The sequence below is a fragment of the Aeromonas sp. TECH754 genome (genome assembly GCF_056279295.1).
In genome coordinates this window covers 3145702-3202146 of the sequence record NZ_JBWBRA010000001.1, presented here as the reverse complement: position 1 = coordinate 3202146, position 56445 = coordinate 3145702, and the positions used below count along the sequence as shown (strand labels likewise).

Sequence of the window (56445 nt, the reverse complement as noted above, 5' to 3'; positions counted from 1 at the left end):
CCTGAGCCAGGGCTCGGCCTGGCTGGAGCTGGCGCCACCGCAAGATTTCGATGAGGCGCTCGATGCCCTGCGCATCCTCTACCACCACGTGCCCTCGGTGACCGGCATGCCGGTCTGGCTGGGACGGCTGGATCAACTGCTGCTGCCCTTCGTCGGGGAGCTGGACGACGAGGCCCTCCATCGCAAGTTGAAGCGTTTCTGGATCTACCTGGACAGGGTGCTGCCGGATGCCTTCATGCACGTCAACATAGGGCCGGATGACAACCGGCTCTGCCGCCTGATCCTGCGCATCGACGGCGAACTCAAGCAGGTGGCGCCGAACCTCAGCCTGTTCCACGACCCAACCCAGACCCCGGACTCCCTGCTGATGCAGGCGGTACAAAATATCGCCGAATGCGGCAAACCCCATATCGTCAACTATCCCCTGCACAGAGACACCTTCGATGCGCGCGGTTTTGGCATCGTCAGCTGCTACAACGCCCTGCCGCTGGGGGGCGGTGCCAACACCCTGGTACGAGTCTCCCTCAAGGGGGTGGCCGAGCAGAGCGCCGGCATCGACGACTTCCTGGAGAGATGGCTACCCCACTATTGCGAGCAGGCCTCATTGCTCATCGAGGCCCGCGCCCGCTTCCTGCATCAGGAATCCGGCTTCTTCGACAGCTTCCTGGTGCAGGAAGGGCTGATCGAGGAAGATCGCTTCGTGCCCATGTATGGCATCTATGGCATGGCGGAGGCGGTCAATCTGCTGATGGACAAGGAAAATAGGCCCGAGCGTTACGGCCGGGACGAGGAGGCAAACCGGCTCGGTTACCGCATCTCGGCCCAGCTCTCCGACTATGTGACCAACAGATCCCAGCCCCATGCCTGGGGCGGGCGAGCCCTGCTCCATGCCCAGGGAGGTTTGAGTGTGGACAGAGGGGTGACCCCAGGGGTGCGGATCCCCTACGGCGAGGAGCCGGATCCCGCCAGCCACGTGCTGGCGCTGGCGCCCCACCACGGCTTTTACGGTTCCGGCATCAGCGAGATCCTGACCCTGGATCCCACAATACGTCAGAACCCCCAGGCCCTGCTCCAGCTGTGCAAGGGGGCCTTCGTCCTCGGCATGCGGGAGTTCAGTGCCAACGTGGCAGACAGCGATCTGGTGCGGGTGACCGGCTACATGATCCGCAAGAGCGACGTGGCCCGCTTCGCGTCCGAGGGCTCGCGCCTGCAGACCACCTGCCTCGGCGCCGAGGCGAGCGAGCTGACCGGCATTCGCCAGCGGGCCCCCAGGGTCATCGGGCGAGAGACCTGCCTGGGTGAGTGCTGACCCGAGCCGACTGCTGGCACGCACCGCCGTCGTCAGCAGAATATTGCCCTTCTCCTGCGTGGACGGGCCGGGTAATCGTCTGGTGCTCTTCCTGCAGGGGTGCAACTTCCGCTGCCCGGGCTGCCACAACCCGCACACCATAGGGTTGTGCGATCACTGCGGCGACTGCGTGCCAGCTTGCCCGAGCGGCGCCCTGACGATGGCGGAGGGGCGGGTGAGCTGGCAGGCTGCGCTCTGCACCCACTGCGATCGCTGCACCGATGGCTGTCCGCGCCAAGCCAGCCCCAAGACCCACGTCATGTCGGTGGCAGAAGTGCTGGCGCAACTGCGCCGCTATGGCCCGCTGCTGAGCGGCATCACCGTCTCCGGCGGGGAGGCCAGCACCCAGCTGCCCTTTGTGATCGCCCTGTTCACCACCATCAAGGCCAACTCTGAATTGGCTCACCTGAGCTGCCTGCTGGACAGCAACGGCTCCCTGGCCCCGGCGGGCTGGCAGCGGCTGCTGCCGGTGCTGGATGGCGCCATGCTCGATCTCAAGGGGTGGCGGGATCCCGTGCACCGCGCGCTGACCGGCTACGATCGCGAGCGAGTGCTGGCCTCCCTGCAATTGCTGGCACGGTGCGGCAAGCTGACGGAGCTGCGGCTGCTCCACGTGCCGGGCAGAACGGATTTCGTCGACGAGCGGGGGGAGCCGGACGCCGGCCTCTGCGCCTTCCTGCAGAGCCTCGGCCCAGTTCCCATCCGCCTCAACGGTTTTCGTCATCACGGGGTACGAGGGGAGGCGCTGAGCTGGCGGGAGGCCGGTATGGATGAGCTGAAAACGCTGGCCAACGCCCTGATGGCCAAGGGGTTTGGCCCCGTCTCGCTGCCCGCCATCGGGTGAGGGGCCGGTAGCGCGCTTTGAGACCCGATATGACGCAACTGTGAAGTTCGTCTATATGGTGTGCGCGAAGTGACGGCTAGAATGGGAAAACCGCCCACCATCAACAGATAAATATGAGTGAAGCCAACGCCTTATACCGAGTGCAGTTTATTTGCCACAGCGAGCGCTACGAGGTCTATGTCAGGGAGGTCAACCAGGGTCCGCTGTTCGGCTTCATCGAGATAGCGAACTTCGTCTGGGACAATCACACGGCCCTCATCGTCGATCCGGGTCACGAGAAGCTCAAGAGCGAGTTTGCCGACGTCAACCGCACCCTGATCCCCATGCACCAGGTGCTGCGCATCGATCAGGTGCGCAAGCAGGGGGCTGCCCGCATCACAGAGCTCGGCAACAACGTCGCCTCCTTCCCCGGCCCCATCTATACCAAGAAGCCCTGAGCAGGGGCGAGCCCCCTATCCCTGTACCATGACCCGCCCCAGTTGCAGGATCCGTTGACGGAACCAGCGCAGGGCGGGCTCTTCCCCCGTGGGGCCGTACCACACCAGGCTATGGGTCACGGCGCCATAGTCGAAGGGAGGCGCGAGGCGCACCAGCCCCGGCAGATCGGCCTGGGTCGCCCAGCCTTCGATGGCGGTGAGGATGAGATCGCTCTGGCGCAGCAAGGCCGCCGCGCTGCCAAAGTCCGGCAGGGTGGCCCCTAGCTGACGGCGTACCTGCAACTGGGCCAGGCTCTGCTCGAAGAAGGGGTTGGCGAGCTCGGTGTCGCGAATGGCGATGTGGCGCCAGCTCAGGTAAGCATCCAGATCCCAGGGCCTGTCCAGCGCCGGGTGATCCGAGCGCAGCAGGCAGACCAGCCTGTCTTCGCGCAAGGGTTCCCACACCAGCCCAGGGTGGCTCGGCAGGGGTTGGCTCTGATCGTGGGGCAGGATCACGAAGTCGAGTTTGCCCGCCGCCAGCCGCGCCAGCGCCTGTTCATCCTTGTTCCAGATGACGGGCATCATCCCCGGCACCTCTCGCATCAGCTGACCCAGAATGGGCCCCATGGGCCAGACCATGCCGCTCTCTCGCAGCGCTATGTTCAGCTGTCCCTGCCAGCTGGCGGGGTTGAACCCCTCCTGGCTGGTGAGACCGTTCAGCTCGCGCAGCAGTCGCTGCAGGCTGGGGCCGAGCCGCTCGGCGAAGGGGGTGAGCAGCAGCTGATTGCCCTGGCGATAGAGCAACTGATCCCCCAGCAGGGCGCGCAGTTGATTGAGGGTCTTGCTGACGGAGGAGGGGGTGGTGCAGAGGCGCTCGGCGCTGCGGGTGACGCTGCGGCTATCCAGCAGCAGGTGCAGGGTGACCAGATGGCGTCCCCCCAGGCGAGAGAGTGCTATCAGATCCATATCGATTCCCGACGTGAGCCAAATATGGTGGCTGGATGGCGTGCTCCTACCATCAAGCGAGAGAGTGCTATCAGATCCATGGCAGGCTCCAGATAAAGGCGGGGAAGGGGAAACAAAAAGCCCCGCCGAAGCGGGGCTCTGGGGTTAGCCCTTGAGCACGGCGGCCATGGCATCGGCCACGTAGTCGACGTTGCGACTGTTGAGGCCAGCCACGCACATGCGACCGGAGCGCACCAGGTAGACGGCGAACTCCTCGCGCAGGCGATCGACCTGCTCCGGGGTGAAGCCGGTGTAGCTGAACATACCGCGCTGGCTGACGAAGTAGCCAAAATCGCGGCCCGGCACCTTGGCGCTCAGCACCTCGAACAGCTTCTGGCGCATGGCCTTGATGCGGCTGCGCATCTCGGTCACTTCATCCACCCAGAGGGCGTGCAGCCCAGCATCGTTCATCACGGCCGCGGTGATTTGGCCACCGTGGGTGGGGGGGCTGGAGTAGTTGCGACGCACTGTCGCCTTCATCTGACCCAGCACCCGGCCCGCCTCTTCTGCATCCTTGCAGATGACCGACAGACCGCCGCAGCGCTCGCCGTAGAAGGAGAGGTTCTTGGAGAAGGAGTTGCTGACGAAGAAGCTGACCCCCGCATCGACCATGGCGCGGATGGCGTAGGCATCTTCTTCCAGGCCGTCACCGAAGCCCTGATAGGCGATGTCCATGAAGGGGATCAGCCCCTTATCCACGACGAGCGCGATCACCTTATCCCACTGGGCGCGGGAGAGATCTACCCCGGTCGGGTTGTGGCAGCAGGGATGCAGCAGCACGATGCTCTTGGCCGGCAGGGTCGTGAGGCAGTCCAGCATGGCGTCGAAGTTGACGCCGCCGGTGGCTGCGTCGTAGTAGGGGTAGTCGTGCACCTTGATGCCGGCCCCCTCGAACATGGCCTTGTGGTTGTCCCAGGTCGGATTGCTGACCCAGACCTCGGAGGTCGGGAAGTAGCGCTTGAGCAGGTCGGCCCCGATCTTCAGGGCGCCCGAGCCACCTATGGTCTGGATGGTGGCGATGCGGCCGGCCTTGACCGCGGCATGCTCGGCGCCAAACAGCAGATGCTGCACGGCGGTGCGATAGTTGGCGGCGCCTTCCATCGGCTGATAGGGGCGCGGCGCCGGGGCGGCGGCGCGGGCGGCTTCGGCCTGCTGTACCGAGCCCAGCAGCGGAATGCGGCCCTGCTCATCGTAATAGAGGCCGATCCCCAGGTTCACCTTCTGTTCGCGGGTGTCTTTGTGGAAGGTCTCGACGAGGGTCAGTATGGGGTCGCCAGCGTAGGCATCGACGTGTTCAAACATGGGGGGTCCTTGCGAAGTGGAGTCCAAAAAACGGAGATCAATGATCGGCGGTCATCATGGCGTAAAGCCGGCGAGGCCTCAAGCCCTTGTGTGGATGACAGTCCCAAAGAGAGAGGGAGGCCGCGGCCTCCCTCTCTCATGTCGCGCTATACCCGCCTATCCCTGCTCCGTCGGGGCGGGATCGTCATAGTCATCCACCGAGGTGATGCGGTTCTTGCCGGTGCGCTTGGCGCGATAGAGCGCCCCGTCGACCAGGACAAAGAAGGCCTCCTGGCTTAGCCCGTTGCGCTGGCCGATGCCACCGCTGAAGCTGACCTGCAAATCCGCCTCGCGCCAGGTCAGGGTGCTGGCTATTCCGCGCCATTCGTCCATGGTCAGCCGGGCAAGCTCCAGCGGCATGTCCTCGAAGATGGCGATCAGCTCCTCGCCGCCGAAGCGGTACAGGGAGGCTCTCTCTCCCAGCAGTTGCTGCCCCAGAGTCGAGATCCGCCGCAGCACGGCATCCCCGGTGGCGTGGCCGTGGGTGTCGTTGATCGACTTGAAGTTGTCGATGTCGATGATGGCCATGACGTAGTCGCGGTCGGTCTCATGCAACTGGGTCAGCTTCTCGTTCAGGCTGTGGCGGTTGTAGAGCCCGGTCAGCGGATCACGGTTCATCCGCTCGAAGGAGGCCTTCAACTGCTCGGAGACGATGGACACCTCCTGTTTGAGCGCATGGGCCTCGGGCAGATGGATCTTGTCCAGGTGGCTGAGTTGCTCCGCCTGGGACATGACCCGCAGCTGCTTGACGGTCTGCAGCAGGGTGCCGATCAGCCGCTCTATCTTGAGCCGGAAGATGATGGCGGCCAGCACGAACAGGGCGCCGGTCAAAATGGTCACCACCAGTACCATGGCGCCGTATTGCAGCGCCGCCCGGTCACGCCGCAGCTGGATGGTGACGGCCATCAGATCGGGGCGATCGGGCACGGTGGAGTAGGCGACGAATTCGTCCTCGTCCGACGCATAGAAGGATCCCGCGGTGCCGATCAGCTGATTGGACCAGCTCGGCGCGAATAGCAGGCCGATCCGGTTGGGGTTGGAGTGAACCAGGATCCGGTTGCTCTCCCTGTTCAGCAACAGGTGCTGCAGGGCATTGTCCCGGCTCAGCATGCTGTCCAGCCGCTGGGACCAGGCCAGCAGATCGATGTCTGCCCCGACCACACTGTAAGCTCTGCCGTCGTGGTGGTCGATGCGACGGGACACCGTGATGGTCTTGCGGTGGGTCAGTGCATCCTCATAGGGCGGGGTCCAGTAATAGCCCCCCGGCATCCCCTCCGCCCCCTTGAACCAGACCCGGGTACGCGGATCGATGGCATTGCCGTTGTGTTCGATGGAGAAGCGAAAATCCTGCTGATCATCGCTGGAGAACCACTCCCCGTCAGAACTGGCGTAGAAGATGACGCTCAGCAGATCGTTCTGTTTGACCTGATCTTTCCAGATGTCCTTGTAGTACTTTTTGCTCTTGTCGGATTGGGTGATGGGGATGGTCTTGTCGGCGGTGATGGTGGTCCCCAGCGCACGCACCAACTGCTTGTAGATGTCCCCTTCGGCCAGCGACAGGGCATGGTTGATCGAGACCAGCTTCTGTTCGATCGTGTCCTGATAGTGGATCTTGGAGACCACATAGAGGGTGATCATGGCCAGCAGCAGCGGCATGGCCAGCAGGATGAGGTAGCCGGTCAGAAAAGAAGATTTTCCCTGCGCGGTATCTGAACGAGACATAAACCTCCTCACTGATGATGGGGGATCTGCCACCATCCGCTCGTGGCGGATCGGGTGGCTCTGCCAGAATAGAATCCGAACAAGGCAAAGAACAAGATATCGTCTGCGATTCTTCCTATTTAAGAATAGGTTGGGAGCAAGGGAAACGCCTTGGCAAGGCAGCCAGCGAGCATGGCATGGCCGGTATCAGTGGGCCGGAAGAGAGAGTGCGCCGCCACGACAACCGGTGGTTTTTCTGTGAGAGCAGTCCCATCCCCGCCGGTGGGGGATGGGGGGCGGCATCTCGAGGGTATGTGAGCCGGGTGAGAAGAGGAAAAACGATGGCGCTCGCCTCACCGGTCTGCTCGGCCACCGGGGGGCATATCCCCATGCCGCAGGAACCAAGTCACTGGCTTGCGCCGCCTCTTGGCAAACCCTGGCCAACCTATTTGAGATAGGATCGCAGCACCCGCACCACCTGATCCAGATCCTCCAGCCGCTCGGCCGGGGTCGCCTCCTCGGCGCCGAGGTGCTCGCGCATATGGCCCTCCAGCACCTCCAGCATCAGGCCGTTGACGGCGCCGCGAATGGCCGCGATCTGCTGCAAGATGGCGGCGCAGTCGCTCCCCTGCTCCAGTGCACTCTCCAGTGCCCCCGTCTGCCCCTTGATGCGGCGAACCCGGGCCAGCAGCTTCTTCTTGTTGTGTACCGTGTGTGACATGCAGGATCCTTTAGTGCGATAAAACTATACTGGGGTATAGTATATTTCATCACATCCCGCAGGAGAAATGTATGTCGTCCGTCGCCGCCTCCCACTGCCAGCAACCCGTGATACATCGGGGCAATCCGCTGGCCGAACAGAAGACCCGCTGGGCCGTGCTGCTCACCGTCGTCATGATGGTGGCGGAGATCGGCGGTGGCTGGATCTTCAACTCCATGGCGCTCCTGGCCGACGGCTGGCACATGAGCTCCCACGCCCTGGCCCTCGGCCTCTCGGTGCTGGCCTATCGTGCCGCCCGGCACTATGCAAGGGATCACAGGTTCAGCTTCGGCACCTGGAAGATAGAGGTGCTTGGCGGCTTCACCAGCGCCCTGCTGCTGGTGGGGGTGGCGGGCCTGATGCTGTTCGAGTCGGTGGCCCGGTTGCTGGATCCCAGCCCCATTCACTATCAGCAGGCCATCGGTATCGCCTTGCTTGGCCTCTTGGTGAACCTCGCCTGTGCCTGGCTGCTCAAGGACGATCAGGGTCATCATCACGGTCACGACCATGGTCACGACCATGGTCACGACCATGGTCACGGGCATGATCGCCACCATGGCCATGCGCATCATGAGCACGGTGGCAGGCACGAGCATCAGGATCTGAACCTGCGCGCCGCCTACATCCACGTGCTGGCGGATGCGGCGACCTCGGTGCTGGCCATCTTCGCGCTGGTGGGGGGCATGTTGTGGGGAGCCGACTGGCTGGATCCCCTGATGGGGATAGCGGGGGCCATATTGGTGGCGGTATGGGCCAGGGGCCTGCTGCGCGACACTGGCCTGGTGCTGCTGGATGCGGAGATGGATGCCCCCGTGGTGGAGGAGATCCGCGAGGTAATCGCCGAGCTGCCCGGTGCCGAGATCCGCGATCTGCACGTCTGGCGGGTCGGCCAGGGGCAATATGCCGGGGTGCTGTCGCTGAAGATGACAGAACCCGTGCCGGCCGGGCAGATCCGCGAGCGGCTTGCTATCCACGAGGAGCTGGTGCACCTGACCATCGAAGTGGCCAAGGCCTGATTCAAACCGGCGGCTCTTCAGGGGCCGCCCTGTTGGCTGGTGGCGGTTCGAGCCGCCAAGCGCTTCGTCGCGGGCTTGCGCTGCCGGTGGATACCCGGCAGTGGTACGAGCGCGCAGGGCGCTATCTTGCAGACCGCGACAAGATGATTACTCCACGGGCTTGTGTTGCCAGACGGTGCCCAGCAACAGCCTGAGCAACAACTTGGGGGGGTCGTCCAGCAGCCGGCCCGACTCCAGTTGCAGTTGGCCATCGGCGCCAAATCTCAGGCTGGCGTGGGGCAGATCTTCTTCATCCACTATCTGGATGATGCCGTGCAGGGCGCCTCGCTCCCCGGGCTGGCAGCGGAGCCTCAGCTCGCGCGGCTCTCCCAGCAGGGTGAAGGCGCGGGAGAGCGGCGGCGTATCCTCGTAGTCCGGCCATTTGAAGAAGTGATACTGCTCGGCGAGGGCCCCGGCCCGCTGGCAGAATTGATCGAACAGCTGGCTGATGGCCAGGTACTCCTCGTCCAGCCGTTTCGCCTGTTCATCGATACGCGTCATCGACATCTCCTGATATCCATTTGATAGGAAATAGATTTTTACTGCATCCCCGGGATACTTTCCGGCATGGGGACAATATTGACCCCAGTCTGTGAGCTTGCTCCAACTTTCGTTATGAAAACGTTATCTTGTTGAAACGGATTGGTTTTTTTTGCCGACCTGCTCACATTTACGACAATCTCCGCTGATTAATATGACACCGCTCGGCCAAGGCCGGGTACTCGTCTATCGAGACTAACTACAGCGGGAATTATAAAAAAATGGATATGAAAAAGACCAAAGTGGCGCTGGTTACAGCCTCACTGCTCGCGCTTTTGTCTGGCTGTAATGACAACAGCTCCTCTGCTACCACCCCGACCCCTCAGGATGAGCCCGCCGCTCGCCTTCCCAATGTGCAACCCCCGGCCGAGCTGCTGGTAGCCGGTCCCAATGAGGCGGTGATCGCCCTGGTCGATACCCAGACCAGCGCGGCCCGTGGTGTGGACGGCCCCTTCGCCAGCCACAGCATGCACCTGTGGAACAACGATGCCTGCAACTCGACCGCCGACAGTGGCCTCAACGCGAGCTGGGATGATGCGAGCAAGACGCCGTCCGCGGCAGACAGCTTCGGTCCCGGCTGGGTAGTGCCGCTTGCCAAGATGGAAGGCTGCATCAACTTTATCGCCCGTAACGGCGATCTGGCGAACCTGACCGGCGCCGACATGAAGGTCGTGTTCAGCGATCACCCGGACCGCACCGTGGCCATAGTCGCGGGCAAGAGCGAGATCTTCGGCAGCCGTGCCGAGGCCTTCACCGCCGCCTTCGGCGTGGCGGGTGCCAGCGCCCACCTGATCGATGGCAACACCCTGATCTGGCAAGGGGGCAAGGACAAACCCCATGTGCGCCTCTACTACACCGACTCCGGCACCATCACCGCCAACAGCGAAGGGGTGTTTGACTTCCCCTATCTCAAGCTGACCCCCACCAGCCTGACTGCCGAGCAGCAGGCCAAGTATCCGCACCTCAAGGATGCCGCCGCCTTCGCCCTGCCCTCTGGCAAAGACCTCAAGCCGCTGCTCAAGGGGGAGCTGGTGGCCATCGGCACAGATGCGAGCGGTATTTTGCAGGGGGCGACCCTGGTGCAGAGCGCCGGTGCCCTCGACGCCGTCTACGCCGAGGCAGCCACCAAGCTCAGCTATGGCGCCATCATCGAAGGTGGCAACGTCACCTTCCGGCTCTGGGCACCGACCGCCAAGTCGGTCAAGCTGGCGCTGTTCGATGAGCAACACAAATCCCTGGGCGAGCAGGCCATGACCCTGGACGAGGCCAGCGGCAGCTGGAGTCTGCAGGGCGGTGCCGATCTGGTGGGCAAATATTACCGCTATGACATTCAGGTCTATCATCCCCTGAGTCGCAAGCTGGAATCCTATCAGGTCACCGACCCCTACTCCCTGAGCCTGGCCATGAACTCCGAGTTCAGCCAGGTGGTGGATCTCGACGATCCGGCCCTGAAACCGGCGGGTTGGGACAGCCTGAAGGCCCCCCACAGCCAGGCCAATCCGGCCGACATCGTCATCTATGAGGCCCATGTCCGGGATCTGACCGGCAACGACGAATCCACCCCGGTCGAGCATCGCGGCAAGTTCCTGGGGCTGACCGACAGCGACAGCGTGCCGGTGACTCACCTCAAGGCGTTGGCCAAGAGCGGCGTCAGCCACCTGCACCTGCTGCCGGTGTTTGACATCGCCACCATCAACGAAGATCCGACCAAGGTCGCCAACATCGGTGACGACTTCAGCAAGCTGTGCGAGGTCAACCCCGAGGTCAAGAACTCCAAGTTCGCCAGCCACTGTGGTGGTGGTGAGACCATCGAGGCCGTGCTGACGGATCTGCAAGGAAATGACAGCAAGGAGAGCCCGGTAGTGCAGGAGCTGTACGGCTATCTGCGCGGGGTGGACTCCTTCAACTGGGGTTATGATCCCTTCCACTACACCACCCCGGAAGGCTCCTACGCCACCAATGCGGAGGGGACGACCCGGATCAAGGAGTTCCGCGAGATGGTGCAGGCCATCAAGCAGGACATCGGCATGAACGTGGTGATGGACGTGGTCTACAACCACACCAATGAGGCTGGCCTGGGCCCGAAATCCGTGCTCGACAAGATAGTGCCCTGGTATTACCAGCGCCTGAACCCGGAGACCGGCTCGGTCGAGAACTCCACCTGCTGCTCCAACACGGCGCCGGAACACGCCATGTTCGCCAAGCTGATGGATGACTCCCTGGTGACCTGGGCGCGGGACTACAAGGTCGACGCCTTCCGCTTCGACCTGATGGGCCACCATCCGAAAGATCAGATGGTGCAGGCCCTGGCCGAGGTGAAGAAGGTCAACCCCGAGATGTACTTCTACGGGGAAGGCTGGAACTTCGGCGAGGTGCAGGATGACAAGCGCTTCGTGCAGGCTATCCAGAAACACCTTGGCGGCACCGGCATCGGCTCCTTCTCCGACCGGCTGCGGGATGCGGTCCGTGGCGGCAGCCCGTTTGACGGCGGCGACGCCATCCGCAAGACCCAGGGCTTCGGCAACGGCGCCTATGTGGATCCCAACGAGGTGAACGGGGTCGATCTCGCCACCGCCCTGCATCAGTCCGATCTGGTGCGCCTCGGCATGGCGGGCAACCTCAAGGAGTTCGTGCTGACCGACAAGGACGGCATTCCGAAGAAGGGGGCCGACATCGACTACAACGGTCAACCCGCAGGCTATGCCCAGGATCCGACCGAAGTGCAGAACTATGTCGACAAGCACGACAACCAGACCCTGTTCGACAACCTGGCCTACAAGGCGCCGGCCGGTGCCGATCTGGTGCGGATGCAAGGGGTATCGCTCGCGACCGCCATGCTGGGGCAGGGCATTCCCTTCACCCACGCCGGCGTCGAGCTGCTGCGCTCCAAGTCCATGGAGCGGGACAGCTACGACTCGGGTGACTGGTACAACAGAGTCGACTACGGCTTGAACGACAACAACTTCGACAAGGGCTTGCCGCGCAAGGACAAGGATGGTGACAACTATCCGCTGATCGAGCAGGTACTGGGCAAGCACACCAAACCGGGTGCCGCCGAGATGGAGCGCATGGTGGGCTTCTACCAGGAGCTGGCCGAGCTGCGTCAATCCTCCCGTCTGCTGCGTCTTGGCAGCGGCGCCGAGGTGATCAAGCGGGTCGACTTCCGCAACACCGGGCCGGATCAGGTGCCGGGTCTCATCGTGATGAGCGTGGATGATGGCAGCAAGGCTGGCGCGGATCTGGATCCGACCATCGATGGCTTGGTGGTGATGATTAACGCCACCAACGCGCCCCAGAGCACAGGCGACTTCCGTGACGGCAACGATCAGCCCATCGATCTTTCCGGCATGGTGTTGAGCGGTGCTCACCACTCGAGCGATAGCATCGCCAGCGGTGCCGCCGTGGGGAGCGGTGAGCTGACGCTGGGCGCCTGGTCTGCCGCCGTCTTCGTCAAACCGCAAGCCGGTGCCCAGGGCGCGGGTCTGCCGGTCGGCAAGAAGACGGACTTGAGCACGCTGCCCCCCTTCGGTGACACCGGTGTCTATCTGAAAGGCTTCCTCGGTGAATGGGGCGTGGCCAATCAGCTGCACTTCACCACCAACTTCATGTACGAGTTCAGCACCGAGGTGACGGCCGACAAGCTGGGCGCGACGGAAGTGAAGATCGCCGACGCCGACTGGGGTCCGCTCAACTACGGCAGTTGCAACGCCGGTGACAAGCTGGTCGTGGGGACGCCGTTGACCCTCTGTGCCGGTGGTTCGACGGGCAACATAGGGCTGGATCTGGCCAAGGCCGGTACCTACAAGTTCGTCTTCACCGCCATGAACAAGGACAAGCCGACCCTGAGCGTCAGCTACACCGAACCGGTGCAGAGCTGCAAGGTACTGGATACCGTTGCCGGTAATCCGCTTGGCTACCCGATCTTCGTGCGCGGCAGCCTGAGCGACTGGAATGCACAGCCGGCCTATCAGTTGAACTACAAGGGGATGGAGGGCAGCCTTGCCGTCTATCAGGCCGCGTTTAACTATGCAGGCAGCTTTGACTTCAAGTTTGCCAACGATGACGGCAGCTGGAGCAAGCAGTTCTTCGTCAAGGATGCGGGCGGCACCCTGATCGCACTGCAACCGGAGCAAGTCTATCCGCTGCAACACGGCGATGGCGGCATGGGCAACAACAGCATCACCCTGAACCAGGGTCTGTGGAGCTTCTTGGTCAAGGTTGACCCGAGCAAGACGTCTGGCGAAGTGGGCTCCGTCATAGTGCAGGAGTGCAGCGCCAAGTAAGCAAGCCCATCGAGTCCGGGGCTGGCTCGGCAGCCCCGGGTTGAATTCCACCTCGCCAAGGGTGGGATAAGCCGAGAGAGTAAGAACAAGGCGCGGACTGTCATCATCAGCCGCGCTTTGATTTTTTGGGCGGGTCTGATTGCCTGCATAAAGAAAAGCCGCAACCCAGGGTTGCGGCTTTTTGTTTGTGCCAGTCTTAGCGCTTTCGCAGCAGCCGCAGGGCGTTGGCGGTGACCAGAGCGGTGGCGCCGGTATCGGCCAGCACCGCAATCCACAGCCCGGTGATGCCGAGCAGGCTGGTGACCAGGAAGATGGCCTTGAGCCCCAGCGCCAGGGCTATGTTCTGGTGGATGTTGGCCAGCGCGGCGCGCGACAACCTGATCATGGCGGCAAGGCCGCCGAGCTGGTTGTGGGTCAGGGCCGCGTCTGCGGTCTCCAGCGCCACGTCGGTGCCACCGCCCATGGCGATGCCGATGCTGGCACGCTTCATGGCGGGGGCATCGTTGATGCCATCCCCGATCATGGCGATCTTCTGCGCCTCGGCGAGTTTGGCTATCTCCTCGACCTTGCCCTCCGGCAGCAGGCCGGCGCGCCACGCCATGCCGAGTTCGCTGGCGATGGCTTCGGCGGCGCGGGGGTTGTCCCCGGTCAGCATGATGCTCTGCAGCCCGAGCCCGCGCAGCTCCCGCAGCGCCGCCGCGGCTTCTGGCCGGATCTGGTCGCGCAGTGCCAGCAGGGCGGCCGGTGCGGCATCCGCCTGTGTGAGAACCACCACCGTCTTGCCTTGTGTCTCTAGGCCGGTGATCCGGCTCTGGATCTCCTCGCTCAACGACGCGATGCGGCTCGGCGCCAGCAGTTGCCAGAGGGTGCCGTCGATGCGCCCTTCCACCCCCATGCCCGGCAGGGCACGCAGATCGCTGGCGGCAGACAGGCTCAGCCCCTGTTCATTCGCGGCAGCCACCACGGCGCGGGCCAGCGGGTGGTGGGAGCCCTGTTCGATGGCGGCGGCCAGTGCCAACAGCTCGCCCTCGCTGCGGTCGTTCAGGCCGATGAGGTCGGTCAGCTGTGGCTTGCCCAGGGTCAGGGTGCCGGTCTTGTCGAAGGCGACGGTGTCGACATGAGCCAGCCGCTCCAGTGCGGCACCGCCCTTGATCAGGGCCCCTTGCCGGGTTGCCGCCGCCAGGGCGGAAGTCACCGCCGCCGGGGTGGAGATCACTAGGGCGCAGGGGCAGCCGATCAGCAGCAGCGCCAGCCCGCGGTAGATCCACTCGTCCCAGCTCTGGCCGAAGGCCAGCGGCGGCACTATCACCACCAGCAGGGCGACCAGCATCATGGCCGGGGTGTACCAGCGGCTGAAGCGGTCGATGAAGCGCTCGATGGGGGCGCGCTGGGTCTCGGCCTCCTCGATGAGATGCAAGATGCGGTCGATGGCGTTGTTGCCGGGCTCGGAGACGACCTCGAGACGCAGCACTCTATCCGCCGCCAGACTGCCGGCGGCCACTTTGTCGCCCTGGCGGCGCTCCACCGGAATCGACTCACCGGTCAGGGCGCTCTCATCGAAGGCCCCGAGGGCATCGAGCAGGCGGGCGTCGGCCGGCAGGCGGGCACCCGGGGCTATTTCTATGATGTCGCCGGGACGCAGCGCGTCGGCCGCCACCTCTTCCCGCACATCACCAGTTGGCGTGGGACGGATACGCAGCGCCTTGTCGGGCACCAGCGCCATCAGGGCGCTGACCCCGGCGCGGGCGCGGCCGGCGGCATAGGCCTCCAGATGTTCTCCCAGCATGAACAGCAGCAACACCATGGCCGCCTCGGCGGTTTCGCCGAGGAAGAGGGCGCCGAGCGCCGCTACCGTCATCAGGGTCTCGATGGCGAAGGGGGAGCCGCTTTGGGTCAGGGCCCAGGCCTTGCGGGCGACGGGCCAGAGCCCCCACAGGGTGGCCAGGATAAACAGCGGCTTGCCGAGGGTGTCGGGCAGCAGGGCTGCGACCCCCATCAGGGCCGCCAAGGAGAGCGGCTGCCAATATTTGCCGAGCAGTGCCAACAGAGGGCTGCGCGGCGTAGTGTCAGTGGCCTTGCTCTGCGCCTCTCCCTTGAGTCGAAAACCAGCGGCCAGCACGGCGGCGGTGACGGGATCGGGGGAGAGGCCGGGGGCGAGATCCACCACCAGCTTCTCGGTGGCAAACAACACGCGAGCCTGCTGCACGCCGGCCACCCGGCCGACGGCGGTCTCTATCTTGCGGGCGCAGCTCGGGCAATCCATCCCCAGCACCTGCCAGCTGTGGCGACGGCTGTTCTGCTCGGGGGACGCCAGGGGCTCGGCGCTGTCGGCGGCCTGTTGATGAGCCTGATGAGCATGGCCGGCATGGTCATGAGTCGGCTGCGAGTCGCAGCAACCCTGGCTCTGACAAGGCCCTCTGGGGGGCTCTTCATCCCCGGGCGAGTCACTGGTGCCGTGCTCCTGATGATCATGGGGAGACGCGGCGGGGGCGCAGCTCATCGGGGTCGCATTGTCACAGCAGTGGCTGTCGTGGCTGTGCTCGGCTTGAGGCGTGGCTGCCTTGCTGATCGCCTTGATGGGGGAGGCGTGCGAATGGTTGCAGCAGGTTTTGCTCATCATGTGTCCCTCTTGAACGGATCCCGCCGGTGCGAAATCCTGGATGATTGGACCGAGTGTAAACCTTGGTGTTAAGTCCAAGGTCAAGCCCCTTCTCTCCCTCTCCGGGCCGGATTGATCGATGGGGCAAGAGATAAATCCCTCTTGTTGGCGGGTGTTTGTCCCCGTCGGCAGCGCCTATACTGGGAACCCGGATCCTCACTCGATAATCAAGGACACAACAATGAGCAATACCGTCACCCTGCAAGGCAACCCCGTCTCCGTCTCCGGCCATTTCCCCGTTGCCGGTGAGCAGGCCAAGCCTTTCTCCCTGGTTGCCAAGGACCTGTCTGACGTGACCCTGGCGGCCTTCGCCGGTCAGCGCAAGATCCTGAACATCTTCCCGAGCGTCGATACCCCGACCTGTGCCACTTCCGTACGCAAGTTCAACGAACAGGCCAGCGCCCTGAACAACGCCGTGGTGCTGTGCATCTCCGCCGATCTGCCGTTCGCCCAGTCCCGCTTCTGCGGCGCCGAAGGCCTGGACAAGGTCGTGAGCCTCTCCACCCTGCGCGGTGTCTCCTTCCTGCAAGACTACGGTGTGGCCTTCTCCTCCGGTCCGCTGGTTGGCCTGGCCGCCCGCGCCATCGTGGTGCTGGATGCCGACAACAAGGTACTGCACAGCGAGCTGGTGGCCGAAGTCGCCGACGAGCCGAACTACGCTGCCGCCCTGGCTGCCCTGTAAGTTCAGTCGCGTTCTGATTGCTAACGGCCCGCTCACTGAGCGGGCCGTTTTTCTTGCGGGTTTCGGCGCATCCGGTCACACCCTTTTACTTATGGAATGGGTCTGGCTAGACTTCGCCTCCCACTCCTTGACTCGACACTCCCATGACCTTCAGCGAACTGACCCTTGCCCCGGCTTTGTTGGCCGCCCTGCCCACCGACCTGCAGCACCCCACCCGCATCCAGCAGCTGGCCATTCCGCCCGCACTGGCGGGCCAGGATCTGCTGGCGCTGGCCCAGACCGGCAGCGGCAAGACCCTGGCGTTCGGCCTGCCGCTGCTGCAGCGGCTGGATCCGGCCTCCGATCGGGTACAGGGGCTGGTGCTGGTGCCGACCCGTGAGCTGGCGCTGCAGGTGACGGCCGCGCTGCAGGGGATTGCCGAGGGGCTGGGGTTGCGCGTTCTGACCCTGTGCGGGGGCGTGGCGCAGGAGCTGCAACAGGCCGGGCTGGCGCTGGGGCCGCAACTGCTGGTGGCGACCCCAGGGCGGCTGCGGGATCTGCTGGCGCAGCGTGTGCTGGGATTGAGCAACCTGCACTGTCTGGTGCTGGACGAGGCGGATCGCCTGCTGGAGATGGGCTTCTGGCCCGACATCCAGTGGTTGATGAATGCCATGCCCGCCGGGCGCCAGCAACTGCTGTTCTCCGCCACCCTGCCCCCTGAGCTGGAGAGCCTGGCCACCGGCCTGCTGACGAATCCGTTGCGCATCGAGGCCAATCCCCTCAACAGCCTGGTGAGCGAGATTGAGGAGCGGCTCTATCTGGTCAACAACAGCAGCAAGGTGCCCGCGCTGATCGCCTTGCTCAAGGAGCAGGAGTGGCCGCAGGTGCTGGTGTTTATCAGCGCCAGAGACGATGCCGATGGGGTGGCGCGCAAGCTCGCCAAGGCGGGCATCCCGGTGGCGGCCTTGCACGGCGACAAGGATCAGGTCGCGCGGGAGCAGGCGCTGGCGGATTTCAAGTCCGGCAAGGTACGGGTGCTGGTGGCCACCGATCTGATGGCGCGCGGCATCCATGTGGAGGCGCTGCCGGTGGTGATCAACCTGGATCTGCCCGCCAGTGCCCCCGTCTATGTGCATCGCATCGGCCGCACCGCCCGCGCCGGGCGCAAGGGGCTGGCCATGTCGCTGGTCTGCCACGGCGAGGCCGAAACGCTGGCGGGCATCCGCACCCTGACTGGGCGCGAACTCCCCCTGAACGAACTGTCCGGCTTCCCGGTGACCGACCAGCCCGCCAGCGGCGAGGGCAAACGGGCACCTCGGGACAAGCAGGCAAATCGTCGCACCGCCAACAAGCGCAGCGTCAAGCAGTTCAAGGGCAAGGCCTGACGGAGCAGGCTAAAGCCACGCTTTCGGCATGAGCTGCCCGGCTGGGCAGTATCAAAAGGCGCCGGTTTCACTATGATCCATGGGTTCAATCATGGAGGAATCGCGGATGGCAACTTTGGTAATGGGCCCCTTGCTGGGGCTCGAGTCGGAGACGCAATACAGTCTCTGTTTTGTGGCAGAGGCAAGCTGCAAGGAGGCCAGCGTCAGAGTCAATGGCAAGACGCTGGCCGCGGTCAAGCAGGCGGACACTCCCAAGGGGGGCTTCTGGCGAGCGGTCTGGAAGGCTCCTCTGAAGGCCGAGGGCAACACCATAGGCTACGAGATCCTGCAAGATGGCGAGCCAGCCCGGGATCTGACCGGGGCCAGTCAGTGGCAGTTTCATCTGCCGGGCAAGCAGGACAAGGTGCACATCGGCTATGCCTCCTGCAACGGTTTCTCCGACTTCAAACTGCTCACCTCCACCCCCCAGCCTTATGCCATGTGGGACCGGCTGGCCGCCGAGCACAGGGGCAATCCCTTCTCCTTGCTGCTGATGGGCGGGGATCAGGTCTATGCCGACTCCCTCTGGACCACGGTGCCGACTCTCAAGGCCTGGAACGAGCTGGACCGGGTGGAGAAGGTCAAGCGCAAGGCGACCCGCACCATGGTGGATCAGCTCGACCGCTTCTATTGCGAGCTTTACTGCAAGCAGTGGAGTCGCCCGGAGGTGGCCTCCATGCTGGCATCCATCCCCAGCGCCATGATGTGGGACGATCACGATATCTTCGATGGCTGGGGTAGTTACCCTGCCGATCTGCAGGGCTGCGAGGTCTATCAGGCCGTCTACGCCGCCGCGGCCAAATACTTCCGGCTGTTCCAGCTGCGCTCCGGCGCCAATGCGTCACTGCTCGATGCCAGCCTTGGCCACCACTCCTGGCGGCTGACATTCCGGGGCTACCAGATCCTGGCGCTGGACAACAGGGCGACCCGCACCCTGACCCAGGTGATGAGCCGGGGCCAGTGGGATCAGATCAATGAAGCGCTGGCCGTTTGCGACGAGGGGCACCTGCTGGTGATGACCGGGGTGCCCGTGGTCTATCGGGATTTCTCCTTCACCGAGGCGGCGTTGGATGCCACCCCCTGGGAGGAGGAGCTGACCGACGATCTCAAGGATCACTGGCGCGCCAAGGCCCACGAGGGGGAGCGGGCCCGCCTCATCATGCGGCTGCTGGACAACGCCCGCGTGCGGCGCAAGAACGACAAGGCCGGCAAGGTCGAGTCGAAGACCCTGATCCTGTCCGGCGATGTGCATGTGGGTTGTCTCGGCGTCATCCAGGACAAGCGGGCGAAGGGGGTGTTGAATGTGCACCAGCTGGTCTCCTCCGGCATAGTGCATCCCTGTCCGACCCAGTTCCAGTGGACGGGGATCCTCGCCATGACCAACGACAACCCCGAATATCTCGACGAGAGCCGGCTGATCCGCACCGAGCTCATCAAGCCGTTTGGCGCCCCCGTCTACCTGCGCACCCGCAACTTCGCCACCCTGCAGATGGGCAGCGACAACAAGCTGTGGGCCAACTGGCAATGCGAGAACGGTCTGGCCGCCAGCTACCCCTTGGCCTGATGGCCCGAAGTGACCAAAAGGGCCCATATGCGGGTCCTTTTTTCATGGCGATTGGCTGGCATGACAGGCCGATATTGACGCCCGGGTTTGGCACTGGAGAAGACGGATCGCCATGGCTCAGCGCTGAGCCTGCTCCTGAGCGAAGAAGTCACGCCGCCACTGGCTCAATGCCTCCTCTCTGTGTTGCTGCCAGCGCGCTGAATCCATGTTTCCCTGACTTGCCGCCAACTGCTGCTCCAGCTCGGCCAGCTGCTGCTGATAGCGGGTCCGTTGATCCAGCTGCTGCTGACGCTGACCGGCAAACGCCAGACTGGCATCGGCCTGGGGGGCGGGCAGGAAGTGGTGAGCCAGGGTTTCCAGCTCCTCATCCCCCCATAGCTGGCGCGCCTGCAGCAATCTGGCGTCCGGATTGAACAGGTCTGCCGCCAGATCCGGGTATTGCGCCGCCCATTCGTCCTGCAACCGGGTCAGGGCGGCCAGCCGCTCGGTCAGGGTCAGCTGCTCGCTATCCCTGGCCAGCTGCGCCAGCGCCTGGGCATAGCGCCCCTGCAGCAGGGTCAGGCTCTCCCCCTCGCTCGGCCACTGGCCCTCCACATTCCTCAGGCTCTCCAGCCGCTCATCCAGCGGCTCATCGCTCTGCTGGATCTCGCCGGCGAGTTGAGCCTCGGCCTCCTCGGGCAGTGGCCGCCAGCTGCGGGGCTGGGCCCCGGCGGCTGTCTGGCTGGCAGCAACCACCAACGGTAGTGGATCTGCTTGTGCCGGCTGAGAGGGGACCGGGGCAGCCTGCTGCGGGCTAGTGCCATCCTGGCTGGCATCGGTGGCGGCGGCCGGCTCGTCCTGCCAGCTCAGGTTGAGCAACAGCAGCGACACTAGCAGCGACACTATGGCCAGCGCCAGGATCCCGTGGCGCCGCCTCATCGGCTGATCTCCCCCTTGACCGGGAAGTGATCCGAGAGGTTGCTGGCGGGCCAGAGGCTGCCGTCGCTGGTGCGGGGGATCCAGACGCTGTTGAGATTGTGGCTGGCGGCGCCGTACTCCCGGCTCACCAGCAGGTAGTCCAGGTATTCGACGTTGGCGCCACCGGAGAGGGGGCCGCCGGCATAGGGGTTGAGCCTGGGGTCGAAGGTCGCCTCCGTGTAGCCGCCATAGGCGGGGGCATGGGCATTCAGATTGGCCAGCATGTTGGCGTAGTCACCGGCAAACTTGCGCTTGTTGACGTTGAAGTCGCCGCCATAGATCACGGCGTCCGTGGCCGGGATCTTGAGGCTGGCGGCCAGGGCGCGAATTTGGCCGAACTGGATCTGGCGCAGCTTGCGCGCCTCGTCGGTGTCGAAGCTGGCGGTGTGGGTGGCGAACAGATGCCAGGCCTTGCCGCCCTTGATCACCTCCGCATACATGACCCCCTTGTCGGCGAAACAGTCGGTGCCGGTGCACTGGGGATAGACCAGCTGGGCCTCCCGCACTATGGGGTAGCGACTGACGATCACCACACCGCCGTCGTGGATGTTGATGCCCGGCTTGTCGAGCACCTTGGTCTGGTAGGGATACTCCTTCGCCAGCGCCTGCAGGAAGCCCGCGCGGCGGCCGTCGAACACCTCCTGCAGCAGCAGGGCGTCATAGCCCTTGAGGTGTTCTGGCAGCAGGGTCAGCCGCTCGCCGATGCTGGAGGCGATCACCGGCAGGGCCCAGACGTTGTAGCTGGCAACCTTCAGTTTGTCTTCCGCCGGCTCAGGTTGCTCCCGGGGCTGAGGCGGGGTCAGCATATAGTGCAGATCGTCGTAGCGGCCGGTGAACTTGGCGGCGAAGGCCAGCTCCTGGGGGCCCTCGGTGCGGTGCAGGACGCGGTCGCTCTGCCAGCCGGACGCGCCGGTGGGCGTCTCGCCGCCGTGCTGCAAGGTGGTGTTCCACCAGGTGCCCTCCATCAACTGGTTGAGGCGGTAGACGTCGCCGCCGGCCGTGGTGACCCGGGTCTCGAACAGATAGTTCTTGCCCGCCTTCACTCCTTCATAGCGATTGAAGCTGAGCACCATGGCGCTCTCCCAGGGGCCGAGCTCAGTCCTGTGCTGAGTCCACTGGCTGCCTTGCTGCAGCTGACCGCTGCCACTTTGGCGGATCTCCAGCAGCAGAGGTTCGGGGCCGTTGTTGGTGAGATAGACATCGGTATCGGCCAGCGCCTGCAACGGCAGGGAGCCGGCGAGCAGCAGGGAGGCATAACGGAGGGGGTGGTGCATCATTGAAGTCCTTTTGGTCGAGGCACGGTGGAAACTGACTGTTATGGCGGGCACAGAGGTCATTTCATTTACATTTTTGTTACAAATAAATGAAAGGCCCCATATGGGGAGTATTTGGCGGGGAAGGCGGGGAAAACAGAAGCGCGTCCTGAGACGCGCCTGGCTACACGGGGAGCGGGCTCAGTCGTGGAACTGGTTGATCAGGCGGGAGAGATTTTGCAGCCGCTCCACCAAGAGTGTGATGCCATCGAGCGCCAGTCGACTGCTGTCGGCGGTGTGGTTGGCCAGCTGGTGGATCTGGTGGATCCCCTGATCCAGGGTGCTGGTGACGTCCGCCTGCTGGCTGACGGCCTGGGCTATCTCGTCGCTGGTGTGGGTGACCTGGGCCAGCATCTGGTTGATCTGGTCGAGCACCTCGGCGGTGGCTCCCATGTGTTGCTGGCAGAGGGCCGAGGTCTGGGCCCCCTGGATCATGCCATCGGACAGCTGCTGGGTGCTCTGTTGCAGCGCCCCTATCATGTCGCTGATCTCGCCGGTGGAGCTGCGGGTCTTCTGGGCCAGCGCCCGGATCTCGTCGGCCACCACCGCGAAGCCGCGGCCCTGCTCGCCGGCTCGCGCCGCCTCGATGGCCGCGTTGAGGGAGAGCAGGTTGGTCTGATCCGCTATCTGGCCTATCACCTCCAGGATCCCGCTGATTTTCTGGCTGTCCTGGGTCAGCCGGGCCAGCACGCCCTGGCTGGCATCCAGCTCGTGATGAAGCCGGTTGACCGACGAGCGGGTGGTGGCCAGCGCCTGTTGGCCGCTGATGGAGACCTGCTGTACCTCGCTCACCAGCGCATTGGCCTGATGAGCGTTGTTGGCCACGTCGCGGATCGACTGGCTCATCTGGGTGATGGCGGCGGCCAGTTGCTCGCTCTGGAGCCGCTGCTGCTGCAGGTGGGTGTCTATGGTCTGGATGTGGCCCCTGTCGTCTTCGGCGGCCTGCAGGATCTGCTGGTTGGTGTCGGCGCTGCGGCCCACCACGGCCCTGAGCTCGGCCTTCTTCATGCGCAGCAGCAGTTCGATGGCCCCCAGACTGTCCTGCCGCTTGGTGTAGAGCACCTGACACAGCGGGGTGCCGAGCTCCTCGCCCGCGGTGGTCAGCAGCCGCGCCAGCCGCTGTTGCAGGTGCCAGCCATGGGCCATCTGCGCCAGCAGGCAGAGCAGGGGAATCGCGCTCCACCCGGGCTGGCCCGTGACCAGACTGGTGCCCAGCCCAAGCAGGGAGATGCCCGACAGCAGCAGGCTGAGCCGACCCGGCTCCAGGGGGAGGCGGCTGAGCCAGGGCAGGGCCTTGCCCGCCCGTAGCCGGGCATAGAGCTGATCCGCCCAGGCGATGTCCTGCTCGCTCGGGCGGGTGCGCACCGACTGGTACTCGATGATCTGCTGCCGTTCGTTGAGGATGGGGGTGACATAGGCATTGACCCAGTAGAACTGGCCGCTCTTGGCGCGGTTCTTTACCAGCCCCATCCAGCTCTTGCCTTGCTGCAACCGGCGCCACATGTCGGCAAAGGCGGCCTTGGGCATGTCCGGGTGGCGGACCAGATTGTGGGGGACCCCGTCCATCTCGCTGGCACTGTAACCGGCCACGTCGCAGAAGTGCTGGTTGGCATAGGTGATGTGGCTGGCGGGATCCGTGGTCGAGATCAGTGATATGTGGTCGGGAAAATGGATCTCCCCTTCTCGCTGGGTGGTGGTCATGTGCGCATCCTGATTTGAGCCAAGTAACTGATAAATTTGTTTTTATTGTGTGTCGTTGTGATGGCTTCATTGTAGATGCGGGCCATGGCCCAACCTTGGCTCAGGTCAATTAATCGCCACTGGGGAGGCCGAAAAGAGACAATGCAAAGGTGTATTCAACCCGGACTCAGCGCAGGGACGTGAAATCGTGAACTTCACCCGCCCTCGGCTTGAAGCGGGGATCCTGGCTCTGCTGGTCTGTGACCCAGGCCATGGTCTGGCAGAAGCTCTCATGCCTGGCAAATTCGTCGCGGGCCTGATCGATGGCGCGCTCGGCGTTGCGCCGCGCCATCTTGTCGGCCTTGCGATCGCTGAACTGCTGGTGCTGGCTTAGCATCCATTCGGTGAAGGCCTGTCGGCACTCGGGTTCGATGGTGGCCCGGGCAGGCAGGGTGGAGAACAAGAGGAGCAGGAGTAGGAGGCGCATATGGGCAGAGAGTTAACGAGAAGATTAGGCAGAAAGGCAGCATTCTATGCCGACAATGCAGAAGAAAATAGTGCCAAAAGAGGGGCCAGCCAGGCTTGGCCCCATGAGGTCGGCGTCCGCTGAGCGCTATCAGTGCTTGATCAGATAGAGCTGGCGGCTGTAGGCCACGTCTTCCGGGTTGTTGATGGGATAGCCCTTGAGCCAGGGCTTGATCAGCCGGGCGTTGGTGTACTGGTAGATGGGGGCGATCGGCGCCTCCTCCTGCAAGATGGTCTCGGCCTCATCGAACAGGCGCTCGCGCTCACGCGGATCCTGGCTGCCGCTGGCCTGGGTCAGCAGGGCGTCGTAGCGGGGGCTGGCGAAGCGGGCCATGTTGCCGCTGTGGTGGCTGCCCCAGAGGCCGAGGAAGGCGGACGGATCGTTGTAATCGGCGACCCAGGAGGAGCGGATCACCTCGAACTGGCCGCTCTGGCGACTGTCGAGATAGGTCTTCCACTCCTGATTGGTGAGCTCGACCTCGGCGCCGAGCTTCTGCTTCCACAGGTTGGCGATGGCCAGCGCCATCTTCTTGTGGATCTCGGCGGTGTTGTAGAGCAGGGTCAGCTTGAGCGGCTTGGCCGGGCCGTAGCCGGCCTCTTTCAGCAAGGCTCTGGCCTTCTCATCCAGCTCGCGCTGGCTGCTGGTGGAGAGAACGTTGGGCTTGGGCACGAAGTCGGCGGTCACGTCCGGGGTGAAGCGATAGGCCGGTTTCTCCCCGGTGCCGAGCACCTTGTTGGCGATGAGGTCGCGATCGATGGTGTAGGAGAGCGCCTTGCGTACCCGCACATCGTCAAGCGGCGCCCGCTGGGTGTTGAAGGCGTAGTAGTAGGTGCCGAGCTGCTCCGGGGTATAGACCTCCCCCGGGATCTGCTTCATCAGCTTCTGGTACTGCTCCTTGGGGAAGGACTCGGTGATCTGCAGATCGCCCGCCAGATAGCGGTTGGTGGCGGCGCTCTCCTGGTTGATGGGGACGAAGGTGACCTTGGTCAGCACTGTGTGGGCCTTGTCCCAGTAATGGGGATTCGGGGTCAGCTCCAGCCGCTCGTTCACCACCCTGTTGTTCAGCACGAAGGCACCGTTGCCGACCAGTTTGCCCGGCTGGGTCCACTGGCTGCCATATTGCTCCATGCTGGCCCGGTGCAGCGGCGACAGGCTGGGATGGGTCAGCAGGCTCAGGAAGTAGGGCACCGGCTGGGACAGGTTCACCTGCAGGGTATGGTCATCGAGGGCCTGCACCCCGAGCGCCTCGGGAGCCAGCTTGCCCGCGACTATCTCGTCCACGTTATTGAAGTGGGCCAGCTGGGCAAACCAGGCGAAGGTGGCCGCCTCCCTGGGATCCACCAGCTTGCGCCAGCCGTAGACGAAATCGCTGGCCTTGACCTCGTCGCCGTTGGACCAGCGGGCATCCGGCCGCAGATGGAACGTGAATTGTCGGTTATCCTTGTTCTCCCAGCGCATCGCCACCCCGGGCAGTACCTTGCCATCGGGCCCCTGGGTCAACAGCCCCTCGTAGAGATCCCTCAGCACCTGCAGCTCGGGCAGACCGACCAGCTTGAGCGGACTCAGGCTGGTGGGCTCGTCTTTCAGGTGACGCACCACCGCCTGTTCGGCGGCGAGTTGGGTGCCGGGCGGAACATCCGCGGCCTGGACGCAGGCACAGCCCAGCAGGGCCAGCAAGGGACTCCATCCTTTCATGGCTAATCCTTCAAAATGTGTGAAGCGGGGAGAAAACTCGGCGAGAAATCATCGCCGATAGACGGGGAATCATGATATCTCCTTTGCTGGTCAGACCGCCAGCATGAGTCCCGTGATAGCCGGGCGTGGCGCCCCATTATTCCCCCGTGCTGGCGCGGGGCAGAGGAGTGAACGATGAGAGCATGGATGGTATTGGCCTGTATCCTGAGCCCGGGGGCCTGGGCGCTGGCGCCTTGCGAGCCAACCAGCCAGGTAGGGAGCTGGTGCGAGGTGAGCATAGCGCAGCTGCATCCGACCCAGGGCGGGGTGGGCCAGTTGCAGGTCGATGCCACCCAGCGCGAGCTGGCGGACAAGAGCCCGGAGCAGCTCGACAAGTTGATGAAGAAAAAAGAGATCCCCGTGGTCATCGCCCCGGACGGCGGCTACTGGCTGGTGGACCGCCATCACCTGACCAAGGCGCTGTGGCAGCAGGGGGTGAAGCAGGCCCGGGTCAAGGTCATCGCCCGGTTGCAGGACAAGGCGAGCTTCTGGAGCCAGATGCAGAACCATCACTGGGCCTGGCTGAAGGATGAGCGCGGTCAGCCGCTGACCCCGCAGCAACTGCCCAAGCAGATCGGCGAGCTGCCAGATTACCCCTACCGCTCCCTGGCGGGGCAGCTGCAGGATGCGGGCTACTTTGCCAAGCGGGATCAGGTCTATTTCGTCGAGTTCGCCTGGGCCAGCTGGCTCGGCCAGCAGATGGACTGGCTGCCGGTCAATGCCGCCAATCTGGCGGATCGGCTCAGTCAGGCCAAGCGACTGGCCTGCAGCAGCAAGGCCAAGGGACTGCCGGGCTATCCCGGCAAGCAGTGCAGTCTCAACCACTCGAAAACCGCGCAGTGACTCTTGGGTCGTGCAACGAAAGAGGGCGATCCCAGGGTCGCCCTCTTGCTATTCCGTTATTGGCGCCTTAGCGGGCGATGCGCTGCCACTGCGCCGCCGCTTGTTCCAGCAGGGCGATGTCCCCTTGCTGGATCTGTGGCAGCAGGCGGGTGATCTGTTCGTCCGGCCAATCCCACCAGGCCAGTGCCTGCAGACGGACAATCTCGTCGTCACTAAAGCGCATCCGGATCACCCTGGCCGGCGTGCCCGCCACCATGGCATAGGGCGGCACATCCTGACTCACCAGCGAGCGTGCCGCTATGATGGCGCCATCGCCGACGGTGACGCCGGGCATGATCATCGCATCCATGCCAATCCAGACGTCGTTGCCAATGCGGGTATCCCCGGCGGGGCGATTGCTGCGTGTGAGGGCCTCCACATCGGAGAACGGATAGGTGCTGATGAAGTCGGTGTTGTGGGTGTGGTTGCCCCCCATCAGGATCTTTACCCCGGCGGCGATCTGCACATAGTCACCGATGTGGAGTCGGTCTATGTGCCAGAGCGGCTCCCAGCCGGTCGCCGGGTTGCGGCTCCAGCTATCGCCATGGAGATAGCGCACCGCCACCTCCTCGAAGAGACCGTCCCAGGCGCCCGAGTAGTAGCTGTGTTGCCCCTTGAGGCAGATGTTGGAGTTGCTCACCGTCAGGTGCAGGTATTCGACCTGCGACCAGTGCTGACAGGTTTTCATCTTGGTATTCCTCTGATTGATGGATCTGGATAGTGGCGTTCGGTTGAGCGCGGCTAATAGATCCAGACCAGCATGCGGGGAATGCAGAGCAGGGAGCAGCCCAGCATTTGGGGGAGACGAGGTGCCATCGATGATGATTTCTGACCGGTGTGAAGGACCACCATCATAAGCGTGAGCCCCTCCTGCGCCAAACGGTGTAAAAACCAGCACCTACGGTCTGGTTGATATTTATTCTCAATTAGCCATGATACAGGCTCCACCCATGTCGGCAGGGGAGAGGGAGATGACGAATCAGAATTGGCAGCGTTACATGCTGGAGGCGGAGAATGCGCTGGGCAAGGGGGCGCTTGGCACGGCCATCTGTCTCTATCAGCAGGCCCTGGGGGAGGTGTATGAGCTGGCGACCGACGATCTGGACGAGCTGGCCAGCATGCGGGTCGCCACCTGTCATCGCCTCGCCGACTTCTGGCGCGCCATGGAGGAGCCCGCCTATGAGCTGCGTTACCTCAAGCTCGCCTCCGAGCTGGTCACCGCCCTGGTGCCCCAGTGTCCGAACCTGGCGTGCGAGTCCCTCATCAGCGAGCTGGGCTGTTGCCGTGCTGCGCTGCTCTCCTTTCTCAAGCGCCACCCCAATCCCGAAATAGCCAAGCTGATCCAGCTGCAGGACAAGGTGCAGGGCTGCGAGCTGATCGGCCGCTTCCGCCTGAACTAGCTACTCGTCTCAGCGCCTGAGCCGGTGGGCGATGCGCGCCTGGGCTTCTTCCCCCTGCAGGGCGAGGGAGAAGGCGCGGGCCTCCAGATCGATGACGAAATGCACCGCCTGTTTGAGCTCCTGCTTGAGCAGGGCCTTGCTCTTTTGCAGTGCCTTCGGTGGTTTGGCAGCCAGCCTCAGGCCCTGTTCGCGGGCCAGTGCCAGCAGCTCGTTGGCGGCCACCACCCGGTTGGCGAGCCCCAGGCGCAGCGCCTCTTTCGCATCGATGGCCTCCGCCAGCAGCAACAACTCGGCCGCCTTCAGATGACCAACGGCCCGTGGCAGCAAGAGGCTGGAGGCAAACTCCGGCACCAGTCCCAGCTCGACGAATGGCAGCTGCAACCGGGCGTTATCCCCCAGGTAGACCAGATCGCAGTGCAGCAGCAGGGTGGTGCCTATTCCCACGGCGGGGCCGGCGACCGCGGCGATGACCGGCTTGGGGAAATCGGCAAGGGCATGCAGGAACTGCAAGATGGGATCGTCGGCATCCAGGCTCGACTTACCCATAAAGTCGGCCAGATCGTTGCCGGCGGTGAAACAATCGTGCTGCCCCTGTATCAGCAGCACATGCACGGCGTCATCTTGTGTCGCTTGGCGCAGGGCCTCGGTGAGGGCGAGATACATCCCGGTATTGAGGGCGTTGCGCTTGTCCGGCCGATTGAGGGTCAGGATGAGCAAGCCATCCTGCTGCTCGGTCAGAATTGTGAGGGCCATGTCTGAATCCTTGTTATCGGAGGCTGTCAAAAGCTTGCTGCAGGGGTAAGCTTCGCTTCGTTTAACAACATCATAAAAGGATTCCCACCATGTTTAAACGTGCGTTTTACACCATTGTGACTCTGCTGCTGGCGGCCCCCGCCTTTGCCAAGGTCGAGGCCGTCGATGGCTATGTGCGGCTGCTGCCCCCCGGATCACCGAATACGGCGGCCTTCATGGTGCTCAAGAACGATGGCGACCAGCCGGTAACCCTGACTGCCGTTGCTTCCTCCAACGCGGGTCGGGCCGAGCTGCACACCCACCTGCACGAGAACGGGGTGATGAAGATGCGCCAGGTCCAGGGCATCGCCATTCCCGCCAAGGGGGAGGTCGCCCTCAAACCCGGCAGTTTCCACATCATGCTGTTCGAGGTGCGCGAGCTGTCTCAGGACGTCCCCTTCCCGTTGATCCTGACTCTGGACGATGGTCAGACCATCAGCCTGAACCTGCCGGTGAAGCCGGTTGAGCCGATGAAAGGCATGCAGCACTGACATTAATGGACGCTTGTTCAGTTTTTTACTCTAGGTATTCCTTGTGTTGCGGGTAAAATAGTGGCCTTTCCAGTCCATAAGGGAGCTATATGATGAAGAAGACTTTGATTGCAGCCAGTTTGTTGGGCCTGTTCAGCCACGCCGCCATGGCCGCCGATGACTGGCGTTTTGCCGCCGGTGCCGATATGTGGAACTCCCAGGGCAGCGGCAGCATCCACGGTGTGGATGCCAACGGCAGCTACGATGACCAGTACAACTGGACCGGCTACCTGCAACTGGAGCACGACATCTTCCTGCTGCCCAACGCCAAGTTCGAGATCACCGATTTCAGCACCTCCGGTGGCGCCTTCAGCAACGATCTCGAAGCCTATGATCTGACCCTCTACTATCGCCTGCTGAACAACGATCTGTTCAAGATCGATCTGGGTCTGACCGGTCGTCAGTACGACGGCAAGTTCCACACCCTGAACGAATCCTATGACGAGGGTGAGCTGATGGCTTACACCGGCGCAGAAGTGATGTTGCCGGGTACCGGCGTCTCCTTCTTCGGCGACGCTCGCATCGAGAATGGCGATCACTATGACTACCGGATCGGGGCGGCTTACCAGTTCTCCTCCATCCCGGTGCAGATCCGTGCCGGCTGGCGTGATGCTGCCATCGACATCGCCGAGATGGATCAGGGTATCGAAGGCTGGTTCATCGGCGGTGCTTTCCGCTTCTAATCGGCTCAGCCAGGGGCAACAACCTGCGGCACATCAGAGTGACGCAGGTTGTTGCCTGGCGAGCGATTTAGACAAGCCCATGATGGGTGAGTCGACGACATCTTCCACTGCCTGGGGGTAACAGATATGGGCCACATCATAGTGACTGGCGCGGGCTCCGGCCTCGGCCGCGCACTGACAATCGGACTGGTAGCGCGTGGTCACCAGGTCTCCATGATGGGGCGCCGTTACCAGAAGCTGCAGGAGCAGGAACAACTGCTCGGCCGCGCCGTGGTCGGCATCGCCGCCGATCTGGCGCACCATGAGGATGTGGAGATGGCGTTCTCCGCCGCACTGGCCTGGGGGGGATTGCCCGAGCTGGTGATCCACTGCGCTGGCGTGGGGGAGTTTGGCCCGGTCGGCGTCTATACCGCCGAGCAGATCCGCCGGGTGGTGGAGAGCAATCTCATCTCCACCATACTGGTGGCCCAGCAGACGGTGAAGCTCATCGGCGACAAGGGCGGGGTTCTGGCCAACGTGCTCTCCTCCGCGGCGCAGGCCGGCAAGGCCAACGAGAGCCTCTATTGCGCCTCCAAGTGGGGCATGCGTGGCTTTCTGGAGTCCCTGCGGGTCGAGCTCAAGGGCTCGAAGCTGCGGCTGGTGAACCTCTATCCGAGTGGGATCCGCAGCGAATTCTGGGACAACTCGAACCATGTGGACTCGAGCAACTTCATGACCCCGGAAGATGCCGCCGCCTACATGCTGGATGCGCTGGAAGCGCGCAGCAGCTGTCATGTGACCGATCTCTTTATCGGACGCAACGACTAGGTTGCTTGTTCCTAGCGGTATGAACCGCTGCCTGCACAACAAAAAGCGCGCCAACTGGCGCGCTTTTTTTATTGAAGTGCAGTGTTAAGTATCGTCGGCAGCGTTTGTTTATGAGCCGGGCCATGATGTCGGCAATAACAACGGCAATGGCTACGTCCTGCTGCTCGCCGGTGCGGCGGCGCTTGTCCCTTGCACGCCCCTGTCTAGGTTTCGGATGCCGATGCGATGGGGTATTTCCAGCAGGGCTCGGCTAATAGCATTTGTCATGGGATATGGCCAGAATAGATATATTTATCGGTCGGCAAGGCAATGCATTAATGACTGTTATATTTTATGAGATATATATAGTCATTCTTGAAGTAGAAGTAATAATCTCACCGGCCTTTATAAGGCATATCGCAATTTATTATTCCGCTGTTTTACTGTCTTGATATAAGCCAGATATATCCCATCCCCGGCTAAATGGTTTTTTAATTTCCGGGGGATGGGTTAATCGTACCCGAGTGACTCATTTCTTAGTCACATATCCCTGCAGGAAGGAGTGAACTGCATGCTTTGATTTCTTGCCAAGGGTGAGCAGCAATTCAAAATCCGGGTTGATAATGCCATATCGCACGTCCAATTCCTTTAACAAGGCAAGCCACAGGTGCGCCGTCACCTCGGCATCCGCCAGCGCGCGGTGAAATACGCCGTCATTGGGCAGGCTATGGTATTGCACCAGGGTACCCAACTTATGATTGGGCGCCTCGGGGAATAGCCGTCTCGACAGCAGCAAGGAGCAGGCAAACTGCCCGGGATAGTGGGCCGACAGCCGCTCTATTTCCGCATCCAGAAAGCGCTTGTCGAAGGAGGCATTATGGGCGACCAGGTTATCATCTCCGATAAACGCGACGAAGTCCGCCATCACCTCGTTGCAAGGTGGCGCCTGTTTCAGCATGGCATTGCTGATCCCGGTATATTGCTCGATAAAGCTGCTGACGTTAAAACCTGGGTTCATCAATGCCGAGAAACGTTCACTGATATGGCCGTCTTTAATTCTGACGGCACCAATTTCGATGGCTCTATCACCCTGTCCCGGTGAGAGTCCGGTGGTCTCGAAATCGAGCACGACAACGGTATTGGCTGAGGCGATGGACATAGATTCTCGGCAAGCTGGATAAAGAGGGTCAGTCTAGGAAATCTGCCACTTCATGTACAGCGCCATATCGCGATACAACTGGCACCCTGTTTTTGTAATGAGCAAAGCAACAGGCAACATATAAAAAGCCCCGGGTGCGATCCACACCCGGGGCTTTTTTATGGACAACGAACAGCAGAGTTAACTGGTGCTATTAGCGACCCAGCTTGCCCTTGAGCAGGGTAACGATCTCGCCGATGGCGATTTCCTGCTTCTCGCCGGAGCGGCGGCACTTGTACTCCACCACCCCGTTGTCCAGACCGCGATCGCCGATGACGATGGCGTGGGGGACACCCAGCAGCTCCATGTCGGCGAACATTACGCCCGGGCGCTCCTTGCGGTCATCGAACAAGACGTCCACACCGGCGGCTTTCAGCTCGGCGTAGAACTGCTGCGCCTGCAGGGCGACGCGCTCGGACTTGTGCATGTTCATCGGCACGATTGCCACTTCGAACGGGGCGATGGCGTCCGGCCAGATGATGCCGTACTGGTCGTTGTTCTGCTCGATGGCGGCAGCCACCAGGCGGGAGACCCCGATGCCGTAGCAACCCATCTCCATGGTGACGGACTTGCCGCCCTCGTTCAGCACGCTCGCCTTCATGGCTTCGGAGTACTTGGTGCCGAGCTGGAAGATGTGACCCACCTCGATGCCGCGCTTGAGCAGCAGGGTGCCCTGGCCGCAGGGGCTGGGGTCGCCTTCCACCACGTTGCGCAGATCGGCGACTTCGTAAGTGGCGATGTCGCGATCCCAGTTCGCACCGGTCAGGTGGAAGCCAGTCTCGTTGGCGCCGCAAACAAAATCGCTCAGGTGAGCGGCGCTGCGATCGGCGATGATGCGACCGGCAAAGCCGACCGGACCGATGGAGCCTGCGTCACAACCGGCGGCAGCCTTGATCTGCTCGTCGTTCGCGAAGGTCAGCGGATTGGCGACGCCTGGCAGCTTCTCGGCCTTGATCTCATTGAGTTCGTGATCGCCACGCAGCACCAGGGCAACGACGGCCTGATTGCCGTGCTCGTCCGCATCGCTCAGCACCAGCAGGGTCTTGGCGATGGTCGCCGGGGCTACGCTCAGGAAGGCAGCCACTTCGTCGATGGTGTGCACGGCCGGGGTGGCGACCTTGGTCAGGGCTTTGGTCGCGGCGGCGCGCTCACCGGCCGGCGCCAGCGCCTCGGCCATCTCGATGTTGGCGGCGTAATCGGAGCTGTCGGAGAAGGCGATCAAGTCTTCACCGCTCTCGGCCAGCACCTGGAATTCGTGGGAACCGGTGCCACCGATGGAGCCGGTATCGGCCTGCACCGGACGGAAGTTCAGCCCCATGCGGGTGAAGGCGGCGCAGTAGGCGGCGTGCATCCGCTCGTAGGTCTCGATCAGCGATTCCTTGTTGATGTGGAAGGAGTAGGCATCCTTCATCAGGAATTCGCGGCCACGCATCACGCCGAAGCGGGGACGGACCTCGTCACGGAACTTGGTCTGGATCTGGTAGAGGTTCAGCGGCAGCTGTTTGTAGCTGTTCACCTCATAACGGATCAGGGAGGTGATCACCTCTTCGTGGGTCGGGCCCAGCACGAAGGGACGGTTGTGGCGGTCGGTCAGGCGGCACAGCTCGGGGCCGTAGTCATCCCAGCGGCCCGATTCCTGCCACAGCTCCGCCGGTTGCACCACCGGCATGGAGACTTCGATGGCACCAGCATTGTTCATCTCTTCGCGAACGATGTTTTCGATCTTCTTCAGGACCCGCAGGCCGGACGGCAGCCAGGCATACATGCCGGAGGCCAGTTTGCGGATCATGCCGGCGCGCAGCATCAGCTGATGGCTGACGACTTCCGCGTCGGAGGGGGTTTCCTTGAGAGTGGAAAGCAGGTATTGGCTGGTACGCATCGCGGTAGACCTTCGCTAGTTCGGGCGGCTTGGCCCTGGAAAATTTCAAGAGCGGAATTTTAACAGGCCGAGCCCCGTGGCCCAAGGGCTAAATTTAGTCCGGCGGGGGAAAGGCGCTGGCGCGATGGGGCGTCCTTTGTCCGGATTACGGGAGGATGACAGGGGGTGACAGAAGCAAGCGGAGCCCTGTGTTCTCCCACCGCCCTATGCTGGATACTTATCCAGTTATTCTTTATGCTATGACCCAATTTGAAAGAGTCTGCGTGGCGAGGAAGAGAAGATGATTGGTCGCTTGAGAGGCGTTGTGATTGAGAAGAACCCCCCTGAGGTGTTGATCGAGGTCGGGGGCCTGGGCTATGAGGTGCAGATGCCCATGAGCTGCTTCTACGATCTGCCCGAGCTTGGCAAGGAAGCGACCATTCACACCCACTTCGTGGTGCGTGAAGACGCCCAACTGCTCTACGGCTTCAACCACAAGCAGGAGCGGGCGCTGTTTCGCGAGCTGATCAAGACCAACGGCGTCGGCCCCAAGCTGGCGCTGGCCATTCTCTCCGGCATGACCGCCACCCAGTTCGTGCTGAGCGTCGAGCGCGAGGAGATAAGCTCCCTGGTGAAATTGCCCGGCGTGGGCAAGAAGACCGCCGAGCGGTTGGTGGTAGAGATGAAAGACCGGCTCAAGGGTTGGGTCAGCCACGATCTCTTCTCCCCCGCCGCCATCAGCCTGCCCGCTCAGGAGAGTCAGCTGCGCGCCCCCGATGCGAGCGAAGAGGCAGCCAGCGCCCTGGTGGCGCTGGGCTACAAGCCCCAGCAGGCGAGCCAGATCGTCGCCAAGGTGGCGGTCGAGGGGATGTCGGTCGAGGCCATCATCCGTGAATCCCTGCGCAGCCTGGTATGAGAATCAATATGAGTAGAGCCGAGTCGCTTGCCTCCGCCATGGGCGGGCAGTTATGCGGGGTTGCATATGATTGAAGCGGATCGTCTTATTTCGGCCGGCGAGGTGCGCGAGGATGAGGTCATCGATCGGGCCATCCGTCCCAAGAAGCTGGCGGATTACACCGGCCAGGATCACGTCTGCGGTCAGATGGAGATCTTCATCGAGGCTGCCCGTCAGCGCGGAGAGGCCCTCGATCACCTGCTGATCTTCGGCCCCCCCGGCCTTGGCAAGACCACGCTCGCGAACATTGTTGCCAATGAGATGGGGGTCAACATCAAGACCACCTCGGGCCCGGTGCTGGAGAAGGCGGGCGATCTGGCGGCGCTGCTCACCAACCTCGAGCCGAACGATGTGCTGTTCATCGACGAGATCCACCGCCTCAGCCCGGTGGTGGAGGAGGTGCTCTACCCGGCCATGGAGGATTACCAGCTCGACATCATGATCGGGGAGGGCCCTGCCGCCCGCTCCATCAAGCTCGACCTGCCTCCCTTCACCCTGATTGGCGCCACCACCAGGGCCGGCTCCCTGACCAGCCCGCTGCGGGACCGCTTCGGTATTGTCCAGCGGCTGGAGTTCTACAACGTCAAGGATCTGACCGACATCGTCGCGCGCAGCGCTCGTTGCCTCGGACTGGAGATGTCCGGCGATGGGGCGCTGGAAGTGGCACGCCGCTCCCGTGGCACCCCACGGATTGCTAACCGTTTGTTAAGGCGGGTGCGGGACTTTGCCCAGGTGAAGTCTGATGGCCGGATCGACGGCCCCATAGCGGCGCGCGCCATGGACATGCTGGACGTGGATAACGAAGGGTTCGACTTCATGGACCGCAAGCTATTGTTGGCTGTCATCGACAAGTTTATGGGCGGACCTGTTGGCCTCGATAACCTGGCGGCCGCCATAGGGGAAGAGAAAGACACCATCGAGGATGTGCTGGAGCCTTATCTCATCCAGCAGGGCTATCTGCAGCGCACTCCCAGAGGGCGGCTGGCGACCCCGAGAGCCTATGCCCACTTCGGCCTGCAACGACCAGATGAAGGATAAAAACAGCTGATTGAACAAAAAACCGCCTCAAGGGGCGGTTTTTTACTATTCTGACAAAAAAAAGCCCACCGCTAAACAGGGTGGGCAAAGACAATTCAGGATGGATGTTCACAGACAGTGAGTGCGTCTGGAGACAGACCGGGAAAAAAACAAAGGAGCCGTCGCGGGGCCTCAGAGTCGGTTCATTTGATAGAGCTGAACGAACGAAAGCTTGTAGTAACGTATGGTCTTGGCAACAAACTTTTTCATCATTAATCCCAACAAACAGGTTCGAAATGTTCATCGAATACGTACCGGGAACCCAGATTGACCGGCCTGTATCCAGAGGTGTGCCCTCACTGCGAGGCGCATTGTAGGAGCTCTTATTGGGCCGGACAAACAAGAAAAATTACATGTTTAGGATTAGATAAAGTAATCAAATGGCGGGCGTTGTTAATAAGCATAAACATGTGTTTTTACTGGTTTTAAATTGGAATTACGGCGAGCGTCAAAGATGGATAAATAGAAAGTGAAAACAACCCTTGATGCTATTTCTTTAACAGAATTGAAACTAATGATGCGTTTGATAAAATTGATTTAAATCAAGCATTTATGAAGTCATCTTTTTTGTGAGCAAGCTCTCAAAATTAACCATGTTCCGCTTGTAAGCTACCTTGAAAAGGCATGTATTGATGATGGTTTTACATTGATTTCAATCAAATAAAGGTGATATAAAACGGCGGTCATTATAGGCGGGAATAGAATTGCAGTTATTGTTTATTAAATGTTAAACATTAGCTTTTTTTGTTCTTGTATATTGCCTTGTTGTTAATGTGGTGGCAGTCGAATCCGGTCGTCGGTATCAACCGAGCTGTGGCCGGCCATTCGGGGACTTCCAATGGAAGCTTTGTTCTTAAAACTTAAAATAGCCGTGCCAATAATCGGTGAGGAAACATCATGATTGCTGAGCATGTGGTAGACCTATCGCGGTTCCAATTTGCCGCGACGGCCCTTTATCACTTCCTGTTTGTACCCCTGACGCTGGGAATGGCCTTCATTCTGGCGATCATGGAGTCTGTCTATGTGATGACCAACAACTCTGTCTACCGGGACATGACCAAGTTCTGGGGCAAGTTGTTCGGGATTAACTTCGCTCTCGGGGTCACCACCGGGCTGACCATGGAGTTCCAGTTCGGTACCAACTGGGCCTACTACTCCCACTATGTCGGCGACATCTTCGGGGCGCCGCTGGCCATCGAAGGGCTGATGGCCTTCTTCCTGGAGTCCACCTTCGTCGGGATGTTCTTCTTCGGTTGGGATCGTCTCAGCAAGCGCCAGCACTTGGCTGCCACCTGGTTGATGGCACTGGGGACCAACCTCTCCGCGCTCTGGATCCTGGTCGCCAACGGCTGGATGCAGAACCCGGTCGGTGCCGAGTTCAACTTCGAATCCATGCGAATGGAGATGGTGAGCTTCGCCGATCTAGTGTTCAACCCGGTTGCTCAGGTCAAGTTCGTCCACACGGTCGCGGCTGGCTATACCACCGGCGCCATGTTCGTGCTGGGTATCTCCTCTTATTATCTGCTGAAGAATCGTGATGTGGCCTTCGCCCGTCGATCCTTCGCCATTGCCGCGGCCTTTGGCATGGCCTCCATCCTCTCCGTGCTGGTGCTGGGTGACGAGTCCGGCTACGAGACCGGTGAAGTGCAGAAGGTGAAACTCGCGGCCATCGAAGCCGAGTGGAACACCGAGCCGGCGCCAGCCTCCTTCACCCTGTTCGGTATCCCGAACCAGGAGGAGATGCGCACCGACTACGCCATCAAGATCCCCTATGCCCTCGGCATCATCGCCACCCGTTCTCTGGATACCCAGGTGACCGGCCTCAAGGATCTGAAGAGCGAGCACGAACTGCGCGTGCGTAACGGCATGGTCGCCTACGACCTGCTGACCAAGCTGCAATCCGGTGACAAGTCCGACGATACCCGCGCCCGCTTCGACGAAGTGAAGCAGGATCTGGGCTACGGTCTGCTGCTCAAGCGCTATACCAGCAACGTGACCGACGCGACCGACGAGCAGATCAAGTCCGCCGTGGATGACTCCATCCCGCAGGTGGCACCGCTGTTCTTCGCTTTCCGCATCATGGTGGCCTGTGGCATCGCCATGCTGCTGCTGATCGGCATCGCCTTCTATGACAGCACCCGTCACCGCATCGGCGAGCGCAAGTGGCTGCTCAAGAGCCTGCTGTGGGGTATCCCGCTGCCCTGGATCGCCATCGAGTGTGGCTGGTTCGTGGCGGAATACGGTCGTCAGCCCTGGACCATCGCCGAGATGCTGCCGACCTCTGTCTCCGCATCCAATATCCCTGCGTCCGAGATCTGGTTCTCCCTGATCGGGATCTGCCTGTTCTACACGGTGCTGCTCGTCATCGAGATGTACCTGATGTTCAAGTACGCGCGTCTGGGCCCCAGCAGTCTGAGAACGGGCAAGTACCACTTCGAACAGAGCAAGGCATAAGGAGAGGATCCCATGTTTGATTACGAATTGTTGCGTCTGGTCTGGTGGGTGCTGGTCGGCGTCCTGCTGATTGGCTTCGCCATCACCGACGGTTTCGATATGGGGGTGGGTGCCCTGCTTCCCTTCGTCGGCAAGAAGGATGTGGAGCGTCGGGTGATGCTCAACACCATGGGCCCGCACTGGGAAGGCAACCAGGTCTGGCTGGTGACGGCCGGTGGCGCGCTGTTCGCGGCCTGGCCCATGGTCTATGCGGCGGCCTTCTCCGGCTTCTACATCGCCATGATCCTGACCTTGATGGCGCTGTTCTTCCGTCCGGTCGGCTTCAAATACCGCTCCCTGATGGAAGGCTCCCAATGGCGTACCAGCTGGGACTGGGCGCTGTTTATCGGCAGCGCCGTGCCGCCGGTGATCTTCGGGGTGGCGTTCGGCAACCTGCTGCAAGGGGTGCCGTTCAGCTTCAACCAGTTCCTGATGCTGACCTATGAGGGTAACTTCTTCGGCCTGCTCAACCCGTTCGGCCTGTTGGCCGGTCTGGTCAGCCTGTTCATGATCGTGACCCAGGGCGCCGCCTGGCTGATGATGAAGACCGAAGGGGAAGTGCTGGCTCGCTCCCGCACCGCCGCCATGATCTTCTCCCTGCTGACCCTGGTGTGCTTCGCGCTGGCCGGTGTCTGGGTGAGCGGCATGGACGGCTATGTGATCGTGGGCAACATGGCGACCGACGCCGTCACCAACCCGCTCCATAAAGAAGTGGTGGTGCAAGCCGGTGCCTGGATGCAGAACTACAACCTCTATCCCTGGATGATCGCCGCTCCCGTACTGGGTCTGGTGATGAGCCTGCTGACCGCGGTAGTGGCCAAGCTGGGCAAGGGCTGGCTGGCGTTCCTGTGCTCCTCCCTGGCGATTGCCGGCATCATCCTGACGGCGGGCTTCTCCATGTTCCCGTTCGTGATGCCCTCCAGCCTGGAGCCCTCGCAGAGTCTGACCATGTGGGATGCCACCGCCTCCTTCAACACCCTCAAGGTGATGACGGTCGTTGCGGCCATCTTTGTCCCGACCGTGCTGGCGTATACCCTCTGGACCTACATCAAGATGTTTGGCCGGGTGAGTAACAAGCACATCGAAGACAACCAACAATCGCTCTATTAAGAAGGTGCCCTGATATGTGGTATTTCACCTGGATCCTGGGTCTGTTGCTGGCTTGCGCGTTTGGGATCATCAACGCGCTCTGGCTGGAGCACACCGAGAACCTGGATCGTCAGATCGATGAAGACAAGTGACAGACTTGCCCGGCTGGCCGCTCCCCTGGAGCGCCAGCCATGGCAGGCTCTGATGCTGCTGGCGGCGACCCTGCTGGGCGTCGCCATCTTGCAGGCACCCAACCTGATCGCCGCCAACACCAGTGAGCACGGGCTGCTGCTCGCGCCCTGGCTGATGTGGGCGGTCTGTTGCGGAGTGATGCACGGGCTGGGATTTCATCCCCGCAGCCTGGTCGGTCGAATCCTGTTTTTCCCCTGGCTCGCCTTGCCCAGTCTGTTGTACGGGCTCTGGTTGACCATGGAGTATTTCCTGCCATAAGTCATGGGGGAGGCCGGTATTGCTCCGCCTTCCCCTTCTCATTTGAGCTCAGCGGTCGCTGGCTTTCCCCTCTGGTTGACCGGGGGTTATTTCCTGCCATAAAAATGGTGGGGGATGGGATTTCCCTGTCTCCCCCTGCTTCTTTCCTATTCAGCCCTGCGCTATGATAGCCCCCCATCTGACTGTCGAATGGATCACAGATTTTTATGGGGGAAGTCTCTGAGTTTCCGGTGCGTGTCTACTACGAAGACACCGACGCCGGAGGCATCGTCTACAACGCCAATTATCTCAAGTTTATGGAACGGGCTCGCACCGAATTCCTGCGCGCCGGTGGCATCGAACAAGATGTCCTGCTGCTGGGGGGATTCGCCTTCGTGGTGAGTCGCACCGAGATCGATTTCCGCTCTGCGGCCCGCTTCAATGAACTGCTGACTGTAGTGACGCAAGTGACTGAAGTGAAACGCGCCTCCATGCGCTTTTCGCAACAGATCCTGGCGGCTGATGGACGACTGATCACCCAGGCCATGGTACAGATAGCCTGTGTCAGTCATCCGCAAATGAAACCTGTCGCGATACCTGAAAAAATCAAGGGAGTGCTGTTAAGTGCACGCTGAAATTTCGTTTATTGGTCTGTTCTGGCAAGCCAGTCTGTTGGTCAAACTGGTCATGATGACCCTGATGGGCATGTCGGTCGTCTCCTGGGCGCTGATCATCCAGCGTTCCAAGGCCATCAAGGCCGCCAACCAGGCCTCGGAGCAGTTTGAAGACAGATTCTGGTCCGGGGTCGACCTCAATCGTCTCTACCAGGAGTCCTCCTCCCGTCGCGATGACATCGAAGGCATGGAAGACATCTTCTACTCCGGCTTCAAGGAGTACGCCCGTCTGCTCAAGGCTGGCGCCCGTGGCCAGGATGCGGTGATGGACGGTACTTATCGTGCCATGCGGGTCTCTCTGTCCCGTGCGGTGGATGAGCTGGAGTCCAACCTGCCGGTGCTGGCGACCATCGGCTCCATCAGTCCCTACATCGGTCTGTTTGGTACCGTCTGGGGCATCATGAATGCCTTTATCGCCCTGGGTCAGGTGCAGCAGGCGACCCTGCAGATGGTGGCTCCCGGTATCGCGGAGGCCTTGATCGCCACCGCCATGGGCCTGTTCGCGGCGATCCCGGCGGTCATCTTCTACAACCGTTTCACCAATAAGGTGGAGCGACTGGAGAACGCCTACGCCAACTTCATGGACGAGTTCACCACTATTCTGAACCGCCAGATCGCACAGCAGCAGGGTGAGAAGTAATGCAAACCTATCAGCGGATCCGGCGCAAGAAGGTGGCCGAGATCAACGTGGTGCCTTATATCGACGTCATGCTGGTGCTGCTCATCATCTTCATGGCGGTGACGCCGGTGATCACCCAAGGGGTCAAGGTAGACCTGCCCCAGGCGGAATCGGAACAACTGCCCGAGGATGCCAAGCCGCCCTTCATCGTCAGCGTCAACACCGAGGGTGAGTATGTCATCAAGGCCGGTGAGGCGGATGACGAGCCGGTGCCGAGCGGGACGCCCGAGGCGATGCAGCAATACATCACCGAGAAGGCCATGGGTTATCTGGCCATCAACCAGAATGCCCCCGTGGTGGTGGCCGGTGACAAGTCCGTGCGCTATGAAGAGGTGATCCTGTTGATGGTCGCCCTCAAGAAAGCCGGCGTGCCTCAGGTTGGCCTGATGACGGATCCGGTGAACTGACGGAGATGGATGTGAAGCGTGGTATTTCCGGTTATCTCATCGCGTCGCTGCTGCTGCACCTGATCATCGGCATCATCTTGCTGGTCGGGGTCGACTTCAGCAAGCCGAAGCGCCCCGAGTCGAAGGGGGAGATCGTCAATGCGGTGATGCTGGACAGCGAGTTCCTGGAACAGCAGGCACAGCAGATCCAGCAGCAGAAAAAGGCGCAGCCCAAGGCCGCACAGCAGCAGAAGGAAAAGGACAAGGAAGACGCCGATCAGGCCCGCCGTGAGCTGGCGCAGGAGCAGGAGCGTCTGCGCGTTGCCGAGACCAAGCGCAAGGAGGCCGAGGAGGCCACTCGCAAGGCGGAAACCGAGAAGCAGAAGAAGGTAGCCGAGCAGAAGCAGGCGGAGGAGCAGGCGCAAAAAGCCGAGGAAGCCCGCAAGCTGGATGCGCAGAAGGCCAAGCAGGCCGAAGCCAAGCGCCAGGAGGCGGAGTTGGCGAAGGCGCTGGCGCTGAAGAAAAAGAAAGAAGAGCTCGAGAAGAAGCAGGCCGACGACAAAGCCAAGGCGGATGCGGCCAAGAAGGCCGAAGCCGACAAAAAAGCCAAGGCCGAGGCGGAGAAGAAAACCAAGGCGGAAGCCGACAAGAAGGCCAAGGCTGAAGCCGACAAAAAGGCTGCGGATGAGGCTGCCAAGAAGGCAAAAGCTGACGCAGAGAAGAAGGCGAAGGCCGAGGCCGACAAGAAGGCCAAGATCGATGCCGAGCGCAAGCGCAAGGCAGCCGAAGAGGCCAAGCTGCAAAAAGAGATGGAAGCCATGATGCAGCAGCAGCTGGAGGCTGAGGCCAATTCTCGCAGCCAGGCCGCCTCGGCGGCAGCCAAGGGGGAAGTCGACAAGTATGCGGCCCTGATCAAGGCGACGGTTGAGCGCTATATGATTTTGGATCCCACCATGCGGGGTAAAACCTGTACTATCGGTGTCAAATTGGCCAGTACCGGTTTCGTCATCTCGGTGGACAACGGCCAGGGCGACCCAGCGGTCTGTCGCTCCGGCAAGGCGGCCGTGCTGAAGGCCAATCAGCTGCCGGTGCCGAAGGATCCGGCGGCGTTCGAGATGTTGAAGGAGTTTAACCTCAAGTTAGAACCGAACATCTAGGTGTGGTAGAACGGGGTCATTGACTGTGGTTGGCAGGGTCTGCTGATAAAGGAATTTCACCTCTCAATTTTTATTGAAACAGAGTATTTAAGCCATGATAAGAAAAGTGTTTTTTGCTTTGGTTGGCTGCCTTCTGCTGGGCCAGAGCGCTCAGGCGGCCTTGGACATCGTCATCACCGGCGGTATTGACAGCGCAAGACCCATCGCGATTGCGCCCTTCAAGTGGGAAGGCAATGGCCAACTGCCACAGGATATCGCCGAGGTGGTTTCCAACGACCTGATGCGCAGCGGCAAGTTCAAGCCGTTGGCCCGTGGTCAGATGCCGCAGACCCCGAGCAGCAGTGGCGAGATCAACTTCGCCCCCTGGGCGTCCCAGGGCGTCGAGGCCGTGGTGGTCGGCACCATAGCCGCGGTCGGCGATGGCACCTACAAGATCAACTTCGAGCTGGTCGATGTGCTGAAGGGCCAACTGGCCAAGACCCAGGGCGGGGAAGCCAACGGCTATATCCTCGACAGCCGCATGGCGACCATCCCGGGTGCCCAGATGCGTCAATTCGCCCACCGCATCTCCGACATCGTCTACGAGCGTCTGACCGGTGAGCGTGGCGCCTTCCTGACGCGCCTGGCCTATGTCTCCGTTCAGCAGGGTACCCAGTTCCCGTATCAGCTGCGCATCTCCGACTACGACGGCTACAACGAGAAGACCTTGTTGCGCTCCCGTGAGCCGCTGATGTCGCCAGCCTGGTCGCCGGATGGCAGCAAGCTGGCCTATGTCAGCTTCGAGAACCAGAAATCCGAGATCTATGTGCAGGATATCTATAACCAGCAGCGCAGTCTGATCACCAGTTTCCGTGGCATCAATGGCGCCCCGGAATGGTCACCAGATGGTCGCCGATTGGCTATCGTTTTGTCCAAAGATGGGCAGCCTGATCTCTATGTCATTGATGTGGCTAGCAAGCAACTCACTCGAGTCACAAATAACCGCACCATCGACACCGAACCCTCCTGGATGCCGGATGGTCAAACTTTGCTGTTCACCTCTGAACGTGGTGGCAAACCCCAGATTTATAGCGTAAATTTGGCGACTGGCGTCACTCGCCGGATGACCTGGGAAGGGGATTCTAACCAAGGTGCATCCATCACACCGGACGGCAAGTCCATGGTGATGGTGACCCGGGTTCAGGGGCAATATCGCATCGCTCGCCAGGATATGGAAAACGGCGCCATGTTGGTACTGACTCAGAGTGCTCTGGACGAGTCGCCAAGTGTGGCTCCCAATGGCAGCATGATCATCTATGCCACCATCTATCAGGGTCGCAAGAGCTTGGCTTTGGTCTCGACCGATGGTCGTTTCAAGGCCGTGCTCCCGACCAGTAGCGGTGAAATTCGTGCACCAGCTTGGTCGCCCTTCTTGAATTGATAAAAAAATCGATTGTTTTTTGTTTTGTTATAAAGGTTTAAGGAAATAGCATGCAACTCAATAAACTGCTCAAGGGTCTGGCCATCGCACTGCCACTGTTCACCCTGGCTGCCTGTAGTTCTTCTTCCGACTCCGACGCCGCTGGCGCCGAGTCTGGCATGACCGACGGCATGGGCGGTGTACAAACCGGTGGCGCCAACGGCATGTTGTCCCCGGAAGAGCAGATGCGTCAGAAGTTCGAAGCTCTGCAGCGCGACAACGTGATCTTCTTCCCGTACGACGGTTATGACATCCAGGGTCAGTACGCCGACCTGCTGGATGCCCACGCCAGCTACCTGCGTGAGCATGTGTCCGTCAAGGTGTTGATCGAAGGTCACGCCGATGAACGCGGTACTCCAGAGTACAACATCGCTCTGGGCGAGCGTCGTGCCAAGGCCGTTGCCAAGTATCTGCAAACCCTGGGTGTGCAGGCCGAGCAGCTCTCCATCGTCAGCTATGGCGAAGAGAAGCCGCTGGATCTGTCCCACACCGAGGATGCCTTTGCCAAAAACCGCCGTGCGGTCCTGGTTTACTAAGGTTTGAACCGAACGAAGTTCGTGTATATGCAAGCGGCCATTTCGATGGCCGTTTTATTTGCACTAAACGCCAAGGTTTGATCCGAATGAAATCTGTATAAGCGAGCGACTATGGCGCTGGCCGTTTTATTTGCACTAAACGCTAAGGTTTGATCCGAATGAAATCTGTGTACAAGCAAGCTGCTGTTGCGCTGGCCGTGTTGGTTGCTCTGAATGCGCAAGCGGCTGCCCCGGTGAGCGATCTCAGTGGCGACAGCGGTAGTGCCGTGGCCCTCAGTGGCAACAATGGCGCCATCGTGCCCACAGGCAGCCTGGAAGACCGGGTGGCCTTGCTGGAGCGCACTCTCAATGCCCGTCTGCGCCTGCAGGCCGAGTTGCAGCAACAGGTGGATGCCCTGCAAGGGGAAGTCTCCGAGTTGCGTGGTCAGCTGGAGCAGCAGACCTACCAGATGGAACAGTCGCAGGAGCGTCAGCGCCAGCTTTATCAGGAGCTCGACAAGGTGGCCAACAGTCAGCCGGCCGCGGCGTCCGCGACCCCGGCAACAGCCACTGCAACGCCCGCCGCTGCGGCCAACTACTCGACCAATCAGGACGAGAACCAGGCTTATGACGCCGCCGTGAACATGGTGCTCAAGGAGAAGAACTACGACAAGGCCATTCCCGCCTTCGAAGGGTTCATCAAGCAGTTCCCGAACTCCAGCTATGTGCCCAATGCCCATTACTGGCTCGGCCAGCTGATGTTCAACAAGGGCGACAGAGCCGGCGCCTCGGCCCAGTTCTCCACGGTCGCGAACAAGTACAGCAAGTCGCCAAAGCGGGCCGACGCTCTGTTGAAACTCGGCATGCTGGCACAGCTCGATGGCAAGAAGGCGGAGGCCAAGACGTTCTATGAGCAGGTGATCAAGGGCTACCCCAACACCTCGCCGGCCCAGTTGGCCAAGCAGAGTCTCAGCAAGTTGTAGCATTGCTGTAGGTCACTGTTTTCGTAACAGTCTTGTAAATACGGCACCGCTTTGTACGCGCAGTGAGCAAACAGATTTAATTTAAGAATTTTCTATTGCGCCAGGATGATAAATCCGTAATATAGGCCGCCGTCAGAGCCGGTGCAGTAGTGCGCTCGGAACTGGTCGTGGTGAGGGTCGTTAGCTCAGTCGGTAGAGCAGTTGACTTTTAATCAATTGGTCGCTGGTTCGAATCCAGCACGACCCACCATTTCTTCACTGCGGGTGAAGACAGAATTCCCAGGTCGTTTAGCTCAGCTGGGAGAGCACCTCCCTTACAAGGAGGGGGTCACTGGTTCGAGCCCAGTAACGACCACCATGCTTTAAAAATGATACAGATGGGTCGTTAGCTCAGTCGGTAGAGCAGTTGACTTTTAATCAATTGGTCGCTGGTTCGAATCCAGCACGACCCACCATCATTCAGTTTTATCCCAGGTCGTTTAGCTCAGCTGGGAGAGCACCTCCCTTACAAGGAGGGGGTCACTGGTTCGAGCCCAGTAACGACCACCATGCTTTAAAAATGATACAGATGGGTCGTTAGCTCAGTCGGTAGAGCAGTTGACTTTTAATCAATTGGTCGCTGGTTCGAATCCAGCACGACCCACCATCATTCAGTTTTATCCCAGGTCGTTTAGCTCAGCTGGGAGAGCACCTCCCTTACAAGGAGGGGGTCACTGGTTCGAGCCCAGTAACGACCACCATGCTTTAAAAATGATACAGATGGGTCGTTAGCTCAGTCGGTAGAGCAGTTGACTTTTAATCAATTGGTCGCTGGTTCGAATCCAGCACGACCCACCATCATTCAGTTTTACCCCAGGTCGTTTAGCTCAGCTGGGAGAGCACCTCCCTTACAAGGAGGGGGTCACTGGTTCGAGCCCAGTAACGACCACCATGTTTTAACACTGCCCGCCACATGCGGTTGGTGACAGGTTCAAGATGGGTCGTTAGCTCAGTCGGTAGAGCAGTTGACTCTTAATCAATTGGTCGTAGGTTCGATCCCTACACGACCCACCATCTTGACCACCGAGTTCCCAGGTCGTTTAGCTCAGCTGGGAGAGCACCTCCCTTACAAGGAGGGGGTCACTGGTTCGAGCCCAGTAACGACCACCATGTTTTAACACTGTCCGCCACATGCGGTTGGTGACAGGTTCAAGATGGGTCGTTAGCTCAGTCGGTAGAGCAGTTGACTCTTAATCAATTGGTCGTAGGTTCGATCCCTACACGACCCACCATCTTGACCACCGAGTTCCCAGGTCGTTTAGCTCAGCTGGGAGAGCACCTCCCTTACAAGGAGGGGGTCACTGGTTCGAGCCCAGTAACGACCACCATGCTTTAAAAATGATACAGATGGGTCGTTAGCTCAGTCGGTAGAGCAGTTGACTTTTAATCAATTGGTCGCTGGTTCGAATCCAGCACGACCCACCATCATGCAGTTTTACCCCAGGTCGTTTAGCTCAGCTGGGAGAGCACCTCCCTTACAAGGAGGGGGTCACTGGTTCGAGCCCAGTAACGACCACCATATTCCGAGCAAATGGCTTGTGATAGAACCTTAAAACCTGCCGTATGGCGGGTTTTTTTGTATCTGCCGTTTACCCGCCGACAGGGCAGAACATAATCGCGAGGTGCTGGAGGCACTTACCCCATTGGCTGGATTTGTTGATGGGTTTGTGGCTTGCTTCTGGGTATAATTTTTACCTTTCCAAGCGTTGATGGAACAGTCGCAATGAGCAATGCACTGATCAGTGTCCCTCCGGTCATCGAGATGGACTACCCCTTTCCGGTCAAACCGGCCCCCCTGACTGCCGAACAGAAGGCGACCCTGATCACCGAGATCAAGGCGTTGCTCGAGACGCGTCAGGCCGTGCTGGTTGCCCACTATTACACAGACCCCGAGATCCAGGCGCTGGCCGAGGCCACCGGTGGTTTCGTCGGCGACTCCCTCGAGATGGCACGCTTCGGTCGGGATCACGCCGCCCAGACCCTGATCGTGGCAGGGGTGCGCTTCATGGGGGAGACCTCCAAGATTCTGAGCCCTCACAAGCGGGTGCTGATGCCGACGCTGGAGGCGGAGTGTTCCCTCGATCTGGGCTGCCCCATCGATCAGTTCTCCGCCTTCTGTGATGCCCACCCTGACCACATAGTGGTGGTCTATGCCAATACCTCGGCGGCGGTGAAGGCGCGGGCCGACTGGGTGGTGACCTCCAGCATCGCGCTGGAGATCGTCGAGCATCTCGACAGCCAGGGCCACAAGATCATCTGGGGCCCGGATCGCCATCTCGGCGCTTACATCGAGAAGAAAACAGGCGCAGAGATGCTGCGCTGGCAGGGGCACTGCATCGTCCACGACGAGTTCAAGGCGCGGGCCCTCAAGGAGCTCAAGGCCCTGAATCCGGATGCGGCCGTGCTGGTGCACCCTGAGTCACCGGCATCGGTTATCGAGCTGGCCGATGCGGTGGGTTCCACCAGCCAGCTGATCAAGGCGGCCAAAGAGTTGCCCCAGCAGAAGCTGATCGTGGCGACCGATCGCGGCATCTTCTACAAGATGCAGCAGGCCTGCCCGGACAAGGAGATGGTCGAGGCGCCAACCGGTGGCGATGGGGCGACCTGCCGCAGTTGCGCTCACTGTCCCTGGATGGCGATGAACGGCCTGGTGGCGATCAAGGAGGCGCTGACCGATGGCGCCGAGCGCCACGAGATCCTGGTGGACGAGGCGCTGCGGGTGAAGGCGTTGATCCCGCTGGATCGCATGCTGAACTTCGCCGCTGAACTCAAGCTCAAGACCCAGGGCAATGCCTGATCTTTCGAGTCGCTGAATACAAAGAGGGCACCCAATGGGTGCCCTCTGCTTTTAGGGATGGCGGCCTCGACCCAGCGGCTGGCGCGACAGCCGCATCATTCGGGATCAGATGATCACGGTGGAGAAACTGTGTTCCTCGTCCGGCAACACTGTGACGCCAGCATCGGCGGTGATGGCGGCCTCGACGCAGAACATGGTGCTATAGCCATCATCGCTCATGTCGGCCATGGCGCTGGCGCCCTCCAGCCAGGGAGTCCATACCACTATGCTGTCGTGGTTGCCGCTGACCACATGAATGGCTCGCTCGCCATCCTGCACTGTGACCCTGGGTGATGGTTGCAGGTAGATGCGATCCATGGCGCCAGAGAGCGTCAAGGCGCCCCGCTGCCGTGCATCCTGGCCGCTCAGCTTGTCGTGGTATGGCTCACCCAGGCCCGTTACGCTGACGGCCGCCGGGCTGCTTATCTGCAGATAGGTATGCAGGGCGGCGTTGTAGACGAGGGGGGCACTGCCGGTGTTGCGGGTGGTCAGCACCAGGGAGAGCTCCTTGCCGATCAGCACGTCCAGCTCCAGCTCGAAGGGGTGTGGCCAGAGGGCACGGCTGGCATCGTTGTCGGTCAGGGAGAGGTGCACCAGGGTGCCATCCTCGTGGTCGGAGACGCCATCCAGAGCCCACAGGGTGGTACGGGCGAAGCCATGAGCGGGCTTGCCGCTGCCGACACGGGCGGGGGCCGGGCCGAACCAGGGCCAGCAAATGGGAATGCCGCCGCGGATGGGCTTGCTGCCATCCAGCACGGCCTTGTCGCTGAGCCAGATCGAGGCCGGCTCGCCGTGACGCTGATAACTCAGCACATGGGCGCCAAACAGGCTGATCTCGGCCTTGGCATGGGCATTGTCGATGGTCAGCAGGGGCAGGCCTGCCGCGTTGTGGCTGAGGCTGCAATGGGCAGTCAGAGTACGTATGGGTTGCATGAAGGCTCCTGTGCGCGCGCACATTCAGAAAAGAGGGTAGCAAGACTCAGAATACAAAAAAGGCGGCCAATGGCCGCCTTTTTTACGCTACGTGATTGCGCATTCCAAATTACTTGGAGATGTGAGCGATCAGGTCCAGAACTTTGCTGGAGTAGCCCATTTCGTTGTCGTACCAGGATACAACTTTAACGAACTTGTCGTTCAGTGCGATACCGGCTTTGGCATCGAACACGGAAGTCTGACGCTCACCCAGGAAGTCAGTGGAAACCACTTGATCTTCGGTGTAGCCCAGCACGCCCTTCATGGAACCTTCGGAAGCGGCTTTCATCGCTGCACAGATTTCAGCGTAGGTAGCGGCTTTCTTCAGGTTGACGGTCAGGTCAACAACGGACACGTCCGGAGTCGGTACGCGGAACGCCATACCGGTCAGCTTGCCGTTCAGCTCAGGGATAACGACACCCACAGCCTTGGCGGCACCGGTAGAGGACGGGATGATGTTCTGAGCCGCACCGCGGCCACCGCGCCAGTCTTTGGCAGACGGACCATCAACGGTCTTCTGGGTAGCAGTGGTTGCGTGAACGGTGGTCATCAGGCCGGATTCGATACCGAAGGTATCGTTCAGAACCTTGGCGATCGGGGCCAGGCAGTTGGTGGTGCAGGAAGCGTTGGAAACGATGTCCTGGCCAGCGTAGGTTGAGTCGTTAACACCCATGACGAACATCGGGGTAGCGTCTTTGGACGGACCAGTCAGAACGACTTTCTTGGCACCGGCAGCGATGTGCTTGCGAGCGGTGGCGTCGTCCAGGAACAGACCGGTGGCTTCGGCAACAACGTCAACACCGATGGCGTCCCATTTCAGGTTTGCCGGGTCACGCTCAGCGGTAACACGTACGGTCTTGCCGTTGACAACCAGGTTGCCGTCTTTGACTTCAACGGTGCCATTGAAGCGGCCGTGAGTGGAGTCGTACTTCAGCATGTAAGCCATGTAGTCAACGTCGATCAGGTCGTTGATACCAACTACTTCGATGTCGTTGCGCTCAGCGGCCAGACGGAAGACGAAACGGCCGATGCGGCCAAAACCGTTAATACCTACTTTGATAGTCATAATTGGTTACCTAACTGTTCAGTAGTCAAAGAAAATTCCGTTTGTAAATTTACTAGAACTCCCCCGTGAGTCAACCAACAATCTGCGCGAAATTGCGCTATATCATGAAAAACTGTGAAATTAATTTTCGGTTTATGTAACTGACTACCAACTTTTGTCGAATGTTCCATCAGCTGGTTCTCGTCACAGAGATCAACAATAGTGCCTGCCCGGTCACACATCCAGCCGGGGAGATATGTAAAAATGTGCGCGGTTTAGCATGGCCAAAGAGCCACTGTTCAAGCACCACCCATAAAAATTAATCAAATAGTATAGATAGAATCCACAGCGGGAATTCTCAAACTATGACCACCCTGATTGAACAGCTGGCTGCCGCCAAAGGCATTGCCAGCGAGTATATTGATGCCTCGGGGCCACCCGGCCCAGGTATCCGAAGAGAGCAAGGCCGCCATGCTGGGCGCCATGGGCTACCGCGTCGATGACGAGGCCGCCCTGACCGAGCAGCTTGAGCAGGAACACCGCCAACATTGGCTGCGTCCACTGGATCCCGTGATGGTGGTCCGCAGTGGCGATGCCATCAGCCTCGAAGTCCGTCTGCCCATCGAGTTCGTCAACGATGCTCTGCATTGGCAGATCGCGCTGGAGCAAGGCGCCCTGTTGACCGGCCAGCTCACCCCCATCGAGGGAGAACTGATCGGGGTCGCCGAGTTTGAGGAGATGGAGTGCCAGGCCTATCGCGTCGCGTTGGATGTGCAGCCCGAACTCGGTTATCACCAGTTGACCCTGCTGGAAGAGGGCAACGACGAGCCACTCGCCAGCATGCGCCTCATCGTCGCCCCCAAGTCCTGTTACAAGCAGGCGCAGATCGCCAATGGGCGCAAGGTGTGGGGTCCGAGCGTGCAGCTTTACTGCCTGCGCAGCCGCCATAACTGGGGCATGGGGGATTTCAGCGATCTTGGCCAGCTGGTCGAGAAAGCGGCCGCCTGGGGTGCCCACTTCGTCGGCCTGAATCCGATCCACGCGCTCTATCCGGCCAACCCGGAGAGTGCCAGCCCTTACAGCCCCTCCTCCCGTCGCTGGCTCAACGTGGCCTACATCAACGTCGAGGTGGTGCCCGAGTTCCTGGCCAATGAGCGGCTCAAGGCCGAGGTGGCCAATCCGGCCTTCCAGCAGCATCTCGCCTCCCTGCGTGCCAAGGAGAATGTGGACTACACCGGCGTCATCGAGACCAAAATCGGCATGTTGCGTCAGGTGTTCGACCAGGCGAGCCTCGGAGCCGAGCGTCAGGCGCAGTTCGATGCCTTCGTGGCGGCCGGTGGTGACAGCCTGCAGCAGCAGGCGGTGTTTGATGCGATTCAGGCCCATTTCTATGCCAAGGGCGAAAACGCCTGGGGCTGGCCGGTCTGGCCAGAGGCGCTGCGCGATTACCACCATCCCGAAGTGGCAGCCTGGATGGCCGAGCACAGCCAGGATGTGGCTTTCTACCTCTACCTGCAGTTCCTGGCCGACGAGCAGCTGGCGCAGGCAGATGCCCGTGCCAAGGCCGCCGGCATGGTGATGGGGATCTACCGGGATCTGGCGGTGGGCGTCTCCGAGGGGTCCACCGAGATCTGGGCCAACCGGGATCTTTACTGCCCGAAAGCCTCGGTCGGTGCGCCGCCGGACATCCTGGGCCCGCTCGGTCAGAACTGGGGTCTGCCCCCGATGAACCCGAACCAGCTGTTCGAGGCGGCCTATCAGCCGATGGTGGACCTGTTCCGTGCCAACATGCGTGCCTGCGGCGCGCTGCGGATCGACCACGTCATGGCCTTGCTGCGCCTGTGGTGGGTGCCGCCCGGAGAGTCTGCCGCCAAGGGCGCCTACATCTACTATCCGGTCAACGACCTGCTGGGGATCCTGGCGCTCGAGTCCCACCGCAACCAGTGTCTGCTGATCGGGGAAGATCTCGGCACCGTGCCGGAGGGCATCGACGTCACCCTCAAGGAGAACGGCGTGCACTCCTACAAGGTGTTCTTCTTCGAGCGCTCCAAGGAGGATGGTGGCTTCATCTCCCCGGCGCACTACACCGAGCAAGCGATGTCGGCGTTGACCACCCACGACATGCCGACCCTGAAGGGCTTCTGGCAATGTGACGATCTGGCGCTGGGTCGCGAATTGGGATTGTATCCAGATGAAGATGTGCTCAAGACCCTGTATGCTGATCGCCACCAGGCCAAGCAGCGGATCCTTGACAGCTTGCACGCCCATGGGGTCATCTCACAGAACATCAGCCACGACGTGAACTGGGTCGGCATGAACACCGAGCTCAACCACGGTCTGCAACTGCACATGTCCCGCGGCAGCTGCGCCCTGTTCAGCACCCAGCTGGAAGACTGGCTGGAGATGGACAAGCCGGTCAACGTGCCGGGCACCAGTTACGAATACCCCAACTGGCGTCGCAAGCTCTCCCGCGATCTGGAGGATATTTTTGCCGATGAGGCGCTCAAGGCGCTGGCAGGCAAGATGAGCCAGGCCCGTGACGAGGCCAGTCGTTGAGCCATTGTCGCCAACTGACTAACTTTCATCCGCTTCGGCTTTGGCCGGAGCGGATGCTCAGCCATGAAAGGAAATGTCGATGCCCGTTGAACGTTTGGTTGCCGCCCGCTGTGCCGAGCCCTTTTCCCATCTAGGCCTGCTGGCCAATCCTGATGGACCAGGCCTGAAACTCACCACCTGGTTACCCGATGCCACCTCGGTCCGGGTCAGGGATCTCAAGTCCGGCAAGATAGTGGCCACTCTGACCTCCGCCGATGAAGCGGGCCTTTTTGAAACTGTTTTCACCCGTCGCAAGAATCCCTTCCCTTATCAGCTGCTCGCCAGCTACCCCGATGCCAGTGCCGAATACATAGACCCTTATCAGTTTCAGGCTGCCGCCTGGGATGGTCTGGCAGAGCTGGCGTCGCAGCCGGAAAATATCTACCACACCCTCGGCGCCCAGTTACGCAGTGTCGAGCACCTTGGCCTGCGGGTCGAGGGGGTGCGCTTCGCCGTCTATGCGCCGAGCGCCAGTTCGGTGAGCCTGATCGGCGACTTCAACTTCTGGGACGGCCGTCGCCACCCCATGCAGCGCAGCCAGTGTGGTCACTGGGTGCTGTTCGTGCCGGGTCTCAAGGCGGGGGATCGCTACAAGTTTGAGCTCAAAGATCCGGCTGGCCACCGACTGCCCCACAAGAGCGATCCGGTTGGCTTCTACTGCGAGCAGTATCCCTCGTTCGCCTCCGTCATCCATGACCACGAGCAATACCAGTGGCAGGATGCGGCCTGGCGCGAGAGCCAGCACAACGACAAGCGGGAGCAGCCGCTCTCCATCTACGAGTTGCACGTGGGATCCTGGAAGCGTCACCCCAACGGCGACAGCCTGAGCTGGCGCGAGCTGGCGGTGGATCTGGTCGATTACGTCAAGCAGATGGAATACACCCACATCGAGCTGATGCCGGTCTCCGAGCACCCCTTTAGCGGCTCCTGGGGCTATCAGCCGGTGGGCATGTTCTCGCCGACCAGCCGTTTCGGCAGCGTCGATGACTTCAAATACTTCGTCGACCAGTGCCATCAGGCCGGGATCGGCGTGATCCTGGACTGGGTACCCGCCCACTTCCCGGCCGATGCCCACGGTCTGGCCCGTTTCGACGGCACCCCGCTCTACGAGTACGAGGATCCGCGCCGTGGCTGGCACCCGGACTGGAACTCCTACATCTACGATTTCGGTCGCAACAACGTGCGCCAGTTCCTGGTGGCGAGCGCGCTGTTCTGGCTCGACAAGTTCCACATCGACGGCCTGCGGGTGGATGCGGTCGCCTCCATGCTTTATCTGGACTATTCCCGCAACGCCGGTGAGTGGGTGCCGAACGTCGACGGCGGCAACCACAACTACGAGGCCATCAGCCTGCTGAAATGGACCAACGAAGAGGTGTACGGCAAGTATCCCCACACCATGACCATTGCCGAGGAGTCCACCGCCTTCGCTGGGGTCTCCAAGCCCACCTTCCTGGGCGGGCTGGGCTTTGGCTTCAAGTGGAATATGGGCTGGATGCACGACACCCTGAGCTACATGCAAAAGGAGCCGGTGCACCGCCGCTATCACCACAACGAGATGACCTTCTCCATGGTGTATCACTATGATGAGAACTTCATCCTTGCCCTGTCCCACGACGAAGTGGTGCACGGCAAGCACTCCCTGCTCTACAAGATGCCGGGGGACGAGTGGCAGCAGGCCGCCAACCTGCGCGCCTACATGGGCTTCATGTATGCTCACCCGGGCAAGAAGCTCAACTTCATGGGCACCGAAATCGCCCAGAGCAACGAGTGGAATCATGATGCCCAGCTGCCCTGGCAGCTGCTGCAATATCCCAAGCACGGTGGTCAGCAGCGGCTGATCCGGGATCTCAACCATCTCTACCGTCATGAAGCTGCCTTGTATCAGGCCGATTATGAGCAAGTGGGCTTCCGCTGGCTGGATCATCAGGATGCCGACAACAGCATCTTCGCCTGGCTGCGGGCCGACAAGCAGGGCGCCAATCAGGTTCTGGTGGCCAGCAACTTCACCCCGGTGCCGCGCATCGGTTATCGACTCGGGGTGCCGCAGGCCGGTCACTACGCCGTGGTGCTCAACACCGACAGCGAGCATTACTGGGGCAGCAACTATGATGTGGGGCTGGCCTTCGTCGCCGAGCCGACGCCCTGGCAGGGGATGGCGCACAGCATAGTGCTGGATCTGCCGCCGCTCGCGACCTTGTTCATCAAACAGGAGTCTTGATGTTTGTAATGGAAAACGGGGTGGACTACCCGCTGGGCGCCCGCCTCGACGAGACGGGTTGCCACTTCTGTGTCTGGGCCCCCCAATCGGATCGGGTGGAACTCTGCCTGTTCGACGAACAGGAGCGGGAGCTGGTTCGACTGACGCTGCCCGGTCAGCGCGGCCAGTATCGCTTCGGCTATGTGCGTGGCGTGAAGGCCGGCCAGCGCTATGGCTACCGGATCCACGGCACGCCGCGGGACGGCATGCTGTTCGATCCCGACAAGCTGCTGATCGATCCCTATGCCAGGGCGCTCAGCCGTCCGACCCATTGGGACGACGAACTGTATGAGGGGGACAGTGCGGCCATGGTGGCCAAGTCGGTGGTGGTCAACGATGACTTCGACTGGCAGGGGGTCGGCAAGCCCGCCATTTCCCCCGAGCGGGTCGTCATCTACGAGACCCACGTCAAGGGCTTCACCCGCCAGCATCCCGGCGTTCCCGCCGAGCTGCGCGGCACCTACCTCGGCATCAGCCATCCGCTGATGATCGAGCATCTGACCGCGCTCGGCGTCACCTCGGTGCAGCTGATGCCGGTGGCGGCCTTCATGTCCGAGCCTAGGCTCGAGCAGTTGGGGCTCACCAACTATTGGGGCTACAACCCCATCGCCTTCTTCGCCCCCGAGCCGCGCTACGGCGCGGGGGACGCGGTGACCGAGTTCAAGACCATGGTGCGCGAGCTGCATCGGGCCGGGCTCGAGGTGATACTGGACGTGGTCTACAACCACACCGCCGAGTCAGGCGCCGACGGCCCCATGCTGTCCCTCAAGGGTTTCGACAACGCGGGCTACTACGCCTTCGAGACCGGGGCACACGGCCCGGACTACAACCGTCACGCCAACGTGACCGGCTGTGGCAACAGCGT

The 56445-nt window shown here is 61.3% G+C and carries 46 protein-coding genes, 14 tRNA genes and 1 pseudogene (2 of these 61 cut by a window edge); 44 read left to right on the top strand and 17 right to left on the bottom strand.

Annotation, left to right across the window (positions count from 1 at the left end):
• The 3 genes from ACZ9IL_RS14400 to ACZ9IL_RS14390 all read left to right on the top strand — a co-directional run.
• A protein-coding gene (locus tag ACZ9IL_RS14400) for a YjjI family glycine radical enzyme (protein ID WP_476004109.1) crosses the window boundary here: on the top strand, positions 1-1309 show its 3' portion. It extends 218 nt beyond the left edge of the window; the window shows 1309 of its 1527 coding nt (coding positions 219-1527); the start codon falls outside the window, past its left edge; the stop codon is at positions 1307-1309.
• Positions 1299-2192, top strand: coding sequence for a YjjW family glycine radical enzyme activase (locus ACZ9IL_RS14395; RefSeq protein WP_476004108.1), 894 nt, complete (start codon positions 1299-1301; stop codon positions 2190-2192). Before ACZ9IL_RS14400 ends, ACZ9IL_RS14395 begins: the two co-directional genes overlap by 11 nt.
• Positions 2193-2305: 113 nt before the next feature.
• A complete protein-coding gene (locus ACZ9IL_RS14390) occupies positions 2306-2629 on the top strand; it encodes a DUF1820 family protein (RefSeq protein ID WP_033130680.1) in 324 nt (107 codons plus the stop codon).
• Between the two features lie 15 nt (positions 2630-2644).
• Here ACZ9IL_RS14390 and ACZ9IL_RS14385 read toward each other — a convergent pair whose 3' ends face one another.
• The 4 genes from ACZ9IL_RS14385 to ACZ9IL_RS14370 form a co-directional block, all read right to left on the bottom strand.
• A complete protein-coding gene (locus ACZ9IL_RS14385; RefSeq protein ID WP_042639070.1) occupies positions 2645-3574 on the bottom strand; it encodes a LysR family transcriptional regulator in 930 nt (309 codons plus the stop codon).
• Between the two features lie 144 nt (positions 3575-3718).
• Positions 3719-4915, bottom strand: a complete 1197-nt coding sequence (locus ACZ9IL_RS14380) for an amino acid aminotransferase (protein WP_476004107.1) — start codon at positions 4913-4915, stop codon at positions 3719-3721.
• 156 nt (positions 4916-5071) lie between these two features.
• Positions 5072-6676 carry a diguanylate cyclase domain-containing protein gene (locus tag ACZ9IL_RS14375; RefSeq protein WP_476004106.1) on the bottom strand — a complete coding sequence of 535 codons (1605 nt, stop codon included), beginning with the start codon at positions 6674-6676 and terminating at the stop codon, positions 5072-5074.
• 424 nt (positions 6677-7100) lie between these two features.
• Positions 7101-7376 carry a metal/formaldehyde-sensitive transcriptional repressor gene (locus tag ACZ9IL_RS14370; protein ID WP_476004105.1) on the bottom strand — a complete coding sequence of 92 codons (276 nt, stop codon included), beginning with the start codon at positions 7374-7376 and terminating at the stop codon, positions 7101-7103.
• Positions 7377-7447: 71 nt separating this feature from the next.
• Here ACZ9IL_RS14370 and dmeF point away from each other — a divergent pair, with 71 nt between their 5' ends.
• On the top strand, positions 7448-8431 hold the full coding sequence (dmeF, locus tag ACZ9IL_RS14365) for a CDF family Co(II)/Ni(II) efflux transporter DmeF (RefSeq protein WP_476004104.1): 984 nt from the start codon (positions 7448-7450) through the stop codon (positions 8429-8431).
• Between the two features lie 147 nt (positions 8432-8578).
• On the opposite strand, the gene ACZ9IL_RS14360 is transcribed toward dmeF, so the two are convergent.
• Positions 8579-8971 carry a hypothetical protein gene (locus ACZ9IL_RS14360; RefSeq protein WP_476004103.1) on the bottom strand — a complete coding sequence of 131 codons (393 nt, stop codon included), beginning with the start codon at positions 8969-8971 and terminating at the stop codon, positions 8579-8581.
• A gap of 260 nt (positions 8972-9231) precedes the next feature.
• Between ACZ9IL_RS14360 and pulA the strand changes: the two genes are divergently transcribed.
• On the top strand, positions 9232-13293 hold the full coding sequence (gene pulA / locus ACZ9IL_RS14355) for a pullulanase-type alpha-1,6-glucosidase (protein WP_476004102.1): 4062 nt from the start codon (positions 9232-9234) through the stop codon (positions 13291-13293).
• Positions 13294-13489: 196 nt separating this feature from the next.
• Here the strand turns inward: pulA and ACZ9IL_RS14350 are convergent, their stop codons facing one another.
• Positions 13490-15910 (bottom strand): zinc/cadmium/mercury/lead-transporting ATPase, encoded by a 2421-nt coding sequence (locus ACZ9IL_RS14350; RefSeq protein ID WP_476005358.1) that lies wholly within the window; start codon positions 15908-15910, stop codon positions 13490-13492.
• A 223-nt stretch (positions 15911-16133) separates the two neighbouring features.
• On the opposite strand from ACZ9IL_RS14350, the gene tpx reads away from it, so the two are divergent.
• The 3 genes from tpx to ACZ9IL_RS14335 all read left to right on the top strand — a co-directional run bounded on the left by tpx (position 16134) and on the right by ACZ9IL_RS14335 (position 19601).
• The gene (gene tpx, locus ACZ9IL_RS14345) at positions 16134-16634 is read left to right on the top strand and encodes a thiol peroxidase (RefSeq protein WP_476004101.1); all 501 of its coding nucleotides are present in this window, start codon (positions 16134-16136) and stop codon (positions 16632-16634) included.
• A 143-nt stretch (positions 16635-16777) separates the two neighbouring features.
• A complete protein-coding gene (locus ACZ9IL_RS14340; RefSeq protein WP_476004100.1) occupies positions 16778-17998 on the top strand; it encodes a DEAD/DEAH box helicase in 1221 nt (406 codons plus the stop codon).
• 106 nt (positions 17999-18104) lie between these two features.
• Entirely contained in the window at positions 18105-19601 is a 1497-nt protein-coding gene (locus ACZ9IL_RS14335; protein WP_476004099.1) for an alkaline phosphatase D family protein, read from the top strand.
• A gap of 117 nt (positions 19602-19718) precedes the next feature.
• Here ACZ9IL_RS14335 and ACZ9IL_RS14330 read toward each other — a convergent pair whose 3' ends face one another.
• The 5 genes from ACZ9IL_RS14330 to ACZ9IL_RS14310 all read right to left on the bottom strand — a co-directional run bounded on the left by ACZ9IL_RS14330 (position 19719) and on the right by ACZ9IL_RS14310 (position 25772).
• Entirely contained in the window at positions 19719-20519 is an 801-nt protein-coding gene (locus tag ACZ9IL_RS14330; protein WP_476004098.1) for a hypothetical protein, read from the bottom strand.
• A complete protein-coding gene (locus ACZ9IL_RS14325) occupies positions 20516-21832 on the bottom strand; it encodes a sphingomyelin phosphodiesterase (RefSeq protein WP_476004097.1) in 1317 nt (438 codons plus the stop codon). The genes ACZ9IL_RS14330 and ACZ9IL_RS14325 overlap by 4 nt, the downstream gene beginning before the upstream one ends.
• Before the next feature lie 180 nt (positions 21833-22012).
• Positions 22013-23572, bottom strand: a complete 1560-nt coding sequence (locus ACZ9IL_RS14320; RefSeq protein ID WP_476004096.1) for a methyl-accepting chemotaxis protein — start codon at positions 23570-23572, stop codon at positions 22013-22015.
• Between the two features lie 166 nt (positions 23573-23738).
• Positions 23739-24038, bottom strand: coding sequence for a hypothetical protein (locus ACZ9IL_RS14315; RefSeq protein WP_476004095.1), 300 nt, complete (start codon positions 24036-24038; stop codon positions 23739-23741).
• Positions 24039-24167: 129 nt separating this feature from the next.
• Complete coding sequence (locus ACZ9IL_RS14310) at positions 24168-25772, bottom strand: ABC transporter substrate-binding protein (RefSeq protein ID WP_476004094.1); 1605 nt, start codon at positions 25770-25772, stop codon at positions 24168-24170.
• Positions 25773-25946: 174 nt separating this feature from the next.
• Here ACZ9IL_RS14310 and ACZ9IL_RS14305 point away from each other — a divergent pair, with 174 nt between their 5' ends.
• Positions 25947-26654, top strand: a complete 708-nt coding sequence (locus ACZ9IL_RS14305; protein WP_476004093.1) for a ParB-like protein — start codon at positions 25947-25949, stop codon at positions 26652-26654.
• Between the two features lie 67 nt (positions 26655-26721).
• Here the strand turns inward: ACZ9IL_RS14305 and ACZ9IL_RS14300 are convergent, their stop codons facing one another.
• The gene (locus ACZ9IL_RS14300; RefSeq protein WP_476004092.1) at positions 26722-27381 is read right to left on the bottom strand and encodes a CatB-related O-acetyltransferase; all 660 of its coding nucleotides are present in this window, start codon (positions 27379-27381) and stop codon (positions 26722-26724) included.
• Between the two features lie 283 nt (positions 27382-27664).
• Between ACZ9IL_RS14300 and ACZ9IL_RS14295 the strand changes: the two genes are divergently transcribed.
• Positions 27665-28093, top strand: coding sequence for a DUF2753 family protein (locus ACZ9IL_RS14295; RefSeq protein WP_476004091.1), 429 nt, complete (start codon positions 27665-27667; stop codon positions 28091-28093).
• A gap of 9 nt (positions 28094-28102) precedes the next feature.
• On the opposite strand, the gene ACZ9IL_RS14290 is transcribed toward ACZ9IL_RS14295, so the two are convergent.
• Positions 28103-28846, bottom strand: coding sequence for an enoyl-CoA hydratase-related protein (locus tag ACZ9IL_RS14290; protein ID WP_476004090.1), 744 nt, complete (start codon positions 28844-28846; stop codon positions 28103-28105).
• Positions 28847-28935: 89 nt separating this feature from the next.
• On the opposite strand from ACZ9IL_RS14290, the gene ACZ9IL_RS14285 reads away from it, so the two are divergent.
• The 3 genes from ACZ9IL_RS14285 (at position 28936) to ACZ9IL_RS14275 (ending at position 30905) form a co-directional block, all read left to right on the top strand.
• Positions 28936-29376 (top strand): copper chaperone PCu(A)C, encoded by a 441-nt coding sequence (locus ACZ9IL_RS14285; protein WP_476004089.1) that lies wholly within the window; start codon positions 28936-28938, stop codon positions 29374-29376.
• Between the two features lie 92 nt (positions 29377-29468).
• Entirely contained in the window at positions 29469-30098 is a 630-nt protein-coding gene (locus ACZ9IL_RS14280) for a TIGR04219 family outer membrane beta-barrel protein (RefSeq protein ID WP_476005357.1), read from the top strand.
• A gap of 126 nt (positions 30099-30224) precedes the next feature.
• Positions 30225-30905 (top strand): SDR family oxidoreductase, encoded by a 681-nt coding sequence (locus ACZ9IL_RS14275; protein ID WP_476004088.1) that lies wholly within the window; start codon positions 30225-30227, stop codon positions 30903-30905.
• Positions 30906-31413: 508 nt separating this feature from the next.
• On the opposite strand, the gene ACZ9IL_RS14270 is transcribed toward ACZ9IL_RS14275, so the two are convergent.
• Both ACZ9IL_RS14270 and ACZ9IL_RS14265 read right to left on the bottom strand, forming a co-directional pair.
• Complete coding sequence (locus tag ACZ9IL_RS14270) at positions 31414-32043, bottom strand: 3'-5' exonuclease (protein WP_476004087.1); 630 nt, start codon at positions 32041-32043, stop codon at positions 31414-31416.
• 193 nt (positions 32044-32236) lie between these two features.
• Complete coding sequence (locus ACZ9IL_RS14265; RefSeq protein ID WP_476004086.1) at positions 32237-33961, bottom strand: proline--tRNA ligase; 1725 nt, start codon at positions 33959-33961, stop codon at positions 32237-32239.
• A 280-nt stretch (positions 33962-34241) separates the two neighbouring features.
• Between ACZ9IL_RS14265 and ruvA the strand changes: the two genes are divergently transcribed.
• The 28 genes from ruvA to nadA all read left to right on the top strand — a co-directional run bounded on the left by ruvA (position 34242) and on the right by nadA (position 48672).
• Entirely contained in the window at positions 34242-34856 is a 615-nt protein-coding gene (gene ruvA / locus ACZ9IL_RS14260; protein WP_476004085.1) for a Holliday junction branch migration protein RuvA, read from the top strand.
• Positions 34857-34922: 66 nt separating this feature from the next.
• The gene (ruvB, locus tag ACZ9IL_RS14255; RefSeq protein ID WP_476004084.1) at positions 34923-35933 is read left to right on the top strand and encodes a Holliday junction branch migration DNA helicase RuvB; all 1011 of its coding nucleotides are present in this window, start codon (positions 34923-34925) and stop codon (positions 35931-35933) included.
• Positions 35934-36869: 936 nt separating this feature from the next.
• Entirely contained in the window at positions 36870-38426 is a 1557-nt protein-coding gene (gene cydA / locus ACZ9IL_RS14250) for a cytochrome ubiquinol oxidase subunit I (protein ID WP_476004083.1), read from the top strand.
• Between the two features lie 12 nt (positions 38427-38438).
• Entirely contained in the window at positions 38439-39575 is a 1137-nt protein-coding gene (gene cydB, locus ACZ9IL_RS14245) for a cytochrome d ubiquinol oxidase subunit II (RefSeq protein WP_476004082.1), read from the top strand.
• A 14-nt stretch (positions 39576-39589) separates the two neighbouring features.
• Positions 39590-39706 carry a cytochrome bd-I oxidase subunit CydX gene (cydX, locus tag ACZ9IL_RS14240; protein WP_005331536.1) on the top strand — a complete coding sequence of 39 codons (117 nt, stop codon included), beginning with the start codon at positions 39590-39592 and terminating at the stop codon, positions 39704-39706.
• Complete coding sequence (locus ACZ9IL_RS14235; protein WP_476004081.1) at positions 39693-40004, top strand: cyd operon YbgE family protein; 312 nt, start codon at positions 39693-39695, stop codon at positions 40002-40004. The genes cydX and ACZ9IL_RS14235 overlap by 14 nt, the downstream gene beginning before the upstream one ends.
• Before the next feature lie 206 nt (positions 40005-40210).
• Positions 40211-40618, top strand: a complete 408-nt coding sequence (gene ybgC, locus ACZ9IL_RS14230) for a tol-pal system-associated acyl-CoA thioesterase (protein WP_476004080.1) — start codon at positions 40211-40213, stop codon at positions 40616-40618.
• Positions 40608-41297: a protein TolQ gene (gene tolQ / locus ACZ9IL_RS14225; RefSeq protein WP_476004079.1), complete on the top strand. Its 690-nt coding sequence runs from the start codon at positions 40608-40610 to the stop codon at positions 41295-41297. Before ybgC ends, tolQ begins: the two co-directional genes overlap by 11 nt.
• Entirely contained in the window at positions 41297-41743 is a 447-nt protein-coding gene (gene tolR / locus ACZ9IL_RS14220; RefSeq protein WP_005331545.1) for a protein TolR, read from the top strand. Before tolQ ends, tolR begins: the two co-directional genes overlap by 1 nt.
• A gap of 5 nt (positions 41744-41748) precedes the next feature.
• The gene (gene tolA, locus ACZ9IL_RS14215; protein WP_476004078.1) at positions 41749-42879 is read left to right on the top strand and encodes a cell envelope integrity protein TolA; all 1131 of its coding nucleotides are present in this window, start codon (positions 41749-41751) and stop codon (positions 42877-42879) included.
• Positions 42880-42973: 94 nt separating this feature from the next.
• Positions 42974-44299, top strand: coding sequence for a Tol-Pal system beta propeller repeat protein TolB (gene tolB, locus ACZ9IL_RS14210; RefSeq protein WP_476004077.1), 1326 nt, complete (start codon positions 42974-42976; stop codon positions 44297-44299).
• 50 nt (positions 44300-44349) lie between these two features.
• On the top strand, positions 44350-44874 hold the full coding sequence (gene pal / locus ACZ9IL_RS14205) for a peptidoglycan-associated lipoprotein Pal (protein ID WP_476004076.1): 525 nt from the start codon (positions 44350-44352) through the stop codon (positions 44872-44874).
• Positions 44875-45032: 158 nt separating this feature from the next.
• Entirely contained in the window at positions 45033-45836 is an 804-nt protein-coding gene (ybgF, locus tag ACZ9IL_RS14200) for a tol-pal system protein YbgF (RefSeq protein WP_476004075.1), read from the top strand.
• Positions 45837-46010: 174 nt separating this feature from the next.
• Positions 46011-46086, top strand: a tRNA-Lys gene (locus ACZ9IL_RS14195).
• A 32-nt stretch (positions 46087-46118) separates the two neighbouring features.
• Positions 46119-46194 (top strand) — tRNA-Val (locus ACZ9IL_RS14190).
• Between the two features lie 21 nt (positions 46195-46215).
• Positions 46216-46291, top strand: a tRNA-Lys gene (locus tag ACZ9IL_RS14185).
• A gap of 18 nt (positions 46292-46309) precedes the next feature.
• Positions 46310-46385 (top strand) — tRNA-Val (locus ACZ9IL_RS14180).
• 21 nt (positions 46386-46406) lie between these two features.
• A tRNA-Lys gene (locus ACZ9IL_RS14175) sits at positions 46407-46482 on the top strand.
• 18 nt (positions 46483-46500) lie between these two features.
• Positions 46501-46576 (top strand) — tRNA-Val (locus ACZ9IL_RS14170).
• 21 nt (positions 46577-46597) lie between these two features.
• Positions 46598-46673 (top strand) — tRNA-Lys (locus ACZ9IL_RS14165).
• 18 nt (positions 46674-46691) lie between these two features.
• Positions 46692-46767: transfer RNA gene (locus tag ACZ9IL_RS14160), tRNA-Val, on the top strand.
• 46 nt (positions 46768-46813) lie between these two features.
• Positions 46814-46889 (top strand) — tRNA-Lys (locus ACZ9IL_RS14155).
• A 20-nt stretch (positions 46890-46909) separates the two neighbouring features.
• Positions 46910-46985, top strand: a tRNA-Val gene (locus ACZ9IL_RS14150).
• 46 nt (positions 46986-47031) lie between these two features.
• Positions 47032-47107: transfer RNA gene (locus ACZ9IL_RS14145), tRNA-Lys, on the top strand.
• A gap of 20 nt (positions 47108-47127) precedes the next feature.
• A tRNA-Val gene (locus ACZ9IL_RS14140) sits at positions 47128-47203 on the top strand.
• 21 nt (positions 47204-47224) lie between these two features.
• Positions 47225-47300: transfer RNA gene (locus ACZ9IL_RS14135), tRNA-Lys, on the top strand.
• Between the two features lie 18 nt (positions 47301-47318).
• Positions 47319-47394: transfer RNA gene (locus ACZ9IL_RS14130), tRNA-Val, on the top strand.
• A 204-nt stretch (positions 47395-47598) separates the two neighbouring features.
• The gene (gene nadA, locus ACZ9IL_RS14125; RefSeq protein ID WP_476004074.1) at positions 47599-48672 is read left to right on the top strand and encodes a quinolinate synthase NadA; all 1074 of its coding nucleotides are present in this window, start codon (positions 47599-47601) and stop codon (positions 48670-48672) included.
• A gap of 105 nt (positions 48673-48777) precedes the next feature.
• Here nadA and ACZ9IL_RS14120 read toward each other — a convergent pair whose 3' ends face one another.
• Positions 48778-49644, bottom strand: a complete 867-nt coding sequence (locus ACZ9IL_RS14120; protein WP_476004073.1) for a D-hexose-6-phosphate mutarotase — start codon at positions 49642-49644, stop codon at positions 48778-48780.
• A gap of 109 nt (positions 49645-49753) precedes the next feature.
• Positions 49754-50749, bottom strand: coding sequence for a type I glyceraldehyde-3-phosphate dehydrogenase (gene gap / locus ACZ9IL_RS14115; RefSeq protein WP_042651298.1), 996 nt, complete (start codon positions 50747-50749; stop codon positions 49754-49756).
• Between the two features lie 344 nt (positions 50750-51093).
• On the opposite strand from gap, the pseudogene malQ reads away from it, so the two are divergent.
• From malQ to glgX, 3 genes and pseudogenes are all read left to right on the top strand, one after another.
• Positions 51094-53284 (top strand): annotated as a pseudogene (gene malQ / locus ACZ9IL_RS14110) (4-alpha-glucanotransferase).
• Positions 53285-53363: 79 nt separating this feature from the next.
• Complete coding sequence (gene glgB, locus ACZ9IL_RS14105; RefSeq protein ID WP_476004072.1) at positions 53364-55541, top strand: 1,4-alpha-glucan branching protein GlgB; 2178 nt, start codon at positions 53364-53366, stop codon at positions 55539-55541.
• Positions 55541-56445, top strand: the beginning of a protein-coding gene (gene glgX, locus ACZ9IL_RS14100) for a glycogen debranching protein GlgX (protein ID WP_476004071.1). Its footprint extends 1237 nt past the window's final position; the window shows 905 of its 2142 coding nt (coding positions 1-905); its start codon is at positions 55541-55543; the stop codon falls past the right edge of the window. The genes glgB and glgX overlap by 1 nt, the downstream gene beginning before the upstream one ends.

Excerpts from the sequence above, each read along its gene's own strand:
- tpx (WP_476004101.1), top strand. The coding sequence starts at position 16,134 with ATGAGCAATACCGTCACCCTGCAAGGCAACCCCGTCTCCGTCTCCGGC.
- cydX (WP_005331536.1), top strand. The coding sequence starts at position 39,590 with ATGTGGTATTTCACCTGGATCCTGGGTCTGTTGCTGGCTTGCGCGTTT.
- ACZ9IL_RS14290 (WP_476004090.1), bottom strand. The coding sequence starts at position 28,846 with ATGGCCCTCACAATTCTGACCGAGCAGCAGGATGGCTTGCTCATCCTG.
- tolR (WP_005331545.1), top strand. The coding sequence starts at position 41,297 with ATGCAAACCTATCAGCGGATCCGGCGCAAGAAGGTGGCCGAGATCAAC.
- pal (WP_476004076.1), top strand. The coding sequence starts at position 44,350 with ATGCAACTCAATAAACTGCTCAAGGGTCTGGCCATCGCACTGCCACTG.
- cydB (WP_476004082.1), top strand. The coding sequence starts at position 38,439 with ATGTTTGATTACGAATTGTTGCGTCTGGTCTGGTGGGTGCTGGTCGGC.
- ACZ9IL_RS14315 (WP_476004095.1), bottom strand. The coding sequence starts at position 24,038 with ATGCGCCTCCTACTCCTGCTCCTCTTGTTCTCCACCCTGCCTGCCCGG.
- nadA (WP_476004074.1), top strand. The coding sequence starts at position 47,599 with ATGAGCAATGCACTGATCAGTGTCCCTCCGGTCATCGAGATGGACTAC.
- ACZ9IL_RS14320 (WP_476004096.1), bottom strand. The coding sequence starts at position 23,572 with ATGACCACCACCCAGCGAGAAGGGGAGATCCATTTTCCCGACCACATA.
- ruvB (WP_476004084.1), top strand. The coding sequence starts at position 34,923 with ATGATTGAAGCGGATCGTCTTATTTCGGCCGGCGAGGTGCGCGAGGAT.
- glgB (WP_476004072.1), top strand. The coding sequence starts at position 53,364 with ATGCCCGTTGAACGTTTGGTTGCCGCCCGCTGTGCCGAGCCCTTTTCC.
- ACZ9IL_RS14380 (WP_476004107.1), bottom strand. The coding sequence starts at position 4,915 with ATGTTTGAACACGTCGATGCCTACGCTGGCGACCCCATACTGACCCTC.
- ACZ9IL_RS14310 (WP_476004094.1), bottom strand. The coding sequence starts at position 25,772 with ATGAAAGGATGGAGTCCCTTGCTGGCCCTGCTGGGCTGTGCCTGCGTC.
- gap (WP_042651298.1), bottom strand. The coding sequence starts at position 50,749 with ATGACTATCAAAGTAGGTATTAACGGTTTTGGCCGCATCGGCCGTTTC.
- ACZ9IL_RS14360 (WP_476004103.1), bottom strand. The coding sequence starts at position 8,971 with ATGACGCGTATCGATGAACAGGCGAAACGGCTGGACGAGGAGTACCTG.
- ACZ9IL_RS14285 (WP_476004089.1), top strand. The coding sequence starts at position 28,936 with ATGTTTAAACGTGCGTTTTACACCATTGTGACTCTGCTGCTGGCGGCC.
- cydA (WP_476004083.1), top strand. The coding sequence starts at position 36,870 with ATGATTGCTGAGCATGTGGTAGACCTATCGCGGTTCCAATTTGCCGCG.
- ACZ9IL_RS14385 (WP_042639070.1), bottom strand. The coding sequence starts at position 3,574 with ATGGATCTGATAGCACTCTCTCGCCTGGGGGGACGCCATCTGGTCACC.
- ybgF (WP_476004075.1), top strand. The coding sequence starts at position 45,033 with ATGAAATCTGTGTACAAGCAAGCTGCTGTTGCGCTGGCCGTGTTGGTT.
- ACZ9IL_RS14325 (WP_476004097.1), bottom strand. The coding sequence starts at position 21,832 with ATGCACCACCCCCTCCGTTATGCCTCCCTGCTGCTCGCCGGCTCCCTG.
- ACZ9IL_RS14270 (WP_476004087.1), bottom strand. The coding sequence starts at position 32,043 with ATGTCCATCGCCTCAGCCAATACCGTTGTCGTGCTCGATTTCGAGACC.
- ACZ9IL_RS14265 (WP_476004086.1), bottom strand. The coding sequence starts at position 33,961 with ATGCGTACCAGCCAATACCTGCTTTCCACTCTCAAGGAAACCCCCTCC.
- ACZ9IL_RS14295 (WP_476004091.1), top strand. The coding sequence starts at position 27,665 with ATGACGAATCAGAATTGGCAGCGTTACATGCTGGAGGCGGAGAATGCG.
- ACZ9IL_RS14330 (WP_476004098.1), bottom strand. The coding sequence starts at position 20,519 with ATGAGGCGGCGCCACGGGATCCTGGCGCTGGCCATAGTGTCGCTGCTA.
- pulA (WP_476004102.1), top strand. The coding sequence starts at position 9,232 with ATGGATATGAAAAAGACCAAAGTGGCGCTGGTTACAGCCTCACTGCTC.
- ACZ9IL_RS14300 (WP_476004092.1), bottom strand. The coding sequence starts at position 27,381 with ATGAAAACCTGTCAGCACTGGTCGCAGGTCGAATACCTGCACCTGACG.
- ACZ9IL_RS14280 (WP_476005357.1), top strand. The coding sequence starts at position 29,469 with ATGAAGAAGACTTTGATTGCAGCCAGTTTGTTGGGCCTGTTCAGCCAC.
- ACZ9IL_RS14390 (WP_033130680.1), top strand. The coding sequence starts at position 2,306 with ATGAGTGAAGCCAACGCCTTATACCGAGTGCAGTTTATTTGCCACAGC.
- ACZ9IL_RS14275 (WP_476004088.1), top strand. The coding sequence starts at position 30,225 with ATGGGCCACATCATAGTGACTGGCGCGGGCTCCGGCCTCGGCCGCGCA.
- ACZ9IL_RS14370 (WP_476004105.1), bottom strand. The coding sequence starts at position 7,376 with ATGTCACACACGGTACACAACAAGAAGAAGCTGCTGGCCCGGGTTCGC.
- ACZ9IL_RS14340 (WP_476004100.1), top strand. The coding sequence starts at position 16,778 with ATGACCTTCAGCGAACTGACCCTTGCCCCGGCTTTGTTGGCCGCCCTG.
- ruvA (WP_476004085.1), top strand. The coding sequence starts at position 34,242 with ATGATTGGTCGCTTGAGAGGCGTTGTGATTGAGAAGAACCCCCCTGAG.
- ybgC (WP_476004080.1), top strand. The coding sequence starts at position 40,211 with ATGGGGGAAGTCTCTGAGTTTCCGGTGCGTGTCTACTACGAAGACACC.
- ACZ9IL_RS14375 (WP_476004106.1), bottom strand. The coding sequence starts at position 6,676 with ATGTCTCGTTCAGATACCGCGCAGGGAAAATCTTCTTTTCTGACCGGC.
- ACZ9IL_RS14120 (WP_476004073.1), bottom strand. The coding sequence starts at position 49,644 with ATGCAACCCATACGTACTCTGACTGCCCATTGCAGCCTCAGCCACAAC.
- ACZ9IL_RS14305 (WP_476004093.1), top strand. The coding sequence starts at position 25,947 with ATGAGAGCATGGATGGTATTGGCCTGTATCCTGAGCCCGGGGGCCTGG.
- ACZ9IL_RS14235 (WP_476004081.1), top strand. The coding sequence starts at position 39,693 with ATGAAGACAAGTGACAGACTTGCCCGGCTGGCCGCTCCCCTGGAGCGC.
- ACZ9IL_RS14350 (WP_476005358.1), bottom strand. The coding sequence starts at position 15,910 with ATGAGCAAAACCTGCTGCAACCATTCGCACGCCTCCCCCATCAAGGCG.
- tolA (WP_476004078.1), top strand. The coding sequence starts at position 41,749 with ATGGATGTGAAGCGTGGTATTTCCGGTTATCTCATCGCGTCGCTGCTG.
- tolB (WP_476004077.1), top strand. The coding sequence starts at position 42,974 with ATGATAAGAAAAGTGTTTTTTGCTTTGGTTGGCTGCCTTCTGCTGGGC.
- dmeF (WP_476004104.1), top strand. The coding sequence starts at position 7,448 with ATGTCGTCCGTCGCCGCCTCCCACTGCCAGCAACCCGTGATACATCGG.
- ACZ9IL_RS14335 (WP_476004099.1), top strand. The coding sequence starts at position 18,105 with ATGGCAACTTTGGTAATGGGCCCCTTGCTGGGGCTCGAGTCGGAGACG.